Origin of the sequence: Methylobacterium sp. Leaf91 (assembly GCF_001422815.1) — a bacterium.
Lineage (GTDB): Bacteria > Pseudomonadota > Alphaproteobacteria > Rhizobiales > Beijerinckiaceae > Methylobacterium.
Genome location: NZ_LMMP01000017.1, coordinates 1 through 55390, shown reverse-complemented (window position 1 = coordinate 55390; position 55390 = coordinate 1). Strand labels below are relative to the sequence as shown.

General features: G+C 66.7%; 58 protein-coding genes and 1 pseudogene (1 of these 59 cut by a window edge). 30 read left to right on the top strand and 29 right to left on the bottom strand.

The window, feature by feature from the left end; translation table 11 throughout:
* Positions 1-538 carry the end of a calcium-binding protein gene (locus ASF32_RS26875; protein ID WP_156467820.1) on the top strand. The gene continues 1040 nt to the left of window position 1, outside the view, so the window shows 538 of its 1578 coding nt (coding positions 1041-1578); its start codon lies beyond the left edge, outside the window; it ends in the stop codon at positions 536-538.
* Positions 539-610: 72 nt separating this feature from the next.
* On the opposite strand, the gene ASF32_RS13915 is transcribed toward ASF32_RS26875, so the two are convergent.
* Together ASF32_RS13915 and ASF32_RS13910 are read right to left on the bottom strand one after the other, a co-directional pair.
* Complete coding sequence (locus tag ASF32_RS13915) at positions 611-865, bottom strand: hypothetical protein (RefSeq protein ID WP_056429413.1); 255 nt, start codon at positions 863-865, stop codon at positions 611-613.
* A gap of 11 nt (positions 866-876) precedes the next feature.
* Positions 877-1125 carry a hypothetical protein gene (locus ASF32_RS13910; protein WP_056429411.1) on the bottom strand — a complete coding sequence of 83 codons (249 nt, stop codon included), beginning with the start codon at positions 1123-1125 and terminating at the stop codon, positions 877-879.
* A gap of 97 nt (positions 1126-1222) precedes the next feature.
* Between ASF32_RS13910 and umuD the strand changes: the two genes are divergently transcribed.
* The 3 genes and pseudogenes from umuD to ASF32_RS26510 form a co-directional block, all read left to right on the top strand.
* Entirely contained in the window at positions 1223-1678 is a 456-nt protein-coding gene (gene umuD, locus ASF32_RS13905; RefSeq protein WP_056429408.1) for a translesion error-prone DNA polymerase V autoproteolytic subunit, read from the top strand.
* Positions 1675-2217 (top strand): annotated as a pseudogene (locus ASF32_RS26515) (Y-family DNA polymerase); the annotation flags it as partial. The gene umuD and the pseudogene ASF32_RS26515, both read left to right, overlap by 4 nt.
* 1 nt (position 2218) lies before the next feature.
* The coding region (locus tag ASF32_RS26510; RefSeq protein WP_244483644.1) for a DUF4113 domain-containing protein at positions 2219-3067 on the top strand (849 nt) is incomplete at its 5' end.
* Positions 3068-3348: 281 nt separating this feature from the next.
* On the opposite strand, the gene ASF32_RS25370 is transcribed toward ASF32_RS26510, so the two are convergent.
* The 4 genes from ASF32_RS25370 to ASF32_RS13885 form a co-directional block, all read right to left on the bottom strand.
* Positions 3349-4461: a hypothetical protein gene (locus ASF32_RS25370; RefSeq protein WP_156467819.1), complete on the bottom strand. Its 1113-nt coding sequence runs from the start codon at positions 4459-4461 to the stop codon at positions 3349-3351.
* A 636-nt stretch (positions 4462-5097) separates the two neighbouring features.
* Complete coding sequence (locus ASF32_RS13895) at positions 5098-5715, bottom strand: PRC-barrel domain-containing protein (RefSeq protein ID WP_056429406.1); 618 nt, start codon at positions 5713-5715, stop codon at positions 5098-5100.
* A gap of 117 nt (positions 5716-5832) precedes the next feature.
* Positions 5833-6036, bottom strand: a complete 204-nt coding sequence (locus tag ASF32_RS13890) for a hypothetical protein (protein ID WP_056429404.1) — start codon at positions 6034-6036, stop codon at positions 5833-5835.
* A gap of 77 nt (positions 6037-6113) precedes the next feature.
* Positions 6114-6740 (bottom strand): acyl-homoserine-lactone synthase, encoded by a 627-nt coding sequence (locus tag ASF32_RS13885; protein WP_056429403.1) that lies wholly within the window; start codon positions 6738-6740, stop codon positions 6114-6116.
* Positions 6741-7063: 323 nt separating this feature from the next.
* Between ASF32_RS13885 and ASF32_RS13880 the strand changes: the two genes are divergently transcribed.
* The 6 genes from ASF32_RS13880 (at position 7064) to ASF32_RS13855 (ending at position 12764) form a co-directional block, all read left to right on the top strand.
* A complete protein-coding gene (locus tag ASF32_RS13880) occupies positions 7064-7981 on the top strand; it encodes a branched-chain amino acid ABC transporter permease (protein ID WP_056429449.1) in 918 nt (305 codons plus the stop codon).
* Positions 7982-8006: 25 nt separating this feature from the next.
* The gene (gene livM / locus ASF32_RS13875; protein WP_056429447.1) at positions 8007-9335 is read left to right on the top strand and encodes a high-affinity branched-chain amino acid ABC transporter permease LivM; all 1329 of its coding nucleotides are present in this window, start codon (positions 8007-8009) and stop codon (positions 9333-9335) included.
* A 104-nt stretch (positions 9336-9439) separates the two neighbouring features.
* Positions 9440-10252: an ABC transporter ATP-binding protein gene (locus ASF32_RS13870; RefSeq protein ID WP_056429444.1), complete on the top strand. Its 813-nt coding sequence runs from the start codon at positions 9440-9442 to the stop codon at positions 10250-10252.
* Positions 10249-11019 (top strand): ABC transporter ATP-binding protein, encoded by a 771-nt coding sequence (locus tag ASF32_RS13865; protein ID WP_056429401.1) that lies wholly within the window; start codon positions 10249-10251, stop codon positions 11017-11019. Before ASF32_RS13870 ends, ASF32_RS13865 begins: the two co-directional genes overlap by 4 nt.
* Before the next feature lie 190 nt (positions 11020-11209).
* The gene (locus ASF32_RS13860) at positions 11210-11566 is read left to right on the top strand and encodes a DUF6867 family protein (protein ID WP_056429399.1); all 357 of its coding nucleotides are present in this window, start codon (positions 11210-11212) and stop codon (positions 11564-11566) included.
* Positions 11567-11642: 76 nt separating this feature from the next.
* Positions 11643-12764: a branched-chain amino acid ABC transporter substrate-binding protein gene (locus ASF32_RS13855; RefSeq protein ID WP_056429442.1), complete on the top strand. Its 1122-nt coding sequence runs from the start codon at positions 11643-11645 to the stop codon at positions 12762-12764.
* Positions 12765-12822: 58 nt separating this feature from the next.
* On the opposite strand, the gene thrS is transcribed toward ASF32_RS13855, so the two are convergent.
* Positions 12823-14850, bottom strand: coding sequence for a threonine--tRNA ligase (gene thrS, locus ASF32_RS13850; RefSeq protein WP_056429398.1), 2028 nt, complete (start codon positions 14848-14850; stop codon positions 12823-12825).
* A 356-nt stretch (positions 14851-15206) separates the two neighbouring features.
* Between thrS and ASF32_RS13845 the strand changes: the two genes are divergently transcribed.
* Complete coding sequence (locus ASF32_RS13845) at positions 15207-16568, top strand: 2-hydroxycarboxylate transporter family protein (RefSeq protein WP_056429395.1); 1362 nt, start codon at positions 15207-15209, stop codon at positions 16566-16568.
* On the opposite strand, the gene ASF32_RS13840 is transcribed toward ASF32_RS13845, so the two are convergent.
* Entirely contained in the window at positions 16555-17025 is a 471-nt protein-coding gene (locus ASF32_RS13840) for an OsmC family protein (protein ID WP_056429392.1), read from the bottom strand. The two genes, ASF32_RS13845 and ASF32_RS13840, sit on opposite strands and share 14 nt — an antisense overlap.
* Positions 17026-17056: 31 nt before the next feature.
* Positions 17057-17404, bottom strand: a complete 348-nt coding sequence (locus ASF32_RS13835; RefSeq protein WP_056429389.1) for an antibiotic biosynthesis monooxygenase — start codon at positions 17402-17404, stop codon at positions 17057-17059.
* Between the two features lie 192 nt (positions 17405-17596).
* On the opposite strand from ASF32_RS13835, the gene ASF32_RS13830 reads away from it, so the two are divergent.
* On the top strand, positions 17597-18274 hold the full coding sequence (locus tag ASF32_RS13830; RefSeq protein ID WP_056429388.1) for a helix-turn-helix transcriptional regulator: 678 nt from the start codon (positions 17597-17599) through the stop codon (positions 18272-18274).
* Here ASF32_RS13830 and yidD read toward each other — a convergent pair.
* Together yidD and ASF32_RS13820 are read right to left on the bottom strand one after the other, a co-directional pair.
* Complete coding sequence (yidD, locus tag ASF32_RS13825; protein ID WP_056429386.1) at positions 18248-18604, bottom strand: membrane protein insertion efficiency factor YidD; 357 nt, start codon at positions 18602-18604, stop codon at positions 18248-18250. The genes ASF32_RS13830 and yidD overlap by 27 nt on opposite strands.
* A 4-nt stretch (positions 18605-18608) precedes the next feature.
* Positions 18609-19070: an iron-sulfur cluster assembly scaffold protein gene (locus ASF32_RS13820; protein WP_056429385.1), complete on the bottom strand. Its 462-nt coding sequence runs from the start codon at positions 19068-19070 to the stop codon at positions 18609-18611.
* Between the two features lie 230 nt (positions 19071-19300).
* On the opposite strand from ASF32_RS13820, the gene folE reads away from it, so the two are divergent.
* From folE to ASF32_RS13805, 3 genes are read left to right on the top strand one after another with little or no spacing between them, the layout of a single operon-like run.
* On the top strand, positions 19301-20128 hold the full coding sequence (folE, locus tag ASF32_RS13815; protein WP_056429383.1) for a GTP cyclohydrolase I FolE: 828 nt from the start codon (positions 19301-19303) through the stop codon (positions 20126-20128).
* 17 nt (positions 20129-20145) lie between these two features.
* The gene (gene hisI, locus ASF32_RS13810; protein WP_056429381.1) at positions 20146-20586 is read left to right on the top strand and encodes a phosphoribosyl-AMP cyclohydrolase; all 441 of its coding nucleotides are present in this window, start codon (positions 20146-20148) and stop codon (positions 20584-20586) included.
* 47 nt (positions 20587-20633) lie between these two features.
* Positions 20634-21647, top strand: a complete 1014-nt coding sequence (locus ASF32_RS13805) for a patatin-like phospholipase family protein (protein ID WP_056429440.1) — start codon at positions 20634-20636, stop codon at positions 21645-21647.
* Positions 21648-21694: 47 nt separating this feature from the next.
* Here ASF32_RS13805 and ASF32_RS13800 read toward each other — a convergent pair whose 3' ends face one another.
* Complete coding sequence (locus ASF32_RS13800; protein WP_026175981.1) at positions 21695-22126, bottom strand: CBS domain-containing protein; 432 nt, start codon at positions 22124-22126, stop codon at positions 21695-21697.
* Positions 22127-22253: 127 nt separating this feature from the next.
* Positions 22254-23078, bottom strand: coding sequence for a rhomboid family intramembrane serine protease (locus ASF32_RS13795; protein ID WP_056429379.1), 825 nt, complete (start codon positions 23076-23078; stop codon positions 22254-22256).
* Between the two features lie 317 nt (positions 23079-23395).
* Between ASF32_RS13795 and ASF32_RS13790 the strand changes: the two genes are divergently transcribed.
* The 4 genes from ASF32_RS13790 to ASF32_RS13775 all read left to right on the top strand — a co-directional run bounded on the left by ASF32_RS13790 (position 23396) and on the right by ASF32_RS13775 (position 26668).
* Positions 23396-24013 (top strand): PAS domain-containing protein, encoded by a 618-nt coding sequence (locus ASF32_RS13790; RefSeq protein ID WP_056429377.1) that lies wholly within the window; start codon positions 23396-23398, stop codon positions 24011-24013.
* 114 nt (positions 24014-24127) lie between these two features.
* Complete coding sequence (locus tag ASF32_RS13785; protein ID WP_244478148.1) at positions 24128-24775, top strand: PilZ domain-containing protein; 648 nt, start codon at positions 24128-24130, stop codon at positions 24773-24775.
* A 420-nt stretch (positions 24776-25195) separates the two neighbouring features.
* Positions 25196-25792 (top strand): transglutaminase-like cysteine peptidase, encoded by a 597-nt coding sequence (locus ASF32_RS13780; protein WP_200919126.1) that lies wholly within the window; start codon positions 25196-25198, stop codon positions 25790-25792.
* A 153-nt stretch (positions 25793-25945) separates the two neighbouring features.
* Entirely contained in the window at positions 25946-26668 is a 723-nt protein-coding gene (locus ASF32_RS13775; protein ID WP_056429375.1) for a transglutaminase-like cysteine peptidase, read from the top strand.
* Positions 26669-26765: 97 nt separating this feature from the next.
* Here the strand turns inward: ASF32_RS13775 and ASF32_RS13770 are convergent, their stop codons facing one another.
* The 8 genes from ASF32_RS13770 to ASF32_RS13735 all read right to left on the bottom strand — a co-directional run bounded on the left by ASF32_RS13770 (position 26766) and on the right by ASF32_RS13735 (position 33920).
* The gene (locus ASF32_RS13770; RefSeq protein ID WP_056429372.1) at positions 26766-27092 is read right to left on the bottom strand and encodes a hypothetical protein; all 327 of its coding nucleotides are present in this window, start codon (positions 27090-27092) and stop codon (positions 26766-26768) included.
* A gap of 185 nt (positions 27093-27277) precedes the next feature.
* The gene (locus ASF32_RS13765) at positions 27278-27490 is read right to left on the bottom strand and encodes a DUF3126 family protein (RefSeq protein ID WP_027173107.1); all 213 of its coding nucleotides are present in this window, start codon (positions 27488-27490) and stop codon (positions 27278-27280) included.
* Positions 27491-27626: 136 nt separating this feature from the next.
* Positions 27627-28487 (bottom strand): serine O-acetyltransferase, encoded by an 861-nt coding sequence (gene cysE / locus ASF32_RS13760; RefSeq protein WP_056429370.1) that lies wholly within the window; start codon positions 28485-28487, stop codon positions 27627-27629.
* A 240-nt stretch (positions 28488-28727) separates the two neighbouring features.
* On the bottom strand, positions 28728-29684 hold the full coding sequence (locus ASF32_RS13755; protein WP_082470531.1) for a helix-turn-helix transcriptional regulator: 957 nt from the start codon (positions 29682-29684) through the stop codon (positions 28728-28730).
* Between the two features lie 418 nt (positions 29685-30102).
* The gene (locus ASF32_RS13750) at positions 30103-31014 is read right to left on the bottom strand and encodes a transglycosylase SLT domain-containing protein (RefSeq protein WP_056429366.1); all 912 of its coding nucleotides are present in this window, start codon (positions 31012-31014) and stop codon (positions 30103-30105) included.
* Positions 31015-31240: 226 nt separating this feature from the next.
* On the bottom strand, positions 31241-32065 hold the full coding sequence (locus tag ASF32_RS13745) for a Cof-type HAD-IIB family hydrolase (protein ID WP_056429363.1): 825 nt from the start codon (positions 32063-32065) through the stop codon (positions 31241-31243).
* On the bottom strand, positions 32065-32577 hold the full coding sequence (locus tag ASF32_RS13740) for a gluconokinase (protein WP_056429433.1): 513 nt from the start codon (positions 32575-32577) through the stop codon (positions 32065-32067). Before ASF32_RS13740 ends, ASF32_RS13745 begins: the two co-directional genes overlap by 1 nt.
* 41 nt (positions 32578-32618) lie before the next feature.
* Positions 32619-33920: an alpha/beta hydrolase gene (locus tag ASF32_RS13735; protein WP_244478147.1), complete on the bottom strand. Its 1302-nt coding sequence runs from the start codon at positions 33918-33920 to the stop codon at positions 32619-32621.
* Between the two features lie 290 nt (positions 33921-34210).
* Between ASF32_RS13735 and ASF32_RS13730 the strand changes: the two genes are divergently transcribed.
* The 9 genes from ASF32_RS13730 to ASF32_RS13690 all read left to right on the top strand — a co-directional run bounded on the left by ASF32_RS13730 (position 34211) and on the right by ASF32_RS13690 (position 43431).
* Positions 34211-35380, top strand: a complete 1170-nt coding sequence (locus ASF32_RS13730) for a polysaccharide biosynthesis/export family protein (RefSeq protein WP_056429361.1) — start codon at positions 34211-34213, stop codon at positions 35378-35380.
* Between the two features lie 410 nt (positions 35381-35790).
* Complete coding sequence (locus ASF32_RS13725; protein ID WP_244478149.1) at positions 35791-36858, top strand: branched-chain amino acid ABC transporter substrate-binding protein; 1068 nt, start codon at positions 35791-35793, stop codon at positions 36856-36858.
* Between the two features lie 123 nt (positions 36859-36981).
* Positions 36982-38079, top strand: coding sequence for a TRAP transporter substrate-binding protein DctP (gene dctP, locus ASF32_RS13720; protein WP_156467818.1), 1098 nt, complete (start codon positions 36982-36984; stop codon positions 38077-38079).
* Between the two features lie 439 nt (positions 38080-38518).
* Positions 38519-39937 (top strand): deoxyribodipyrimidine photo-lyase, encoded by a 1419-nt coding sequence (locus ASF32_RS13715; RefSeq protein WP_056429357.1) that lies wholly within the window; start codon positions 38519-38521, stop codon positions 39935-39937.
* A 306-nt stretch (positions 39938-40243) separates the two neighbouring features.
* Positions 40244-41614, top strand: a complete 1371-nt coding sequence (locus tag ASF32_RS13710) for a chloride channel protein (RefSeq protein WP_056429355.1) — start codon at positions 40244-40246, stop codon at positions 41612-41614.
* A 48-nt stretch (positions 41615-41662) separates the two neighbouring features.
* Positions 41663-41842 (top strand): DUF1328 domain-containing protein, encoded by a 180-nt coding sequence (locus tag ASF32_RS13705; protein ID WP_018044058.1) that lies wholly within the window; start codon positions 41663-41665, stop codon positions 41840-41842.
* A 46-nt stretch (positions 41843-41888) separates the two neighbouring features.
* Entirely contained in the window at positions 41889-42749 is an 861-nt protein-coding gene (locus tag ASF32_RS13700; protein WP_082470527.1) for an SDR family oxidoreductase, read from the top strand.
* 116 nt (positions 42750-42865) lie between these two features.
* Positions 42866-43117, top strand: a complete 252-nt coding sequence (locus ASF32_RS13695; protein WP_056429351.1) for a type II toxin-antitoxin system ParD family antitoxin — start codon at positions 42866-42868, stop codon at positions 43115-43117.
* Entirely contained in the window at positions 43114-43431 is a 318-nt protein-coding gene (locus tag ASF32_RS13690; protein ID WP_056429350.1) for a type II toxin-antitoxin system RelE/ParE family toxin, read from the top strand. The genes ASF32_RS13695 and ASF32_RS13690 overlap by 4 nt, the downstream gene beginning before the upstream one ends.
* A 16-nt stretch (positions 43432-43447) precedes the next feature.
* On the opposite strand, the gene ASF32_RS13685 is transcribed toward ASF32_RS13690, so the two are convergent.
* The 6 genes from ASF32_RS13685 to ASF32_RS13660 form a co-directional block, all read right to left on the bottom strand.
* Complete coding sequence (locus ASF32_RS13685; protein ID WP_056429347.1) at positions 43448-45148, bottom strand: lysine--tRNA ligase; 1701 nt, start codon at positions 45146-45148, stop codon at positions 43448-43450.
* A 217-nt stretch (positions 45149-45365) separates the two neighbouring features.
* Positions 45366-45884, bottom strand: a complete 519-nt coding sequence (uraD, locus tag ASF32_RS13680; RefSeq protein WP_056429345.1) for a 2-oxo-4-hydroxy-4-carboxy-5-ureidoimidazoline decarboxylase — start codon at positions 45882-45884, stop codon at positions 45366-45368.
* Between the two features lie 188 nt (positions 45885-46072).
* Positions 46073-47452 carry an MFS transporter gene (locus ASF32_RS13675; protein WP_056429342.1) on the bottom strand — a complete coding sequence of 460 codons (1380 nt, stop codon included), beginning with the start codon at positions 47450-47452 and terminating at the stop codon, positions 46073-46075.
* 131 nt (positions 47453-47583) lie between these two features.
* Positions 47584-47937 (bottom strand): hydroxyisourate hydrolase, encoded by a 354-nt coding sequence (gene uraH / locus ASF32_RS13670; RefSeq protein ID WP_056429340.1) that lies wholly within the window; start codon positions 47935-47937, stop codon positions 47584-47586.
* A gap of 51 nt (positions 47938-47988) precedes the next feature.
* Positions 47989-48525, bottom strand: coding sequence for a hydroxyisourate hydrolase (uraH, locus tag ASF32_RS13665; RefSeq protein WP_056429338.1), 537 nt, complete (start codon positions 48523-48525; stop codon positions 47989-47991).
* A 46-nt stretch (positions 48526-48571) separates the two neighbouring features.
* Complete coding sequence (locus ASF32_RS13660; protein WP_056429336.1) at positions 48572-49939, bottom strand: MFS transporter; 1368 nt, start codon at positions 49937-49939, stop codon at positions 48572-48574.
* Between the two features lie 248 nt (positions 49940-50187).
* Here ASF32_RS13660 and ASF32_RS13655 point away from each other — a divergent pair, with 248 nt between their 5' ends.
* A complete protein-coding gene (locus ASF32_RS13655; protein WP_056429335.1) occupies positions 50188-51252 on the top strand; it encodes a nitronate monooxygenase family protein in 1065 nt (354 codons plus the stop codon).
* A gap of 37 nt (positions 51253-51289) precedes the next feature.
* Here the strand turns inward: ASF32_RS13655 and ASF32_RS13650 are convergent, their stop codons facing one another.
* Entirely contained in the window at positions 51290-52111 is an 822-nt protein-coding gene (locus ASF32_RS13650; RefSeq protein ID WP_311275491.1) for a transporter substrate-binding domain-containing protein, read from the bottom strand.
* Between the two features lie 135 nt (positions 52112-52246).
* Here ASF32_RS13650 and ASF32_RS13645 point away from each other — a divergent pair, with 135 nt between their 5' ends.
* A complete protein-coding gene (locus tag ASF32_RS13645; protein ID WP_056429331.1) occupies positions 52247-54115 on the top strand; it encodes a glycosyltransferase family 2 protein in 1869 nt (622 codons plus the stop codon).
* A gap of 22 nt (positions 54116-54137) precedes the next feature.
* Here ASF32_RS13645 and ASF32_RS13640 read toward each other — a convergent pair whose 3' ends face one another.
* Positions 54138-54716, bottom strand: coding sequence for an SCO family protein (locus ASF32_RS13640; RefSeq protein ID WP_056429330.1), 579 nt, complete (start codon positions 54714-54716; stop codon positions 54138-54140).
* Positions 54717-55390 lie beyond the last annotated feature (674 nt).

The following is a 55390-nucleotide window of genomic DNA, read 5'->3' as shown; positions in this document are numbered from 1 at the left end:
GGCCATCACCTCGGGTGTGAGCATCTCATCGCAGAGCATGATTGGCGCGTCCTCGACGATCACGGGCACGCAGGGCGCTGACACCATCTTTTCAGGCAAGGGCACCGACACGGTCAATGGTGGCGCCGGTGATGACGTCATCAGAGGCGGAAGCGGATACGCGGTGCTGTTTGGAGATAATGGCATCGACACTATCCGAGCCGGCGCAAATGGCGCGACGATGGACGGCGGCGTAGGCGGCGATCGCCTCTATGGCGGCGCAGCGTCGGACGCGTTCGTGTTTGGAGCCGATATTGGGCAGGACAACGTCTACAATTTCCAGTCTGGAAGTGATCATCTCGACGTTTCCGCCCTCGTCGATAGCTTCCTCGATGTGAACACCCGTGTGCTGAATGGCGGGAAGGACACCCTGGTCACGTTCGATGGGGTGGATCCGGCGATCAAGTTCGTCCTGCGTGGGGTATCGAGCGTGCAGGAAAGCGACTTCGATTTCGGGACGCAGCCTACGGCGCTGGTTCATCACGACTGGGCCGTTTAGCTGAAGACCAGACGCCGAACCCGCCATCACTAAAGCCCGGCCGCCGTCATGGCGCGCCGGGCTTTTTCGCGTTTAGGCCGCCTCGAGGCTCTCGGCGAAATCGTCCGGGATCTCGCCGAATTGGCCGAGGATCGCCACGCTTTCCAATTCGCCGGTCTCGTCGTCGGCCATGACTTTGATCGCGGCGGTGCCCGGCATCCGACCTGCCATCGCCTCGGCCTTCTTCAACGCACCGAACTCTGTGGGTGCAAGCTCGCGGTCGCCGGGTACCAGGCGCTTCCGCTTGATGGTGAAAGTCTGCACCAGGAACGTCGTCTTGATTGCCATCTCGCGTCTCCTCACGCTGCCATCGGGACGTTGACCACGTCCGTAAATCCAAGGGTCATCACGTGCCGGCCCGCGGCGTCGTGAACGTCGACGACCCAATCCGACCAGTCGAGATTGCGCCCGGTTAGCTCCATGACCTGCCATGCGGCTCGCTCGGCGTGGTGCCAGAGCAGGCCGGTGTTCGGCAGCTTCACACCCGTCTCGTCGATGATCGCGGTGTGTCCGTCGGTGCAGTGAAATCGGTATGTCTGGCGCGCCATCCACAGCTCTCCACAGGCTTGAACAGGCCGCCTGCGGTTAAGATTGACCTGGAACCGTCGGCCTGTTTGTTCTCTTTTCGTTCTAACGGAGAGGGCCATGGGCGTCTATCGAATCGACGAGCTGACGCCGGGCGGTACCGACGTTGTCCACATCCCCATCATGGGTCCGACGCTGTGCGCCGGCTTCCCCTCGCCAGCTGACGACTTCCTCGAAGGCTCGCTCGAACTGCCGCGCTGGCTGGCACCAAACCCACCGGCCACCTTCGCCTGGAACATCTCAGGCGATTCGATGCAGGCGGCCGGGATCTTTGATCGCGACCTTGCCGTGGTCGATCGGAGCCTGAAGCCGTCGCACGGCAGCGTCGTGGTCGCGGCAATCGACGGGCAAATGTCGATCAAGCGGTTCCTGGTCGATGGGAACGTCGCGCGGCTATCGTTCGAGAACCCGGACCTGCCGGCCTTCGCCGTTGAGGAGGCCGGCGAGGCCGAAATCTGGGGCGTGGTACGCTTCTCGATCCGCTGGCACATCGCCCGGGCCGGCCTAGTTCGATGAGCCGTGCCATCGCGCTGATCGACGGCAACAGCTTCTATTGCTCCTGCGAGCGGGTGTTCGACCCGAAGCTCGCTCGCGTCCCGGTGATCGTACTGTCCAACAACGATGGCTGCGCGGTGGCCCGCACCGCCGAGGCCAAGGCGCTCGGGATCAAGATGGGCGAGCCCTGGTTCAAGATCCGCGACCTTTGCAAGCGCGAGGGCGTGCGAGCGTTCTCATCCAACTACACACTCTATGGCGACATGAGTGCCCGGGCGAACGCGGTCTATCGCGACTTCTCGCCGACGGTGGAAATCTATTCCATTGACGAGAGCTTCCTCGACCTGTCCGACGTGCGCGAGGATCGACGCCTCGAGCTCGCGCGTGACCTGCGTGCGACGGTGCGCGCCTGGACCGGCATTCCGACATGCGTGGGGATCGGGCCAACGAAGACGCTGGCGAAGCTCGCCAACCACATCGCCAAGACGATTCCGGATCTCGGCGGGGTGTGTGACCTCTCGGACGAGGACGAGCGGGCGGCTTGGCTCTGTCGCATCCACNAAGCTCGCCAACCACATCGCCAAGACGATTCCGGATCTCGGCGGGGTGTGTGACCTCTCGGACGAGGACGAGCGGGCGGCTTGGCTCTGTCGCATCCACGTCGGCGAGGTCTGGGGGATCGGTCGTGCCTCGCTGGCGAAGCTGGAAGCCATGGGTGTCGATTCCATCGCCGATCTGCGCGACCTCGACCCGCGTCCGGTCCGCAAGGCGATGACGGTGGTTGGCGAGCGCATCATCCATGAGCTGCGCGGCGTGTGCTGCTTACCGCTCGAACTGATGCCGGCCCAGCGGAAGGGCTGCGCCGTTACCCGCTCGTTCTCCAGCCGGATCGAGGACCGGGCGACGATGGAGCAGGCGGTGGCGGCCCACGCGACCCGGCTCGGCGAGAAACTGCGCCGGGGTGGGCTCGGCACGACCCACGTCTCGGTTTTCTATCACACATCCGAGCACGACCGCGGCGACCCGATGCGCTCAGTCTCGACGACGATCACCCTGCCCGAAGCGACGAATGACACGCTGGCGCTGATCAAAGCGGCGCGCGAAGGCGTGGCCCGCACCTGGCGCGAAGCTCCGGGCGAACGGCCGTGGCGCTACAGCAAGGCTGGCGTCATCACCACCGACCTCAAGCTGCTGGAGGACTCCCAGCGCGCCCTGATTGGCCAGCTCGACCGTGAGCGCAGCGCTCCGCTGATGGCGGCGATGGACGAGTGCAATCGGCGCTTCGGCCGCGGTGCCGTCGTGCCGGCCCGGGCGGGCCTTGAAAAAAAGAGGACCTGGTCGACGAAGTTCGAGATGCGGAGTCCACGCTACACCACGCAGGTGTCAGAGCTGCCGACGGCCCACGCCTAATGCTACAGACAGCAAACTCAACTCGCTACCGACTATAACGAGAGGGAATATCGAGCATGGGACGCTAATGGAGATTCAAATCTTTGATAATAGGCCGCTCATGCCTGAGGAACGACGCATGAATTAGACCTAGACGGATCCCTAATTACTTTAAGATCTGGGGGAGAGCGAATAGCATACACGGACTACTGCCAGAGAAATATAAAAATCAGCCAAAAGGGTGTCAAAGTATATTGAACAAGTAGAACATTGTATCGTATTATTTATAATTTCTCGATGCGTCATATTGTTGTTGGACAGTGTCTCCCACGGAAGCGCTGCTCATCGGGGAATCGTTGACTGTGCAGAGCTAAAAGTTCGGCAAGCCTAATGTCGTTAATGGCCGCCGCGCATCGAATCGCATTCTCTAGAGCGGGCCTGAGTTCCGGTTCACGCTGAGCTGCCGAAATTAGCAGCGCGCAGCCTTCTGCGCTGCGTCCCTCCTTCCAACATGCCATTCCCAAGCGATACAACGCTTGCCCTGACAATGCTGAGTGATCTACCAACTTTTCTAGCTCAGCTAACTCTGCAAACTGGCCAGCGGCATACATCGTATTTATTTGCCGCGACTGCTGTTGGACATTCACTCGAACGTGTTGGGACTTCAGTATGCCAGAGTTTCGGATAAAATCGATAATTTCTGTGGCAAAGTCGCGATATTGAACGGCCTTAAAATGAGCCGAGTCATTTCCCCATCTTTCTTCAGGTATATCCCGTAATGGAAGAACTAATGCATCGTGAGGCTGAATAAGTGCACGTTCATAGCGTCGTGCGCGATCAGCTCTTTCGGAATCCTCGCCATATGCGCTGTACGGGAAATTGATGAAAACAATTGCAGCAACAGGCGCTACCGCACGAAAATGGGCGAGCAAACGCGACATGTTGCCGGCCCCCTCCTCCCCGCTTAACAGTTGACCAAGTGTCCAGCCGGGGTGGTCGTCTTGCCAGAGCACGAAACTACCAGCGCGTTCGTCCTCCAATTTTCGGCATAAACGCGCACCTAAATCGACATGATTATCTACGATGATGAGGTCAGGTTGGCTCTCAAGCGCCGAGGGAAAGGGAACGAATACGTCTAGGGCATGCCCGCCAATGCTCAATCGATCCTGATTTAGTATAATCTGTTCAACTGATTCCTCAAGGGTCGATGCCGTAGTCGGCTTTTTGTAAAATGTTTCTTTCAAAACATCTAAACTATATTCTGTCCAATTGTTTTCTATAAATCGACCAATATAAGCATCAGATCGCACGTGATAGACGCTGGATATAATTTCAGCGTGCAACTCTTTGATGATTTGATTGCCAACTATTCTTGATAAACATGATCCAAACGTAGCTAGTCGCAGATATTGCATCAAAATTATACTCCTACTTGAAATCAATTTATCTTATTGGCTAGGCACCTGGGTCTTATGGGATGTATGCCAGTGCACGCATAAGCCGCCTCGGAGAAGTATCCTGATGTTAGTCTGGCTGAGCCAACGGGCCACCTGCCCATAAGGAGCCGGGTCAGTTAACAACATAACGATGGCTATGCCTATGGCTCGAGTCGAGTCGCTCGTGCTGAAGTCGCGGGCCATCCGATGGGGATATGCGCCTTGGCGGGCAGCATCGACGCGGCGAAAAGCGTTTGGCAAACCGGCTCTAAGTCATTGATATTTCGATCACGCCAAACAAGCGGTTTTGCAAAAATATCGTTTATTTTCAACGTTTACGTCTAGCTTGAGGTGCTAGTCCTGCAAGGGGTGGAGGTTCGAGTCCTCTTGGCCGCACCAACTCAATCGAGTTGTTGTACCCCGAAGCGTCTGATCCCGGAGACGGCCACGAGGCCGGATGGGATCGTCGAGCGATCATCAAGAAGAGTGTCGTCGGGTTCGGATCTCGGGTTCAGGCCGGAGGTCTGGAATGCGCATCCGGCCGCAAGCTCCGCAGCCCAGGTTCGATGCGGGCGGATCGCGGCCGCTCCCGAACCACGCGCCCGGCACGCCTCCTCACTCCGCCTTCTGCGTCGGGTAGGTGAAGACCGGCGCGGCTTGCAATTCCGCTTTCGTCTGGCGGATCTCCGCCTCGATCGGCTCGCCGACATGGACGCTCGCCCGGCCCTTCGTGGCTTCGGTCGTGGTGGCGGCGCCCGCGGGGCCGGTGGCCTGGTCGGTATCGCCGGTATTCTCCGCCTTGAGGACGGCATCGCCGGATTTCGCGCCCGGCATGGTCTCGGGTGTCACTTTGGCGGCTCGAGCCTCGGAGGGGGCGTCCTTCGGCTTGACGATGGACGGGTCCGGAAGCTCTCCGGCCTTGGCGTTGGTGTTCCACGCCATCTGGTCGAAGGCCACCGCGACCCGCTTGCCGCCCACACCGAGGAAGCCGCCGACATCGATCACCACCGCCTGGATGCGACCGTTCCCGTCCACCAGCACGTCCTCGATGGTGCCGACCTTGACATGATCCTGGCCCACGACGCGCAGGCCGATGACCTTGGACGCCTTGAAGCTCCCCAGCGGGGCCTGGGTGAGGAAGGCGGATTGTCCCGTCTGGCCGTCCTGTGCGAGCGCCGGAACCGCCGAGGCGGCGACGATGAGGAGCGCGAGGGTACGGACGAATGCCGGCATGTCGGTTCTTCCAGACGATCGGGAGCGATCTGCTGAACCCTCAACACATGCGGCCGGGTCCTGGTTCACCCCGGCCCGCGCCGTCCGGTCGGCGCGGAGGTCCCGTGGTCGACGGGTTCAGTGGCCGAGCACCGATTGCTGCCCGGTCTGGGTCTCGGCCTCGGTCGCCTTCGCCATGGCGACGCCGATCTCGAAGAGCAGGAGATCGACCAATTGGCGCATCACCAGCGTGCCCGACGTTTCGATGATCTCCCGTGCCGCGATGCAATGTCCTGCCAGCGTCTGGAGGTGATCCTCCCGGTTCACTGCCGATGAGTACATGGGGAGCGCCCTTTTGTTCTGTTGTCGAAGACCCTCGTCTTCGAGGTGTCGTCTGCTGTCTGCCGAGTGGCCGCCGCTCAGGCGGCGAGATAGGCGTAGGACGAGGGTGCGAGCACGGAATCCGGGTTGCCGCTGACGCTGCGCAGGCGCGCGAGGGTGCGCTCGTCGAATTCTGCCGTCGCCGCGATGATGTCCTCGCCGCTGATCGTGTGGGGCAGCCCGAGCGGGCGGGCGCGGAAGTGCAGCTGCACCACGTGCAGCAGATAGAGCGTCGGCATCTGCAGCACGAGGCGGTTCACGCCGTGGTGCATGCCCCATTCGACGATGCCCGTGAGCAGGGCGAGGGAGACCGGGTTGACCACCTTGCCGCGGGCCCTGTGCGAGCGCGCCACGGCCTGCCGCGTCCATTCCCAGCTCCGGGTGCCGCACGGACGTTCGCCCTCGCAGAGCTGTGGCATGATTTCGGACAGAAGGTGCGGCCGCGTCGTCGGCAGAAGCCGGCTATAGCCGATCACCCTGCCATCCTCGATCGCCAGGAAATGGATGGCATGGGGCGTATCGAACTGATCGATCTCGCGGCCATCCGGCCTGGCGAGGTCCGACCAGCCTTTCTCGGTCACGAAAATCTCGTGGCGCAGGCGCCAGGCCTGCTCCATCTCGTCGCGGTAATCGCCCTCGTTGGCGGGGGTGATGATGTGGATCATGCCAGCAACTCCGTCCTCGGCGCATGTCTGGCAGTGCCCGGAAAGGTTGCGTACTACGGGAAACCGTAGGGTCGACGATGGCTCGTCTGGGATGGCCGCGTTGGCGGAGAGCGTTCTTCTTCCCGCATCGAGCATCCGACCTCCGAGAGCGGCGTCATGACGCTGACTGACAATCCCTTCGGACGAGAACGATTCTTGGATTGACCCCGGGGCGTTCTTGCGGACACTCCCCACGCCCGCGCCGATCTCCACGAAGGATGGCGGCGGGCGGCCATCTGGCATGCCATTCGCGCTTCTGGCATGCCATTCGCGAAAGCCCATCAATGGAATTCTTCGCCCAGCAATTCATCAACGGCCTGACCCTCGGGTCAATCTACGGCCTGATCGCCATCGGCTACACGATGGTGTTCGGCATCATCGGCATGGTGAATTTCGCGCATGGCGACGTCTTCATGGTCTCGGCCTTCATCGCGCTCATCGCGTTTCTCATCCTCACCACCTGGCTCGGCCTCTCGTCCGTGGCCCTGGTCTTCCTCATTGTCCTCGTCATCGCCATGGCGCTGACTTCCCTGTGGGGATGGGCGATCGAGCGGATGGCCTACCGGCCCTTGCGCGGGTCGTTTCGCCTCGCGCCGCTGATCTCGGCGATCGGCGTGTCGATCTTCCTGTCGAACTTCGTCCAGGTGGTGCAGGGCGCCCGCAACAAGCCGGTGCCGCCCCTCGTGCGCGACGTGGTCGTGCTCTACCAGAACGAGCAATACACCGTGACCCTGTCCTACAAGCAGGCGATCATCATGATCACCACGGCCGTGCTGCTCGCGGGGTTCTGGTACCTCGTGCAGAAGACGCCGTTCGGCCGGGCGCAGCGCGCCGTGGAGCAGGACCGGCGCATGGCGGCGCTGCTCGGCATCAATGTCGACCGCACCATCTCTCTGACCTTCGTGCTCGGCGCGGCCTTGGCCGCCGTCGCGGGCACGCTCTACCTGCTCTATTACGGCGTGGTCTCGTTCTCGGACGGGTTCGTACCCGGCGTGAAGGCCTTCACCGCCGCCGTGCTCGGCGGCATCGGTTCGCTTCCCGGCGCGGTCATCGGCGGGATCATCATCGGCCTGATCGAGACCTTCTGGTCGGCCTATTTCACCATCGAGTACAAGGATGTGGCCGCGTTCCTCATCCTCATCGTCGTGCTCATCTTCAAGCCTTCGGGCATCCTCGGCCGGCCCGAAGTGGAGAAGGTCTGACGTGGCAACCGGTTCGACCACCCCCATCGCCGCGACCGCCCGCGCCGAGGCGTCTCCCCTGCCCGGCCTGATCAAGGATGCGGGGCTGTTCGCCCTGGTGACGCTGGGCCTGTGTGTGCCCATCGTCAGCTACCGCACCGATCTCGGCCAAGGCATCGGCCTCGTCATCACCACCCGCTGGGGCACCGTGCTCGCCCTCTGCGCCGCCATCTTCGTGCTACGCCTCGTGCAGCAACTCTACCTCACCGGGCGGGCGCGGCGGCGGGCCGCCCGTGCGCCGGTGGTGGAAGGGGCGAGCCGCCTCGCCGCGATCCTCGCGCCCATCACCCTCGTGATCGCCCTCACCTTGCCGCTCCTCGCCACCCTCCTCACAGGGTCCCTCGGCGAGGGCCGCTACTGGATCGATCTCGGCATCCTGATCCTGACCTATGTCATGCTCGGATGGGGGCTCAACATCGTGGTCGGCCTCGCGGGCCTCCTCGACCTCGGCTACGTCGCCTTCTACGCGGTGGGGGCCTATTCCTACGCCCTGCTTTCCACCGTGTTCGGCCTGTCCTTCTGGATCTGCCTGCCCCTGGCCGGCCTGTTCGCCGCCGCCTTCGGTGTACTGCTGGGCTTTCCCGTCCTCAGGCTCCGGGGCGATTACCTCGCGATCGTGACCCTGGCCTTCGGCGAGATCATCCGCCTCGTCCTCATCAACTGGACCGACTTCTCGGGGGGCGCGGCCGGCATTTCCTCGATCCCGCGCGTCAGCTTTTTCGGCCTGCCCTTCACGGCGGGAGAGAACGGCTTCGCCGCCACGTTCGGGCTCAGCTTCAACGCCATGCACAGGCTGGTCTTCCTGTATTACCTGATCCTGGTCCTGGCGCTCGTCACCAACCTCGTGACCTTGCGCATGCGGCGCCTGCCCCTCGGGCGGGCCTGGGAGGCGCTGCGCGAGGACGAGATCGCCTGCCGCTCGCTCGGCATCGACACCACCATCACCAAGCTCACCGCCTTCGCCCTCGGGGCGATGTTCGCGGGCTTCGCCGGATCGTTCTTCGCCGTGCGGCAGGCCTTCGTCTCGCCGGAGAGCTTCAACTTCCTGGAGAGCGCCATCATCCTGGCCATCGTCGTGCTCGGCGGTATGGGCAGCCAGATCGGCGTCGCCATCGCCGCCATCGTCATGATCGGCGGCCCCGAACTCCTGCGCAATCTCGGCTTCCTCAAGGCCGTGTTCGGCGAGGGGTTCGACCCCAACGAGTACCGCCTGCTTCTGTTCGGCCTCGCCATGGTGGCGATGATGGTGTTCCGCCCGCGCGGCCTCATCTCCGAGCGAACGCCCTCCGTCACCATCGCGGAGCGCGGCCGATGACCCTCGCCACAGGCATCAACCGGCTCGCGACGTTGCAGGACGAGCCCCCCGCCGCCATTCCCGGCGGCCCCGCCGATCCGGTGCTAATCGTCGACCACCTGACCATGCGGTTCGGTGGCCTCACCGCCGTCAACGACCTCTCGTTCAAGGTCGGGCGCGGCGACATCACGGCCCTGATCGGTCCCAACGGCGCGGGCAAGACCACGGTCTTCAACTGCATCACTGGCTTCTACAAGCCGAGCGAGGGCATGATCCGCCTGGTGCAGAAGGGCGGCGAGACCTACCTCCTCGAGCGCCTGCCCGGCCATGACGTGAACCGGCTCGCCCGCGTCGCCCGCACCTTCCAGAACATCCGCCTGTTCCCGCGCATGACCGTGCTGGAGAACCTGCTGGTGGCCATGCACAAGCCGCTGATGCGTGCCTCGGGATTCTCGATCCTCGGCATCCTCGGCCTGCCGGCCTATCGCAGCGCCGAGAAGGCGGGAATCGAGAAAGCCGCCGCCTGGCTCGACCGGATCGGCCTCACGGCGCGGGCCGACGATGCCGCCGGCGACCTGCCCTACGGCGATCAGCGCCGGCTCGAAATCGCCAGGGCCATGTGCACCGATCCGGTGCTGCTCTGCCTCGACGAGCCCGCCGCCGGCCTCAACCCGCGCGAATCCTCGGAGCTCAACACCCTGCTGCGACTGATCCGGGACGAGTACGACACCTCCGTCCTCCTCATCGAACACGACATGTCGGTGGTGATGCAGATCTCCGACCGGATCGTCGTGCTCGATTACGGCATCAAGATCGCCGACGGCACGCCCGACGACATCCGCACCGATACCCGCGTCATCGCCGCCTATCTGGGCGTCGACGACGAGGAGGTGGCGGCGGTGGAGGCCGAGGTCGGCCTGACGGGAACGCAAGCATGAGTGTCGCCGGCATCAACGTCCTCGTGGAGGAGACCCGCGCGCTTCAGGCGCCGCTCCTCGATGTGCGTGGCGTCTCTGCCTATTACGGCAGCATCCAGGCCCTGAAAGGCGTCGATCTGCACGTCAAAGAGGGCGAGATCGTCGCCCTGATCGGCGCCAACGGGGCCGGCAAGTCGACCCTGATGATGACGATCTTCGGCCAGCCGCAGGCACGGACCGGCAGCATCACCTATGCGGGCCGCGACATCACCCGCATGGCAACCCACGAGATCGCGCGCCTCAACATCGCCCAGTCGCCGGAAGGGCGGCGCATCTTCTCCCGCATGAGCGTGCGCGAGAACCTGCAGATGGGCGCGGCCCTGCATGGCGGGCGATACTTCGCCGAGGATTTGGAGCGCATGTGCGTCCTGTTCCCGCGCCTGAAGGAGCGGCTCGACCAGCGTGGCGGCACCATGTCCGGCGGCGAACAGCAGATGCTCGCCATCGCCCGCGCCCTGATGAGCCGCCCGCGCCTGCTCATGCTCGACGAGCCGTCGCTCGGCCTCGCCCCGCTCATCGTCAAGCAGATCTTCTCGGCCGTGCGCGACCTCAACGAGCGCGAGGGCCTCACCGTCTTCATCGTCGAGCAGAACGCCTACCACGCCCTCAAGCTGGCCCATCGCGGCTACGTCATGGTGACGGGCGCGGTGACGATGAGCGGCACGGGCCGCGAGCTTCTCGACAACCCGCAGGTGAAGGCCGCCTATCTCGAAGGGGGCCAGCATTGAGCGGGTTGGCAATGACGCCCTCACCCTCTCCCCCATGCGGGAGAGGGTGCCTGCGGAGCAGGCGGGAAAGGGGGAGACCTCTCCGGAGCCGTCGCTCCCCTCTCCCGACCCGCTTCGCGGGCCACCCTCCCCCGCTTCGGGGGGAGGGAAGGCGCGTCCCGCTTCGGATGGCATTGCCAGGCAAGACATCATGACCGAGACCCTGTCCCTCGACACGCCCAATCTCGGCATCTTCCTCCTCGTCACGCTGGCGATGGGCGGGGGCGCGGCCTGGATGGCGGGCAGCAGCTTCGCCCGGGGATGGCGTCCGTTCTGGCAGTGCGTGCTGGCGGGGCTCGCCATCGCGGCGGTCTCGCGCTTCCTGCATTATGCCCTGTTCTCGGGCACGCTGCTCTCGCCGGCCGGCTACGCCCTCGACGCGGTGGTGATCCTCGCCATCGGCGCGCTCGGCTACCGGGTCACCCGCACCCGGCAGATGACCACCCAGTATCGCTGGCTCTACGAGCGCACCGGCCCCCTGACCTGGCGGGACCGGCAAGGGGCGTGAATCAGCACCATCTTCATGCAACCATGCGCCATGCGGAGACGGTTCGATCCGCCGCGCTGATCGAGGGGAAATGACCATGAAAAAACTGATGGCGATGAGCGTGGCGCTGGGCGCGCTGATGCTGGCGGGCACCGCGCAGGCCGAGATCAAGATCGGCGTCATCGCGCCGATCACGGGGCCGAGCGCCGCGTTCGGCGCGCAGATCCGGAACGGCGCGGTTCAGGCAGTCGAGGACATCAACAAGGCCGGCGGCGTCAACGGCGAGAAGCTCGTCGTCTCGGTCGGTGACGACGCCTCCGACCCGAAGCAGGGCGTGTCGGTCGCCAACAAGTTCGCCGGCGAGGGCGTGAAGATGGTGGTCGGCGACTTCAATTCCAGCGTCTCGATTCCTGTCTCCGAAGCGCTGATCGAGGCCGGCATCATCCAGATCACCCCCGCCTCCACGGCGATCAAGTTCACCGAACGCGGCAACTGGAACACGTTTCGCACCTGTGGCCGTGACGACCAGCAGGGCGCGGTCGCGGCGGCGTATCTCGCCGACAAGTTCAAGGGCAAGAAGGTCGCCTTCATCCACGACAAGAGCACCTACGGTAAGGGGCTGGCCGAAGAGACGTTGAAAGCACTGAAGGCCAAGGGAGGGTCCGCTGCGATCTCCGAGAGCCTCACGCCCGGCGAGAAGGATTTTTCCGCCCTCGTCTCGAAGCTCAAACAGGCCAATGTCGATGTGATCTACTTCGGCGGCTACTACACCGAGGCCGGGCTGCTGATCCGCCAGATGCGCGACCAGGGCCTCCAGGCTCCCCTCATGGGCGGAGATGCCCTCGCCGACCGTGAGTTCGCGCAGGTCGGCGGCCCCGGCTCCGAAGGCACCTTCATGACCTTCTCGCCCGACGCCCGCAAGAACCCCAAGGCCAAGGCCACCATCGATTCCTTCAAGGCGATCAAGTTCGAGCCGGAAGGCTACACGCTCTATTCCTACGCCGCCGTTCAGATCCTGAAACAGGCGATGGAGGCGACGAAATCGACGGATGGGCAGAAGCTCGCCGCACATCTGCACCAGGGCAAGCCGTTCGACACCGTGATCGGCGACATCTCCTACGACAAGAAGGGCGACATCACCCGGCCCGACTACGTCATGTACATGTGGAAGAAGGGCGCCGACGGCTCCATCAACTACGCCGGCAACGAGGTCCCGTAGAACAACGCCTATCCCTCTCCCCGCCGGGCGGGGAGAGGGAATGCTTACCGAGACCGGATCACGGCGTCGGGCTTTCCCCGTGCTGGCCGTCGAGCGCGACTTCGGCGCTCGGCACGCTTTCGTCCACGGCCTGCGCCCGGCGGATATCCGGTGAGGTCGCTTCCGCGAGGAGGTCGGCGAGAGCCGTGTCGAGGGCGGCGGTGCGGGTCTGCTGGCTGCCCAGCCGGCGGATCGAGACGGTGCGCTCCTCGCCTTCCTTGCGGCCGACCACGAGCATGACCGGCACCTTGGCCAGCGAATGCTCGCGGACCTTGTAGTTGATCTTCTCGTTGCGCAGGTCCGACTCGACCCGGAGCCCGGCGCGGTTCAGCGCCGCCACGACCTCGCGGGCGTAACCGTCCGCCTCCTGGGTGATCGTCGCCACCACCACCTGAACCGGCGCGAGCCAGAGTGGGAAATGGCCGGCGAAATGCTCGATCAGGATGCCGGTGAAACGCTCCAGCGAGCCGCAGATCGCCCGGTGCACCATGACCGGTGCCTTCTTCTGGCTGTCGCCATCGACGTAGAACGCCCCGAAGCGCTCCGGCAGGTTGAAATCCACCTGGGTCGTGCCGCATTGCCAGTCGCGGCCGATGGCGTCGCGGAGCACGTATTCGAATTTTGGCCCGTAGAAGGCGCCCTCGCCCGGGTTGATCTCGGTCTTGATCCGGCCGCCCGACTGCTCCTCGATCTGCGCCAGGACGCGGGTCATCACCTCCTCGGCATGGTCCCAGAGGGCGTCCGAACCGACCCGCTTCTCGGGCCGGGTCGAGAGCTTCACCACGATGTCGCCGAAGCCGAAATCGCTATAGGTCGAGAGGATCAGGTCGTTGATCTTGAGGCATTCGTCGGCGAGCTGGTCCTCGGTGCAGAAGACGTGGGCGTCGTCCTGGGTGAAGCCGCGCACGCGCATCAGCCCGTGCATGGCGCCCGACGCCTCGTAGCGGTGGACGATGCCGAACTCGGCCATGCGCAGGGGGAGGTCGCGGTAGGATTTCAGGCCGTGCTTGAAGATCATCACATGGCCGGGGCAGTTCATCGGTTTCAGCGCGAACCAGCGCTTGTCCTCGGCCTCGTCGCCGGCGCTTTGCGCGGCGAACATGTTCTCGCGGTACCAGTCCCAGTGGCCCGAGGTCTCCCAGAGCGACTTGTCGAGGATCTGCGGCGCGTTCACCTCGGCGTAATCGCCCTTCAGGCGGCGACGCATATAGGCGATGAGCTCCTGGAAGATGGTCCAGCCCTTGGCGTGCCAGAACACGACGCCCGGCCCCTCCTCCTGGAAGTGGAACAAGTCCATCTCGCGGCCGAGGCGGCGATGGTCGCGGCGCTCGGCCTCCTCCAGCCGGTGGAGATAGGCGTCGAGGTCTTCCTTCGTGGCCCAGGCGGTGCCGTAGATGCGGGTCAGCATCGGGTTGTTGGAATCGCCGCGCCAATAGGCGCCCGCCACCTTCATCAGCTTGAAGGCGGTGCCGACCTTGCCCGTCGAGGTCATGTGCGGGCCGCGGCACAGATCGAACCACTCGCCCTGGCGGTAGATGTTCAGGTCCTCGCCGGGCGGGATCGCGTCGACGAGCTCGACCTTGTATTGTTCGGCTTTCGACTCGAACAGCGCCCGCACGTCGTCGCGCTTCCACACCTCCTTGGTGAAGGGGGCGTCGCGGGCGATGAGCTCGCGCATCTTCGCCTCGATCTTGGGGAAGTCCTCTGGCGTGAACGGCTGGTCGCGGGCGAAGTCGTAGTAGAACCCGTTCTCGATCACCGGGCCGATGGTGACCTGGGTCTCCGGCCACAGGGATTGCACGGCCTCCGCCAGGACGTGGGCGCAATCGTGCCGGATCAGTTCGAGGCTGCGCGGGTCGGCGCGGTCGAGGAATTCGATGCGCACATCCGCATCGATCAGGTCGTCGAGGTCGCGGACCCGCCCGTCGAGCGCCATGGCGACGGTGCGCTTGGCGAGGCTCTTGGCGATGCCCTCCACGACGGTACGGCCGGTCACCGCGGCGTCGTAGCTGCGGGTATTGCCGTCGGGGAATGTCAGAATGGGCATCGCGAACGAGTCTCCGGGGGCTCACTCCTGCGAACGAGGCAGGTAAGCGGTTTTGGGTTTGAGGTGGCGCGCGGCGTCAGCGCGTGCGGCGCGGTTTAGACCGTTTCGCAGGAGGAAGAAATCCGCGCGGGGCCTCGGCCGGCCTTTTCCGGGCTCTCGCGGACGTGAACGAACTTCCGAGACGATCCGGATCGGTTGATACGAGCTGCGATTGACAAGCTTCCGGCCCGATCCGCCCATGCACGCACCAGGGAGCCGCGGCGGGCCGGTGGCGGGTCTCACTCTTGCCGGTACGCCGTAGAAGCTCCGATCAATCAGGCCGGCCCGACAGGCGACCGGCCGACGGGAGAGTATCGATGGCGAACCCAGCTTCAGCCGCTGCCGCCGAGCCCGTCCCGGCGGCGGAGATGCCCGCGCGCCGGTTCTGGCCGGAGGGCTGGTGGCGGCTCGTCGACATCAAGATCGGCATCATTCCCCTGCCGGTCTATCTCATCCTGGCGATCCTGCTGGCGGTCCTGACCTCGGAGGGCGAGATCAAGCCCGATGCGCCGACGATGATCGCGGTGCTGGCGCTTGGCGGTTTCACCTGCGCCGAGATCGGCAAGCGGCTGCCGGTCCTGAAGAATATCGGGGCGGGCGCGATCTTCGCGACCTTCATCCCCTCGGCCCTGGTCTATTACATGCTGATCCCGACGCCGCTGGTGAAGGCGATCACGGATTTCACCAAGTTCACCAACTTCCTCTACCTGTATATCGCCACGATCATCGTCGGCAGCATCCTGGGTATGGACCGGGACGTGCTGATCAAGGGTTTCCTGAAGATCTTCGTGCCCCTGGCGGCCGGCTCCGTGGCGGCGGCCTGCGTGGGCACGCTGGTCGGCACCCTGCTCGGTCTCGGCGCCTATCACACGTTCTTTTTCCTCGTGGTGCCGATCATGGCCGGCGGCGTCGGCGAGGGGGCGATCCCGCTCTCCATCGGCTACGCCGCCATCCTCGGCCAGGGCCAGGGCGATGTGTTCGCGCAGGTGCTGCCCCCCGTCATGCTCGGCAGCCTGACGGCGATCGTTCTGGCGGGCACCCTCAATGCCGTGGGCAAGCGGATGCCGCATCTCACCGGCGAGGGCCGCCTGCAGCCGGACCGGGACAACGACGTCACCGCCGCCAAGGTCGAGGACACGCCCGTGGATGCGGCAACGGTGGGCGCGGCCGCCCTCACCGCCGTGACACTCTACCTCCTCGGCGTGATGATGCACCACCTCACCGGGCTCCCCGCCCCCGTGGCGATGCTGTTCCTCGCGGTGCTCGCCAAGCTCGCCAGCGCCGTCTCCCCGCGCCTCCAGGCCGGCGGTTTCGTCGCCTACAAGTTCGTGCAGATCAGCATGACCTATCCGCTGCTCTTCGCCATCGGCGTGTCGATGACCCCCTGGGACAAGCTGGTGGCGGCGTTCACGCTGGCGAACCTCGTCACCATCGTCTCGACGGTGGTGACGCTGATGGGCACCGGATTCCTGGTAGGGCGCCGCCTCGGCATGTACCCGATCGAGACCGCCATCGTGAATGCCTGCCATAGCGGCCAGGGCGGCACTGGGGACGTGGCGATCCTCACCGCCGCCAACCGCATGGCGCTGATGCCCTTCGCCCAGATCGCCACCCGCATCGGCGGCGCGCTGACGGTGACTGGGACGCTGGTGGTGATGCGGTGGGTCAGCGGGGGCTGAGGGGAGCGGCCACGACGACCTCCGTCCTCACCGAATTCGCGATGAAGCACTCCTCATGCGCGGCCTCGTGGAGCGCCGCGAGTTGGTTGGCATCCGGCGTGGCGCCGGCCCAGTCGATCTCCGGGCGTAGCTTGACCCGCGTCACCGCGCGACGTCCGGGCCTCGTCTCCTCCAGCACGCCCTCGGCATGGTCCCGATAGGCGGTGACGCTAAAGCCCGCGAGGCGCGCGAGGTGGAGGAAGGTCAGCATGTGGCAGCTCGACAGCGCCGCGACCAGCATCTCCTCCGGGTCGACGGCCTCGCGAGCGGCCCATTTCCCGACCACGTGCTCCGATGCGGTGCCAGCGAGCGTCACGCCGCCATCGAACTCGACCGTGTGCCCCCGGCCGTAGCGCCCGGCGGCGAAATCCTCCCCGGGCTTCAGGGTCCAGGCGACATCCGCGATATGGGTCGACATGGTCGGTCTCTCCGGTTGTCGCCGGCGCGCGTCATGCGCCGTGGGCCGCATTGCTGTCGGCCGGCGCCTCGTCCCGGTCGATCATGCCGTAGTCGCGCAGGACATGGGCGATCCGCAGACGATAATCGCGAAACACTCCGCCACGTCCTTCCGCCTGGGTCGCCCGATGATGCGGGCGTTCACGCCAGGCGCGTACCGCCGCCTCGTCCCGGAAGAACGACAGCGACAGGACCTTGTCAGGCTCGGTGAGGCTTCGGAAACGTTCCACCGACAGGAATCCGTCGATGCCGGCAAGCTCTTCCCTGAGAGAGGCGGCGAGATCGAGATAGCGGTCGGCGCGACCCGGTGCCGGCCAGACCTCGAAGATGACCGCGATCATGCCGGTTCTCCGGTCACGCGGTGCGGGGGCACCCTGTTCCAGGCGCGCATAGATGGCTCGACGGCCTCCGTCCGCGACTTCTCGCTCCCCTCTCGAAGGACACATGCGATCATGAACGCCTCGTCTCCTGCCTTGGCCGAGGCAGGATCATAGGCGATGGCCCGCCGACGATGCTTCGGTTAAGATCGAACGATGCAGGATGGCCCCGTCATCGCCGCCGTCGCCGCGCTTCTCGGCGACCCCGCCCGCGCCAACATGCTCACGGCGCTGATGGACGGGCGCGCCCTCACGGTGAGCGAACTTTCCGAGGTGGCCGGCATCGCCCTGCCGACGGCGAGCGGGCATCTCGCCAAGCTCGAAGCGGCGGCCCTTCTCACCGTCGAGCGGCAGGGACGGCATCGGTATTATCGCTTGTCCGGGTCGGACGTCGCCGTCGTCCTGGAGCACCTGATGGGCTTGGCCCAGCGCACCGGGGCGGTCCGCACCCGAACAGGCCCGCGCGACGCGGCCCTGCGCGAGGCCCGTATCTGCTACGACCATCTGGCCGGCGAGCGCGGCGTCCTGCTCCTGCAGGGCCTCATCGCGCGGGGGTGGATCGACGAGGCGGAGACGAATCTCACCGCCTCCGGCCGTGCCGGCCTGACGAATCGGGGACTCGACGTCGCGTCGCTGGAGCGGGAACGCAGGCCCGTCTGCCGCTATTGTCTCGACTGGAGCGAACGCCGGAATCATCTCGGCGGCGCGCTCGGCGCGGCACTGTTGCACCATGTCCTCGACCGGGCTTGGGCCTCCCGCGCGGACGGCCGCGTGATCGCCTTCACGACGGACGGCGCGCGCGCCCTGTCAGCCGCCTTCGGTCCTCCCGCCTGAAACGCCTCGATCCGTCTCCTCCACCGCCTCGCACGCAAACGGCGAAGGCGGGGCATTCACCCCGCGCCAGCGCCCATACGTCCAGGGGGCATACCAGGCCGAGCGCGGAGGCAGGACGTCCGGCACGAGGTCGATCCCGTGCGTGCCGAACGGGCCGCAGCGGCAGATGCGCGAAAACCCGATCCAGCCGCCCGGCCAGATTCCGTGCCGGCGGATCGCCTCGTCGGTGTAGTCCGAACAGGACGGCCAGTGCCGGCATTGCCGGCCGATCAGGCCCGACAGGGTGAGCTGGTAGCCCCGGATCGCCCAATGGGCCGCGCGGCGGACCATGGCTCTATTCGGCGGCCTGCGTGTCGGGGGAGGCCTGGGCCTTGGCGGCGACCTGATCGAGGGCATTCACCACGGCGTCGAAGGTGAGGAGGGTCGAGGCGTGGCGCGCCTTGAAATCCCGCACCGGCTCCAGCACGGCGAGGTCGGCCCACTCGCCCTGCGGCGCCGGCCCGTTCTCCTTGAGCATGCGACGCACCGTGTCGCGCACCTCCCGTAACTCGTCCGCCGTGGCGCCGACCACGTGGCGGGCCATCAAAGAGGACGAGGCCTGGCCCAGGGCGCAGGCCTTCACCTCATGGGCGAAGTCCGTCACCGTGCCGTCCTTCACCGAGAGATCGACGGTGACGGTGGAGCCGCAGAGCTTGGAATGGGCGGTGGCGCTGGCATCCGGCGCGTCGAGCCGGCCGAGACGCGGGATGTCGGCGGCGAGTTCGAGAATGCGGCGGTTGTAGATATCGTCGAGCATATGGGAGGTCCCGTCGGGGCGCCGACAGACAGCCGGCTTCCGATCACGATGGTCTGATCCGCATTCCCCGCATTGCGCGGCGGCGCGATAACGACGATATAGGCGCCAGCGTACCGTTTCGCGAGGAGGCGGTTCGTCGACCAGGGTCGCGCCCACGGCCAAGGAGACCTTAACGTTCGGGCGCCGGCCTGCGGTAACGCGGCTGAAAACGCGACCGAGATGGTTCGACGATGTACGCAAAACCAGATAGTTCGACGATGAACGCACGTGTCGCCCGTGCGGGAGATGCCATGGATGCCGCGCTCAAATCCCTCTCCTATCGCCTGACCGACACGGATCATCAGGGAATGGACCCGATTGCCACGGCTGCGCCTGCCACCCTGAGCGGCATGCGCAACGACAATTCCCGCCCCGTTGAGGCCCCCGTCGAGGTCGCCCCCCTGCCCGCTTCGGCCAAGCGCGTGCCCGATGCCGTGGCCACCGGCCGTCCGAGCCGGGAGGAGGCCGAGGCCGCCGTGCGCACCCTGCTGCGCTGGGCCGGCGACGACCCGAATCGCGAAGGCCTCAAGGATACGCCCGCCCGTGTGGCGAAGGCCTATGGCCAGCTCTTCGGCGGCTACGAGCAGGATGCCGACGCCCTGCTCGAGCGCGTGTTCGAGGAGGTGGAGGGCTATTCCGACATCGTGCTCGTGCGCGACATCCCGTTCTACTCCCATTGCGAGCACCACATGGTGCCGTTCATGGGCCTCGCCCATATCGCCTATTACCCGACCAAGGGCGTGGTCGGCCTGTCGAAGCTCGCCCGCGTGGTCGACACCTTCGCCCGCCGCCTGCAGACGCAGGAGACCATGACGGCCCAGATCGCCGACGTGATCGAGAGCATCCTCAAGCCGCGCGGCATCGCCGTGATGGTGGAGGCCGAGCATCTCTGCATGGCCATGCGCGGCGTGCAGAAGGCCGGCGTCTCCACCCTGACCACGCAGTTCCGCGGCGTGTTCAAGGACGATGCCAACGAGCAGGTCCGGTTCCTGACCCTCGTCCGCAACAACAAGAACTGACGCGGGCATTCCACGCGATGACGGTGAGCCAAGCTACCGCCGCGCCCGGCGGGTTCTCCCCGCCCGGTTCGCGCAAGGATGTGGAGGAAGGCGCAACGCTGACCCCGCGCTTCGACGCGAACGGTCTCGTCGCCTGCATCGCCGTCGATGCCCATGACGGCCGGGTCCTGATGCTTGCCCACATGAACGCCGAATCCCTGCGGCTCACCCTCGAGACCGGCGAGGCCTGGTACTGGTCGCGCTCGCGGAGCGAGCTCTGGCACAAGGGCGCAACGAGCGGGCAGGTCCAGCGCATCGTTGAGATGCGGGTCGATTGCGACCAGGACGCGCTCCTGATCTCGGTAGTGGTCGGGGGCGATGGCGGATGTTGCCATACCGGGCGACGCTCCTGTTTCTACCGCGCCGTCTCCCTCGATCCGGTATCCGGCGAGGCCCTGCTCGGACCCGCCGGGCCGTGACCTGGGATGGGCTGTCCTTTCGTGGGGTCGCCCTCTACCGCCAGGGCATGCTGTCCACCCTGTCGCAGAAGCCGGTCTTTCCACGGGGCAGTGTCGAGCCCGTGGCCGAACCGAAGCCGTCGGGACCGCGAATCGGTCTGGCTCTGGGCGGCGGTTCCGCGCGGGGCTGGGCGCATATCGGCGTCATCGAGGTGCTGGAAGAGGCCGGCATCCACCCCGATATGGTGGCGGGCTGCTCCATCGGTGCCGTCGTGGGCGGCTGCTACGCCGCCGGCAAGCTCGATCTCCTCAAGGATTTCGCCCTGTCGCTGACGAGGCGGCGGGTCATGGGGCTCCTCGACCTGCGTCTGGGGTCGGGCCTCATCGCCGGCGAGCGGTTGAAGCGCCGCCTCGAAGGCGATCTCGGCACCCGGCGGGTGGAGAACCTGCCGATCCGCTTCGCCAGCGTCGCGACGGATCTCGGCTCGGGCGACGAGGTCTGGCTGACCCGTGGCTCCCTGGTGGAGGCGATCCGGGCCTCTTACGCCCTCCCCGGCCTGTTTCCCCCGGTGCGCCTCGACGGGCGCCTCATGATGGACGGAACGCTGGTGAATCCGGTTCCGGTCAAGCTCGCGCGCGGGCTCGGGGCCGAACTGGTGATCTGCGTGAACCTCAACGGCGATCCGCGGGCCGAGCCCGGTCTGGTGATCGGGCCTGACGGCGACGGGGCTGCCTCGCCGGCCCTGCCCCTCACCACGTCGCGCCGGGGATGGAACCTGCTGAACCGCATGCGCGGCACCGGTCGGCGCGGGCCGGCGCCACGCCCTGCCCCGCCCCGCGAGCCCGGCCCTCCCGGCATGGGGCGGGTGATGTTCGACGCGTTCAATATCACCCAGGACCGGATCTCGCGGGCGAGGCTGGAGCGAGACCCGCCGGATCTCATGCTGTCCCCGCGCCTCGCGGAGATGGGCTTGTTCGAGTTCCACCGCGCCGAAGAGGCGATCTCCCTCGGGCGGGAAGCGGCCAAGGCCGCCCTGCCGCGCATCAGGGAACTCGTCACCCTGGCAGCCGAGCGGGTCTGACCCTGACGAAGCCCCTCCGCTCCGCGTGAGGGATCCCCGACGCCGCGTCAGGCCATGGTGATGTAGTCGCGCATGGCCTGATGCTCCGCCTCCACGGCGGCGATCCGGCGCTTGACCACGTCACCGATGGAGACGAGGCCGGCGAGCCGCCCGTCCTCGACCACCGGCACGTGGCGGAAGCGCCCATCGGTCATCAGCTGCATGACCTCCTCGACGGTGCTCGACCGGGTGCAGGTGGTCACCGACGCCGTCATGTGCTGCGAGATCGGAGCATCGAACGCCCCCGCTCCCTGGCGGGACAGGGCCCGGATGATGTCCCGCTCGGACAGGATGCCGAGGACGGCACCCTCGTCATTGCTCACCACGATGGCGCCGATCCGCTTCTCGGCGAGGAGATGGATGGCGTCGTCCAGGGTCCGGTTCGGCTCCACAGTGACGACTGAGCCGCCCTTCTCGGAAAGGATGCGTGCGACGGTCATGACCATGATCTCCCATAGGCTGTTACGCGGGCCGGGTTGATCCCGGCGCATCACGGAATTGTGTGATGTCATGTCTGATGTGACAACCCACGGGACCGGCCTTCCGATGCCAAAACATGCGGAAAAATTACGCTTTTGCGCCTCCTAAGCGGTCAAGCATCGGAAATAGGAAAAATCCTGCCAGGAACCCGCCCAGATGGGCGTCCCATGCCACGGTCGAGGATTCCGCGCCCAGCGGCAGCGAGATGATCCCGAAGACGAAGTTGGTGACGAGCCAGATGCCGAGGAACATCACCGCCGTGCGATTGCGCAGAAGCTCGGGGATGGTCTGGAGCGGCGGCTGGGCAGCGTGCTGCCAGGGCTGGCTGGCATGGAAAGACGGCGGCGGCTGGAACACGAAGCGCGCGGCGGCGGCCATCAGCGCCGAGACAGCGGCCGAGGCGCCGATCAGCGGGGCCGTGCTCAACGGGTCGATCGCCACGTGGAGCACGCCTCCCGCCACCGCGCCGATGAGGCCGAGGAGGCCGTAGCGCCAGGGGCCGCATCGCCGCGCCACGGGGGAGCCGAAGGCGGCGAGCCAGACCACGTTGAAAATGACATGCGTCCACGAGCCGTGCAGCAACGCATAGGTGGCGAAGGTCCAGAGGCTCGCCGAGGGATTGGCTACGACGTATTGCGCGAAGGCCGCGCGGGCCTGGACCGCATCCGTGTCGCCTATTGCCGAGGAGGCGGCCGACAGGATCTCCGCGGCCCGGTCCGGGTCCACCGAGGCGAGCCAGCGGCCCGGGATCAGGGCCAGGTTCAGCAGAAGCGTGATGTCCCATTCGTCCGGGAGAACGAATTCCCGCAGGGCATGGAGGCCGAGCAGGAGGGCGATCGAGGCCGTCACCGCGCCGGGCATGTTGAAGACGGGGACGCGGCTTTGGCGCGGCAGATCGGGCATGGCATCCATGGCGCCACCATGTCGGCGCGGATGCCGCCGCCGCAAGCCCCCGGCCCATGCAAATTCAGGCGAGCGATGCGCGATTCAGGCGCAGTCCTCCACGACCCGAACGGTCCGACGATGCAGGACATCGCCGCGATGGGTGCCGTGCGGCAGCGTTTCCCCCGCCGCGTTAACCCTAATCAGAGCTTAAGCGAGCGTACCGCCTTGGACGGGCATAGAGTGTGCGGCAGGCTTGTTAACCGAACCGGCAGCTGTGTCCAGCGCCGGATGGATCGGGCCGATTTCGAACAGGTCCCAGCGGGACCGTGCCACGACGGGACGCCATGAAGCATCCGACCAGCCGTATGCTCTATCATTACTGGGACCGGCTTCGTGGTACGCGGGCCGCGCCCGAGAGGAGCGAGATCGAGCCCGGCGAGATCCGCAACCTCCTCTCCGAGAGCCTCATCCTCGAACTCGACATGGCGCGGTCGGCCGCGACGGTCCGGCTCGCGGGGACCCGCGTCTGCGCCCTGTTCGGGCGCGAATTGCGCGGCAGCGCCTTCAGCGACATCTGGGGTGCGGGACAGGCCGATCCCTGGCGCCTCGTGGAGACGGTGGCGGTCGATACGGTGGGGATCGTCGCGGGGCTGCGCGGGATGACCCAGAGGGACGAACAGATCGACCTCGAACTCCTGCTTCTCCCCCTGCGCCATCGTGGGCAGACCCAGGTCCGCATGTTCGGGGCGCTGAGCCCGAAAGTCGTTCCGCAATGGCTGGGGCTTCGGCCCGTGACGCGGCTCGAATCCATCTCCCTCCGCGTCCTCGACCCGACCTACGACGTCATCGATCTCGCCAGGAACGATGCCGCCTCCAGCCTCAGGAACCTGCCCGAACCGGCCAATGACAGCGTTCCGGTGCGGCGCGGACATCTCATGGTGCATCCCGGCGGACGGGCCTGATCGGTACTTTAATGGACCGATCGCGAGACTGATCTGTCTTCGGCAAAGATTTTCGTAACGAGCCGACCTGTAGGATTGTGCTGACGACGATCGAACCCAAGTGCGGATTTCGCGATGATCGAGGCTTTCGCGCCCGCTGAAACCAAGTTTGCGCCCGCTGAAACCAAGCCGGTCCGCTTGTTGCGGCCGTCGGATCTGCGTCGGCATCAGCGCGTCCAAGTCTCCCTCCTCGGCCGCTACATGCTTGCCGACCGGCGTGAATATCCTTGCCAGACGGTCGACATGTCTCCGGGCGGCGTGCGCCTGACCTGCGCGGTCCTGGGCGAACTCGAAGAGCGCGTCGTGCTGTATCTCGAGCGTATCGGGCGGATCGAAGGGACGATCGCCCGGTTTCCCAGCGGGGGCATGGCTGTCCGCCTGAGCGCGACCCAGCGCAAGCGCGACAAGATCGCGTCGCAACTCACCTGGATCTCCAACCGTGAGGCGCTCGGCCTGCCCGAGGGCCGCAACCACGAACGTCTCACGCCACAGGAGACAGGCGTGCTCCTGAAGCTCGAGAACGGGCGCGAGGTCGCGGCCCGCATCATCGACGTCTCCCTGTCCGGCGTCGCCCTCTCGACCCAGGCCCAGCCGCCCGTTGGCATGAGCGTCATGGTCGGGCGGACACCGGGGCGCGTGGTGCGCTATTTCGAGGGCGGCATCGGCGTGGGCTTCATGCTGCCGATCTCGCCCGACCTGTTCCATGAAGGCCTGACGCTCTGAGAGCGTCGTCCCGCCTCTCCGGTTGAGGGTGTTCCGTCTGAGGGTTCTGCCGGCATGGCGCTCCCCTGAAGGTCGGCGTCGTCGCGACAGGATCTCCTCACCGCGTCGCGCGCCGGCTGGCTGTTTCGGCCTGTCTCCCCACTCCGTCGTGACAGCCACGGCGTCCGGCGAGAGCGGGGGCCGCAATCGTCGCCGGTCGATCCCGCCTCGCCATGGTTACGACTTCCTGATCGCCATCGCGCGAATGCGAGTCCTCGATTCAGCGGGTGATTGGCTCTGACCCGCAGGAGCTCCGTCCCGGGGCCGAATCGATAAAATTGCGCGTATCCGCTTCAGCGCGGCGCAGGAAGCGTGGCGGCATCGTGGTCCTCGATGGACGAGGTGGTCGCGATGGCACGGACGAAATCATTCTTGCTGGGGATGCTCGCGGCATTGGCGCTGTTCGGCGCCGGCGCGTCGCAGGCCCAGATCATGGCCGCCCTGCCCTCGCCCTCCCCCTCCGCCGATGTTCTCGGTGTCGCCCGCCCCATCGTCGGCTGGGTCTCGTTCTGCCAGCGTTACCCGGCCGAGTGCGCCATCGACGCGAACGAGCCGCCCCGTATCGCCCTCACCCCCGCCACCTGGAGCCTGATCGTCTCGGTCAATCGTCGGGTGAATACCGGTCTGCGGGCCGTCACCGACACAGAGCATTGGGGTGAAGCCGACCGCTGGGACCTCGCCGAGGACGGAATGGGAGATTGCGAGGATTTCCAGCTGGTCAAGCGCAAGCGTCTCGCCGATGCCGGCCTCTCCCGCCGCGCCATGCGGATGACCGTGGTCATCGACGAGAAGGGCGAAGGGCATGCCGTGCTGACGCTCCTCACCGACCGGGGCGAGTTCATCCTCGACAATAAGACCAGCGAGATCGTGCCCTGGTATCGGACCGGTTACGTCTTCATCAAGCGCGAGAGCCAGGATTCCGTGGCCTGGGTTTCGCTAGGCGGTGTCACGTCTCCGGTGACCACTGCAAACCGCTGAACCGGATTCTCTCCGGTTGCCCGAAAACATCACGTCTGTGCCATGGAACCCATGGCGATGTGGGAAGTTAATTCGAGTTTAACTTTTGGATTGAGCCCTGGCCCTGGCCGTGCCAGTTTCTTGCCTTCGGCAACGAATGGCAGGGCGACCGGAATGCGGCACGCGGTTCTGCGAGGCGTCGACGGCGGAAGCTACTCGGCAAGTGGGCTCTCATACGAAGTTACTTGCGGGGTTACTTGCGGGCTTTCTTGGCGACGCATTGGACGTGCGGCCAAGCTGTCCCTGGTCGGCTCCATCCTGCTCCTCGGTGGGGCCGCGACGCAAGCGCGCCCGGTCGCCGCCCTGCCCGATGCGCCGGCGGTGAACGAGAGTGGCGGCGCCCGCCCGGTGGCGGCCTGGAACGGGTTCTGCGCCAAACACCCCGCCGAGTGCATCGTCGACACGTCGCAGCCCGCGATCATCGCCCTCAATCCGGCGATCTGGCGCACGCTCACCAGCGTCAACCGTCGCGTCAACGCGCGCATCCATCCGATCACCGACATGGCCCATTGGGGCGTCGTCGACCGCTGGGACTTTCCCGATGACGGCTTCGGCGATTGCGAGGATTTTCAGCTTCTGAAGCGTCGGATGCTGGTGGAGCGGGGGCTCCCCCGTCGCGCCCTGCGGATGACCGTGGTCATCGACGATATCGGCGAAGGCCATGCGGTCCTGATGGTCCGCACCGACAAGGGCGATCTCATCCTCGACAACAAGACCACCGCAATCCTGTCCGCGCCGCGCACCGGCTACACCTATGTCAAGCGCGAGGGCCAGGACGGCATGGCCTGGGTCTCGCTCAACGGCGTCGCCTCGCCGGTGGCTACCGCCAACCGCTGAGAGGGGCGCTGCCGATCCGTCCGCGCCGGACGGGCCATGGCGCCAGGCGGTGCGATGTCCCGTATCGTCATCCGGCCGCCGCTGCGGCTCGCCCTGATCAGCCGGTGATGAAATGGGCGAGATCGAGCGCGACCCGGCCCGAGAGCAGGCTCCAGCCGCAGGCGACGATCGTGGCAATCATGACGAAGGGGATCGGGCGGTGCTCGATCCGCCGGCCTCGTACGGTGTTGCGCAGGATGATGAAGGGCGCGCCGAAGGCCAGGATCGGCAGGGCCGCCACCGCTCCGACGCCGCCGCGTTCCAGCAGGCTGAAGCTCGCGCGACGGTCCGAGACGAGTTCGAAGGCGCTGGCGAGGAGGCCCGACAGGGCGAGGCCGACGCACAGGGTCTTGATCGATTCGATGGCGGAGGGGCTGATATCCATGGCGCGCTCGACCGTTGATGACGGATTGAGCACGCACTCTGCCAGAGCGTTTACGAGTTGTTAAGGATGTCCCGGCGTCGGGATGAGCCGACGCACAGGGAGGACTACGTGCATTCGGGCATTGTGCTGGTCGCGGCTTGCGAACGTCCGCGACCGGCTTGCGCGATTCTATGGCTGCTTCGGCTTTAGTCTTCGAGATCGATGTCGAGGATCGCCATGGCGAAGTTGAACGAGCGGTCGCCGTCCTCGTCATCGACGGAGACCACGCCGAGGAATTCCTCGCCGATATAGACCTCGGCGGAATCGTCCTTCTTGGGGCGGGCGACGAGACGGATATTCGTGTTGGCGAATGTCCGGCGCATATAGTCCTGGACCTTCGTGATGTCGGTCTTGTTCACGCGTTCGCCTCTTGATTCGTCGATGGTCGGTGGAGGCCGGGCTCGCTTCGAGCGACCGAGTCCCTCCGGATGGGCACCGCTTGCCACGCCGCTTCGCCACGGGCAAGTCGCTGCGGGCACGCGCGGGCCGGCCGGTTCAGATGCCCTCGGCCATGTGGATGAACTGGTCGATATTGACGAACTGGTCCATGGCGCGCGCCGGCTCGGCGCAACCGGCGGTGCCGACCACGCGGGCGGGCACGCCCACCACGGTGGTGTGGGCCGGCACCGGGCGCAGGACCACAGAACCGGCCGCGACGCGGGCATATTCTCCGACTTCGATGTTGCCCAGGATCTTGGCGCCGGCACCGATCATGACGCCGCGGCGGATCTTGGGGTGGCGATCGCTGCCTTGCTTGCCGGTGCCGCCCAGAGTCACGGCGTGCAGGATCGAGACGTCGTCCTCGATCACGGCGGTGGAGCCGACGACGACGCCGGTGGCATGGTCGAGGAAGATACCGCGTCCGATGCGGGCGGCGGGATGAATGTCGGTCTGGAAGACCTCGGACGAGCGGCTCTGCAGGTAGAGCGCCAGGTCTCGCCGGCCGCTGGTCCAGTACCAATGCGCCAGCCGGTGCGCCTGGATGGCGTGAAATCCCTTGAAGTACAGCACGGGTTCGATGGCGCGGCCCGCCGCCGGGTCACGGTCCAGCACGGCCCCGATATCGGCGCGGAAGCTGTCGCCGATACGCGGGTCGGCGGCGATGGCCTCGTGAAATCCATGCGCCACGAGCTCGGCCGGAAGCGACGGATGGCCGAGGCGTGCGGCCACGCGGTGGGACACGGCGGCTTCGAGCGTCGCCTGGTTGAGGATCGTCGCCACGATGAAGGAGGCGAGTTGAGGTTCCTCGCGAACCACGGCTTCGGCCTCGCCGCGCAGGCGCGACCAGACCGGATCGACGGTGCCGGCGATGGCTTCGTTCCCGATTGCGGGATTCGAGAAGGGGCTGGCGGACATGGATTCCTCCGCGATGCGGGGTCTATGGCGGGCGGGGCCTATGCGGCCGGATCGCCATGTCAGGGGCCGGACGGCCGTGCCGGGAGCCGATACGGGAGAACACTCTCCCCGGGGTACAAGGGAGAACGGAGCACTCCGTTCCCCTTGGGTGCGTCCCATAGCGTGGGGAAAGGCCGCCCCCGTATCAAGGGGATTTCCTGAGCTACCTTCCCGAACCACCTCTCGGTGTTACTCAGCGTGTCAGGCGCTGCGCCGGAAATCGACCGATCCGAAACGCGCATCGATCACGGCGGCGAGCCGGTCGATCATCTCTTCCAGGGGAACGTCGGACGTATCCACCACCGCCGGAGCGCGGGCATAGAGCGGCTCGCGGCTGAGCAGCACGGCACGCAGTTCCTGCATGGCGGAGGCATGGTCGCCCGTGGTGGCGAGCTTGCCCTGGTCGCGCACGCGCTGCATGTGCTCCTCGGGCTTCGCCCTGAGCCAGACGGTGAAGAAGGCCTGGAGAAGCAGGTCGTAAGTCAGGGGCTCGGCGACGATGCCGCCGCTGGTGGCCAGGATCATCGGGCCGGGATGTTCGGTGAGCCGGCGCAAGGCAGCCTGTTCGAGGCGGCGATACCCTTCCTGGCCGTAGATCGCGAAGATCTCCTTCACCGAGAGCGCGTTCTCACGCTCGATCTCGGCGTTGAGCTCGATGAAGGTCCAGCCCAGGCGTTCCGCCACCCGGCGGCCGAGGGTCGATTTGCCCGCTCCGCGCAGGCCGACCAGGGCCACCCGCGGCATCGGGGTGTCACCGTTGGACATGGCGTGGCCGGACAGGATGCCCTTCGCCAGGGTGATCTGTTCCGCCGATGCCGAACCGAGAAGGTCGCGGATCACGTGCCAATCGGGCGGGGTGTCCTGCACGGCGATCATGTCGTCGAGCCGCACGCCCATGGCATCCGCCACGCGACGCAGCAGGATGATCGACACGTTGCCCTGCCCGCTTTCGAGCTGTGCGATGTAGCGCTCCGACAGACCCGAGGTCTGGGAGAGGAGTTTCCGCGAAAGGCCGCGCACTGTCCGCGCATGTCTCACACGCCGACCGAGTTCGGCCAGAAAAATCGATTCTTGTTCAGCCGCGCCGGCCATGCCGTCGTCCGTCTTCCGTGTTCGCGTCCCGGACCTGACCGTCCCGGAGGCTGATGGCCTCACCATATCCCGCCACGCGATCTTGGCTCGGCACGAAATTCGTGCCGGCGAGATCGATTGCAGCAGGCTCCCAAGCGCCGGTCGCGATCCTTCATTCCATGGTCGTTCGACCAAGATCAGGCTCGTGACGAGGCTTCACAATCGTCAGTTTGGGGCCCGATGTACAAGACTTGCACTTCAAGCTCCGCGTTGGAAGCCTGATCTTGCAACCTCATGCGCTCTCGATGCCGCACTGCACCATGTGATGTCGAAAGAGAGCATACGCAAGCGAAACATGCGTGTCCCCGCCGCAATCGGCATGACAGGAGAACATTCACGTATGTTTGTTTCTGAATGGTTTCAGCTTTGTCCCGATCAGGGACAGACGGGGCGCTTGCCGCCTTTCGGGTGAGGCGCTCGACGCGGTGACGGGGCTTTCGAGGGCCTACTGGCTGGGCGGAAGCGCCGAGGCTTCCATGATGGTGCCGGGTGTCGGCGCCTTCTTCGCGACGATCGGGCGGCCCACCGAGGCCAGAACGACCGCCGAAGGACGACGCGGCGGCAGCGGCACTTCCACTTTCTCCGTCACGGAGAACTCGGCGGCGCCCGCGACGGCGGCCGGCTGGGGTATTGCCGGATTCACCGACAGGGCGGCCAAGGCCGTGGCCTGGGGGGTGGCGGCCGGCGCATGGGCGGGGCCGATCTCCGCCACGGCCGGCGCGAGGCCGGACAAGGCGGCCGGACGGCGCGGCGGCAGCGGGACTTCCACCAGCTCGGTCGGCATGGGCGGAGTGGTCAGGCTCGGAGCATAGGCCAGGGCCGTTCCGGCGGCGGTGACGTTCGCATCGGGCTGCGCCTTGCGCTGCGCGCCGAAGCCACGGGTGAACACGTCGCTGAAGGCCGCGCTCGATTGCGGCGAGGCGGCCGTGGTGTCCTCGATGCCGGCGACCAGGGTGCCCTGGCGCTTGCCGGCGTAGTAATAGCCCCGGTTGTAATAAGTATAGGCTTGGTGGGTGTTGCCCTTGGCGGTGCGATAGGCGCCGGCGAGATAGGCAATGCCGTAACGAAGATTGACCTTCGGATCGTAGAGACCCGCCGCATCCCCGCGATATCCCATGCCGCGTGCGGTGGCATGTTTGATCTGCATCAGGCCGAGGGCGCTGCCGCCCTTCGCGTTGGGATTGTAGTTGCTTTCGCGCTTGACGACCTGGTGGACGAAGCTCGCCGGGACGCCGTTTGCCTTTGCCTGCTCCTCGATCAGCGCATCGATGTTGTCGCGGGCCGGGGTGCCTTGGCCGAGAACCGGGCCCGGCAGGACGGCCGCAGCCACGGCGAGGAGCAGGAGGCGCTGATTCATTCGGAGACCCGGTGGCGTCGTTCTTGATCTGAGGCCAAGGGTCGAGGCCAAATGAGGCCGGAAGGCGGCTCCACTGTCATGATTGCGGGAAAGCGGAGCCGTTTCTCCGCGTGCTGTGGCGCACATGGCACAGGCCTGAACGCGACCCCGGCCCGTGGCCCGGCGGATTCGCCAGCATTGCCAACGAGCTGAGCCGTACGGGGCAAGGATCGGCGGGGTTTGCGCGTCAGCGCGTCAAGAGAAATTCATCCACCGCTTTTGCGAACCCGTCCTCGTCATTTCCCGACGTCACCGCCGACGCGGCCCGTTTCACCGCCTCATCGGCATTGCCCATGGCCACCGAGAACCCGCTGCGTGCGAACATCGCCATGTCGTTGGCGGCATCGCCGAGGGTCGCGATCCGTGCATGAGGAATCCCGAGGCGGCGCGCGATCTCGTCGACGAATATCCCCTTGCCCTGCCCGTACGGCGTCACGTCAAGATAATAGGCCTGGGAGCGATGGACGTCGGCGCCGTGTCCCAGAGCCTCGGCGACCCGGCTCTCGCATGCGGCCAGATGATCGGGATCGGCGCTGACGCCGACGATCTTGGATGCGCCCACGAGAAGGGGACCGAGATCCTCGACGCGGGTGGGTTCGGCCTGGAGGGTCCGGCGTTCGAGATCGGTATAGGGTCCATGGGGGTCGCGCAGGTTCCACTGCCCCCGCGCGAACACCCAGATATCGAGGCCGAGCCCGTCGAGGAGCCGCACGGCCTGGCGGGCCGTCTCCTCCGGGAGGAGATGTTCGGCGAGGATCTGCCCATCCGGGGCGAGCAGGGTGCTGCCGTTGAAGGCGCCGATCGGATGACGCAGGCCGAGGTCGGCGATCAGCGACCTGAGCCCCATCGGCGGCCGGGCGGAGGCGATGGTGAAACCGATGCCGGCCGCGTCGAGCCGCCGGACGGCGTCCCGGCTGCGCTGGGTCAGGCTCTTGTCGGAGGTGACGAGGGTTCCGTCCACGTCGGAGATCACGAAGGCGATCGCCCGGTCGCCGGAGGGAGGGCCCGACATCATGCTGTGTCCTGTCTGATGGGATCGTCGGGCTGCAAACCCGATCGGTCCAGGATCGTTGCCACGATGGCCTCCGCGCTGCCGACGATCGGCACCGCCAGCGCGCCCTCCTCCGGGCGCGGCGGTTCGAGCGCGGCGAATTGGCTGTCGAGGAGGGCACCCGGCATGAAGTGGCCGGTGCGGCGGGCGATGCGGGCCGCGATCAGGTCGCGGTCGCCGTCGAGATAGACGATGCGAATGCCCGCCCGCCCCTGGACGAGCGCATCGCGATAGGCCCGCTTCAGGGCCGAGCAGGCGAGAACGCCCGGTTTACCGGTCTCCAGGCGTGTGCCGATCCAGGCCGACATCGCCGCCAGCCATGGGGCGCGGTCGGCATCGTCGAGGGCGTGGCCATCCCGCATCCTGGCCACGTGTTCCGCGCTGTGGAAGGCGTCACCATCGACGAAATCCCACCCGAGGCGCTCGGCCAATAGCCCGGCGATCGTGCTCTTGCCCGAGCCCGAGACGCCCATCACGATGAAAATTCGAGGCGGGCCCTGATCCGGTTCGATGCTCAAGACCCGGTCGCCGTGCCGGTGTCGATCCGGGGGCCTTTCACCCGGTCCCGCAGGCGCTGCGGGCCGAGCGCCATGGCGAAGAAGTCGTATTCGCCGCGACGATCGTTGGCGAAGAGAAACTGGAAATGCATCCGGAACGGCCGCCATCGCACTTTGAGGTAGGTTTCCGGGTCGATGATCTCACGGAACTTGGCCGAGCGCACCAGCGGGTTGCGCGGGGGGCGGCCGCCGAGGTCGAGGGGCAGGCGCTCCACCGGATCGAAATCGGGGAAGTTCATCCAGTCCTGGGGGGCATAATAATCGACCCAGACGATCCGCTCCGAGACGACGAGGCTCGCGATGTCCGATTGCACCCGGCGCGCCTCCTTCTGCAGGGCGACGATGGGCAGGCCCGAGCCGAGGGTCAGCAAGGAAAAGGCCGTCGTTCCCGTGCCGATCGCCGAATCGGCGGCGAGCACGCGGGCGGCGACTTCCACCGCCGTGAGCGCTCCGGTCGAATGGCCGAGGATGAGCACTTCATCGAGCTCCGTACCCTCCGCCCGGAATGCCGCCAGGCGGTTCACGACCAGGGCGGCGAAAGCGTCGACGCGGGTTTCGTAGTCGCGCCGCCGGCCCTGGCCGTGCTGCCAGTTGAAGACCCAGTCGTTGAGCAATTGCCAGAAGAACGCGCGTTCCAGCAGGGCATCGAGGGATTTGATCCAGACGAGGCCGGCCGCGAGGCCCAGCGGCACCGTCACCCAGGCCGGCCATTGCAGGCTGTGCCCGAATCCGTCTCCCAGATGAGCATGGATCTGATGTGCGATCAGGCCGCTCACGAGGGTGAGGAGGAGGATCAGGCCGAGCGGATAGAGGATGACGTTGCCGTATTTCCAGTTCAGCCGGTAGAACTTCACCGCCATGCCGGTGACGATGGCCTGGAGGCTGCCCGCGAACAGCAGGAGGACGCTGACGATGCGCCAGCGGGCGAAATCCTTGAGCACGATGTCGTCCCAGAGCAGGACGTCGTAGCTCGTCTCCGCTCCGCCGACCTCCGGTTCGGCGGCCACGGTCCAGCGCTGGGAAAGCCCGTCCGCTCCCATGACCGCGCGTCCGGGGCGGCGCTTGGGCTCACCGAACCTCTTGGCATGGAGCGTCAGCTCCCGCACGAACAACATGCGGTAGCGGGTACGCCCTTCCGGATCGTAGCCCGGCACATAGAAGACGTGCCGGCGCCGCACGGGGCTTCGTGCGCCGTCACCGTGGGTCCGCTCGGCGCGCGCGCCGGGAGGGCGGTCGGGGATCGTGTCAGACAAAGGCATCCTGCTCGGCTGTCCTCGCAGGTGCCCCCTGCTCGTAGGTCGGGAAATTCGCACGCCGATCCGCCCACCGTCGAGCGATTTCGGCAGTAAGACGAGACAGATGCGGCCAAGTAGCCCCGTACGTCGTCCGTTGCGAAGCGCCGACGGCAAGTCCAGGAGCTCGGCATGTGGGTATCGGGGACGATCCGTTGCACGCGTCCCGACGGGACGGCACTGTGTCCAACCCGCCACGGACAGTGACAAGGCTTTGGTTTAGGCAGCGGATGAGAGAAACCGACAGGCGAAACTGCATGCGCACTCTGCCTATCGTCCTTATCACCACGCTTTCGGTGTCGGGATGCGGCGCTTTCCTGCCCGCCGCCGGCCCGTCGACCACGGCCGTGGTGGACGGCGCGGATCAGGCGACGAGCGAAGGGACCTTCGCCCGCTACGAACTCATCGACATGAACTCCGCCGTGGTGGAGGCCCTGCGCGGACGCTCCCTCGATAGCCTGTTCGCATCCTTCGGCGATCGTCGCGCTCCGGCGGAATCCGTGATCGGCATCGGCGACGCCGTGGCTGTCTCGGTGTTCGAAGCCGGTTCGGGCGGCCTGTTCTCGGGCCCGCTCACGGTCAATTCGTTCTCCGCCGGCTCGAAGGCGGCGCAGCTGCCCGAGCAGGTCGTCTCGCGCGACGGCGCGATCTCGATCCCCTATGCCGGCCGGATCCAGGTGGCCGGACGGCGGACGCAGGACGTCCAGGCGCTGATCGAGACGGAGCTCGCCGGCAAGGCGATCCAGCCTCAGGTGATCGTCACCGTGACCCGGCCGGTCTCGCAATCGGTGACAGTCGGTGGTGAATCCATCGGCGGCGCCCGCGTCCCGCTCGGTACCCAGGGCGATCGCATCCTCGACGTCATCGCCACCGCAGGCGGGGTCAAGACGCCCGTCAACGAGACCTTCGTGCGCCTGTCGCGGGGCGGCACGACGGCGACGGTGCCGCTGACGACGGTGGTGTCGAACCCCAAGGAAAACATCTACCTGCGCCCCAACGACAACCTCACCCTGGTGCGCGATCCCCAGACCTTCCTGGCGGTCGGCGCGCTGGGTCAGGCCACGGAAATCCCGTTCCAGGCCGAGGGCATCACGTTGGCGCAGGCGCTGGCCAAGGCACGCGGTCAGCGCGATGCCGATGCCGATCCGACCGGGACCTTCATCTTCCGCTTCGAGCCGGCGGCGGTGGTCCGTCGCTTGAAGCCCGGAAGCCCGCTTCTCGGGACACCTCTCGTTCCCGTGGTCTATCGCGTCGACATGCGCGACCCGAACAGCCTGTTCCTCACCCAGGCCTTCCGCATGCGCAACCGCGACATGGTCTACGTTTCGAATGCGCCGTTCACCGAGATCAAGAAGGTCCTCTCCGTCTTCTCGGCGGCGGCCCAGCCGGTCATGACCGGCGTACGCGTCGGCGGTTCCTTCGACTGAGGCCGGCCGGATCGTCATGGGTCGGATCGTCATGGGCCGGGGCGTCTTGGACCGGGGCGGTTCGGTTCCGCACCGACCGCGCGGGGTCTTGCACGCACTTGCGTTATGGACCGCCTTGCCTCACGGCTCGACGATGCCATGGGTGCCGGGGGGCAACTCGTAGGGCCCGCTCGTCTTAAGAGTGGACCGGACGGGTTTTGGGGCGGGGCGACATGAGGATGAGACGGGTGGCCTGCTTTTTCGGGCTGGCGAGCGTGGCCCGCCATCTGGCCTCGCGGCGCAAGGCCGCCGCAACGTTACGGAAGGCCGCCGCCACGTCACGGAAGGCCGCCGCCACGCGACCGAACACCGCCGCCACGCTGCTGAGATCCGCTGTCACCACGCGAAGCGCCGCGTGCGGAAGTCTCGCCGTGTTCCTGGCCGTCGCGCCCGCCCATGCCGACGTGACCGTCGGCGTGGCGGTTCCGCAATCGGGTGCCTATGTCGCCGTCGGCGAGCAGGTTCTTCGTGGGGTTCGCGCCGCGGTGCGGGACGCCAACGCCAAGGGCGGCCTCGCCGGGCAGACGATCCAGCTCGACGTCCAAGACGATGCCTGCGATTCCAACAAGGCCGTGGGAGTCGCCAAGCATTATGCCGCGAGCGATGTGCGGCTCGTCGTGGGTCATGTCTGTTCCAACGCCTCGCTGGCGGCGTCCGAAGTCTATGCCGCCAACGGCATCGCCATGGTCACGGCGGCGTCCGTCGCCGCCAAGCTCACCGATCGCGGCCTCCAGAACGTGTTCCGGGTATGCGGGCGCGACGACGATCAGGCCAAGCTCTCGGCCACGGTGCTGGCGGAGCGTTTCCGCGACAAGAAGATCGCCATCCTCAACGACCAGAGCCCCGGCTCCCGGGCGCTCGCCGCCGCCACCAAGGACAACCTCAACCGGATCGGCATCAACGAGGCCCTGGCGACCGCGTTCGTCGCCAGCGACGCGGACGATGCGGCCCTGGCAGACCGGCTGAAGGAAGCGGGGATCTCGGTGGCCTATTACGGGGGCGACGCTCTCGAAATGGGCCGCCTCGTGCGGATCTCGGCGGAACGGGGCTTCCGGCCACAATGGTTCGGCACCTCCGCCATCGCCACGCAGGATTTCGCCACCGCGGCCGGGCCGGCCAGCAACGGCGTGCTGATGACCTTCTACCTCGATCCGCGCCGCAAGCCGGAGGCGGCTGCCGTGGTCCAGGCGCTCAAGGCGCAGGGCGGCGACGTGGAGGGCTCGACGATCTATGGCTACGCCGCCCTTCAGGCCCTGGTGGAGGCGGGGAACTTCGCCCGCAGCACGGATGCACGCCGCATCGTCTCCGCGCTCCATACGGAGCGGTTCGATCTCGTCCTCGGTTCGGTCGGTTTCGACGGCAAGGGCGACGTCACCGCCCAGGGCTACGTGCTCTATGTCTGGAAGGACGGGAGCTTCACCTACGCGCCCCCTCCCTGACGCAGTTCGGCCGGTGAGGCCGAAGGAAGGGCGCGCGCGAAGGAATATCGGATCGTTTTGCCTCCTGCCCCGTTCGTGAACGGACCGAGAGACGGGGGAAGCGAGTTTTTGAAGCGAGTTGTCATGGCCTCACACCCTGCGCGCCGCAGCCTGCTCGCCGCCGGATTGGGCGGTGCCGCCGCCCTGTCGATGGGAGCGGCCCGGGCCGAGACGATGCCCGAGACGCGCTGGCGGCTGGCCTCCCACTATCCGAAATCCCTCGATGTCCTGTTCGGCGCGCCGGAGACGCTCGCGCGCCTCGTGGCCGAGGCGACGGACGGTCGTTTCCAGATCCAGGTGCTTGCGCCGGGTGAGCCGGTCCCGGCCGAGGGCGTGATCGATGCGGTGTCCGCCGCGACGGTGGAGATGGGACACGCGCCGGCCACCCTCGGCAGCGGCAAGGACCCGACCTTCGCTCTCGCCTCCGCCCTGCCCTTCGGCCTCAATGCCCGCGGCCAGAATGCATGGTGGCTCCAGGGCGGCGCAGCCGACCTGTTCGCGGAGGTCTTCGCCAAGCATGGGTTGGTGAGCCTCCCCGGCGGGAATACCGGGGCGCAGATGGGTGGCTGGTTCCGCCGGGAGGTGAAGAGCGCGTCCGATCTCCAGGGCATGAAGATCCGCATCGCGGGTCTCGGTGGTCAGGTGCTGGCGAAGTTCGGCGCGGTGCCCCAGACGACGCCCGGGCCGGAGATCTATGCCAGCCTCGAATCGAAGGCCCTCGATGCGGCGGAGTGGATCGGCCCCTACGACGACGAGAAACTCGGATTGCAGAAGGTGGCGCCCACCTACCATTACCCCGGCTTCTGGGAAGGGAGCGCGATGCTGCATTTCTGGATCGGCGCCGAAGCCTGGAAAGCCTTGCCGAAGGCCTATCGCGCCATCCTCCAGGCCGCCGCCGCCCAGGCCCATGCCGAAGTCCTGGCGAAATACGATGCGCGCAACCCCCGCGCCCTCCGCCGTCTGGTGGCCGCCGGCGCCCAGCTCCGGCCCTTCCCCCAGGACGTCATGGAGACGGCCCTGAAGCATTCCAACGACGTCTATGCCGAGATTTCTGCCAAGAACGCCGATTTCAAGCGCATCTACGAGGCGATGAAGACCTTCCGGAACGAGGAATATCTCTGGTTCCAGGTGGCGGAATACACCTACGACAATTTCATGATCCGGGCCCGCGCTCGCGGATGAGCACCCCGTGCTGACGGGCGCTGCGTGGCTGCGGACAGAAAAAAGGCCGCTCCGAAGAGCGGCCCGAAGTCTAGGGAGGAAACGCCCAAGAAGGGCAGCGGGAGCGCGACGCCATCGCGTTCCCGCAATGCACAATCTGAGCGTCCTGGGCGGAAATGCAAGGCCGTTCGTGCAACGGAGCCATCTGTTTTCGTGTGGCGTCGCACTTCGTAATCCCGCTGTAACGAAAATGTCGCAGGCCAAGATCAGCCCCAGTCTTCCTGGTCATCCGTGTGATGCAAGCCGATGAGTGCATTCGGAAACCAGGCCTCTGCATTGGGTGGAACGCCACGAATTCTAGCGTTTCCATCTCCCTGACCCGCACCTCGCGAGATCATTCATCTTCACCTCCCGCTTGGCGGGAGAGCAAACTTCGACGGAAACGGGGCGGTGTCACACGATGGCGATACAGGCGAAGCGCATACGGGACTTGAACGACGCCGAACCCGATGCGGACGGCTCCTACGTCCTCTACCTGCTGCAGCAGGCCAACCGCGCCCATCGCAACCCGGCCCTGGAACTCGCCATCGAGGAGGCCAACCGGCTCGGTCTTCCCGTCGTCGTCTGTTTCGGACTTCTCGACGGCGCCAACGGGTTTCCCGAAGCCAATGCGCGCCACTACGCCTTCCTGCTGCAAGGGCTCGCCGACGCGAAGGCAGGGCTGGAGGCGCGCGGCATCCATTTCGTGATGCGCAAGGCCTCGCCAGCCGAGATCGCCATCGACCTTTCGGCCAAGGCGGCCCTCCTCGTCCTCGACCGGGGCTATCTCGCCATCCAGAAGCGCTGGTACGGCGAGATCGCGAAAGCCGTGACGATCCGCGTCGTCCAGGTGGAGGGGGACGTAGTGGTGCCGGTGGAGGTCGCCTCCCCGAAGCATGAATTCGCGGCCCGCACCCTGCGCCCCAAGATCCTGAAGCTCCTCGACGAGTATGTGGAGGAGCTCAAACCCCGCACCGTGAAACACAAGGCCGGGCGCGAGCTGCCGAAGAGTGAGATCGACGTGTCGGACCCGGAGGCGGTGCTGGCGGGAATGAGCCTCGACCGCGAGGTCGCTCCGGTGACGCGCTTCACCGGCGGCGAGACGGAGGCGCGCCGGCGCCTGAAGGCCTATCTCGCCGGGCCGTTCGGCTCCTACGGCACCGACCGCAACCGGCCCGAAGCGGGGGCCGCCTCGCATATGAGCCCCTACCTGCATTTCGGGCAGATCTCGCCGGTGGAGATCGCCCTGGCGGTACGGGCCTCGAAGGCGGGTGCGTCGGAGGACAAGGCCTCCTATCTCGAGGAACTCGTGGTGCGGCGGGAGCTCGCCATGAACCATGTGAACTACACGGAGCGCTACGACAGTTTCGAGCATGCGGTGCCGGACTGGGCGCGCAAGGCCCTGGCCGAACACGCCGATGATGAGCGGCCCACGCTCTACACCGAGGCCGAACTCGCCGAGGGCAAGACCCACGATGAATACTGGAACGCCGCCCAGGCCGAGATGCGGGTGACCGGCTACATGCACAACCACCTACGCATGTACTGGGGCAAGAAGATCCTCGAATGGTCTCCGAGCGCGGAGGAAGGGTTCAACCGCACCCTGCGCCTCAACAACCGCTACTTTCTCGACGGGCGCGACGCCAATTCCTTCACTAACGTCGCCTGGGTCTACGGCCTGCACGACCGCCCCTGGGCGCGCCGTCCGATCTTCGGGACGGTGCGCTACCAGAGCGAGAACTCGCTCCGGAAATTCGACGCCAAGGCCTATCTCAAGACCGTCCGCGAACTCTGCCAAGCCGAGGAGAAGGCGGGAAAGACACCGCGCAAGACAAGCTGAGGAGCGGTACACGCCTTGCGTCGCGGGCCTCGCCTAGCAAGTGTCCTTGCTTCGTGAGGGGGCTTGCTTGGCAAGTGTCCCTGGGCCTTCGGTTCGTGCCGGACAAGCGCCGTACACGCTCGTGATCCTTCCCGTCTTTCCGGGGCGCCAGAGGCGAGCCCGGAATCCAGAACTACCGGTGGAGCAGAATGAAGATCGACCTCTGGTCCTGGATTCCGGGCTCCGCTCCGCAGCCCCGGAAAGACGGGGTCGGTTCACGAACGTGTCGCCCATCCGACGATCGATCGCCCACGCAGGCCGGCGATCATGCTTGAGCCCGCTCCCGCCTCCCCTCCGCCGCGCAGGCGACTGGAACGCTGGCGCGGCGCGGCCTCCGATGCGGCGCCGCTATGGCGGCAGCGCCTGCTGTTCCTGTTCGGGGGGCTTTGCGTCGGGCTCGCCGCCGTGGCGATGGCCAAGCTCGCCGATTGGGCGCACGAGATATTCCGCTGGATCGTCTCGCCCTCCCCCCTCGTCGCCCTGGTGCTGACGCCGCTCGGCTTCGCCATCGCGATCCTGCTCGCCATTCGGGTGTTCCCGAACTCGCAAGGCTCGGGGATTCCCCAGGTGATCGCCGCGCGCCATACGGAGGACCCGGCGATCCGCAACGCCCTGGTCTCCCTCAAGACGGCGTTCGGCAAGATCCTGGTCATGACGCTGGGCCTCGTCTGCGGCGCCTCGACGGGGCGCGAGGGGCCGACCGTCCAGGTGGGGGCCGCGATCATGGCGGCATTCGGCCGGCTCGACGCCGAACGCCTGCCGGGTGTCATCCTCGCCGGTGGTGCGGCAGGGGTCGCCGCCGCTTTCAACACCCCCATCGCCGGCATCGTCTTCGGAATCGAGGAGTTGAGCCGGACCTACGAGGCGCGTACCAGCGGCCTCATCGTCGCCACCGTCATCGCGGCCGGGCTGACCGCGCTGGCGATCCAGGGCGACTACACGTATTTCGGCACCACCAAGGCCGCCCTGCCCTTCGGGCCGGGATGGCTCGCGGTGGCGATCCTCGGCGCGCTCGGGGGCATCGCGGGGGGCCTGTTCGGCCGCGTCACCCTCCTCTTCGCCAGGGGGCTGCCCGGTCGGATCGGTGGCGCCATCCGCCGCCACCCCATCGTGTTCGGCGCCCTCTGCGGGCTCGGCGTCGCCCTCTGCGGCCTCGCCTCCGGCGGTACGGTCTACGGCACCGGCTATGAGGAGGCCCGCGCCATGCTGCACGGCACCGATACCGGGCATCCGGCCTATGCCCCGCTGAAATTCCTCGCGACGGTGTTCTCCTCCATCAGCGGCATTCCCGGCGGCCTGTTCGCCCCCTCCCTCAGCGTCGGGGCGGGGATGGGCGTCTGGCTGCACGGCCTGTTCGCGGGCGTGCCCATCGGCGCGCTCGTGCTCATCGGCATGGTCGCCTACCTCACCGGCACGCTCCAGGCGCCGATCACCGCCTTCGTCATCGTCACCGAGATGACCCAGGACCATGCGATGATGATCCCGCTCATGGTCACCGCCCTCATCGCCGACGCGGTCTCCAAGCTGATCTGCCGCGAAGGGCTCTATCACGCGCTGGCCGCCACCATCCTGGAGAAGGCCGAATCCGGTGCCGCGCCCGTCATCGCGACGCCGCACAAGCTTGAGCGGAACGCTTGACCCGACAGGAGGGTTATCGGTCGTTCCGCACGCTGGAGTTTTGCGCGTATGACCCTTCTCAAATGGGCCCTCATCTGTTTCGTCATCTCGCTCCTGGCGGGCGGCCTCGGCTTCACCGGCATCGCCTCGGGCGCGCGCTCCCTGTCGCGCATCCTGTTCGGTGTGTTCCTGGTGATCGCCATCGTGATCGTGGTGCTCGCTTTGGCTGTCGGCCAGGCGGTCTTCTAAGCGGTCATCCGATCGGAAACCGGGCCGGCGGGAGTTCGTGACGTCCATGGCGAACGCCGTACCCATTCCCGGAAAGATCTGTCTCGTGACCGGCGCCACCTCGGGCATCGGCTACGAGACGGCCTTGGGGCTGGCACGGGCGGGGGCCCGTGTCGGGATCGTCGGCCGTGATGCCGGCCGAACCGACGAGGCGGCGTCCCGCATCCGCGACGCGGTGCCGGGCGCCGTCATCGACGTATTTCTCGCCGACCTCTCTTCGCAGGCTGAGATCCGGCGTCTCTCCGCCGAGGTGCGGGCGCTCTATCCACGCCTCGACGTGCTCGTGAACAATGCCGGCGCCATCTTCGATGCCCGGCACGTGACAGTGGATGGCCTGGAGCGGACCTGGGCGCTCGACCATCTCGCCTACATGCAACTGACCCTGGACCTCCTCGACCTGATGAAGGCGAGCGCGCCCGCTCGCATCGTGAACGTCGCCTCGAGGGCGCATAAGCGCGGCCTGATCGATCTCGAGGATCTCGACGGGGCGCGCCGCTACGGCACGTGGAAGGCCTATTCCCAGGCCAAGCTCGGCAACGTGCTGTTCACCGCCGCCCTGGCCCGTCGCCTCGCCGGCACAGGTGTCACCGTGAATTCGCTCCATCCTGGCGTGATCGCCAGCGGTTTCGCCGGCGGCACCGGGGGATGGTTCGGCATCAGTTGGTCGCTGGTCCGGCCCTTCCTCAGCAACCCGGCCGATGGGGCGGCGACCTCCCTGCATCTGGCGACCTCGCCGGAGGTGGCGGGCGTGAGCGGCCTGTACTTCTCGAAATGCAGCCCCGTCCCGACCTCTCGCCACGGACGCGATCAGGCGCTTCAGGAACGGGTCTGGGCGTTGAGCCTGCGGCAGCTCGGACGGGCGGAATAGGGCGGCGGCCGCCCGCCGGTGGGATCGCCTGATTCCGGCCCCTTCTCAATCCGCTCCCATATCAAAAAATGCACCGTTTATGATATTCTTCGCATCGATTCACAGGCGAGGACGGCATGAACGTATCTGTTGGCGACCGGTGGGAGGGGTTTATCTCCCGCATCGTGCAGGATGGCCGCTATGGCTCGGCGAGTGAGGTGGTTCGCGAAGGCCTTCGCCTCGTCGAAGAGCGCGAGGCGAAACTCCAGGCCCTGCGTCGGACCTTGAGCGAGGCCGTTGAGGCGGGCGGTGACGCGAGCGAGGATGAGATCGATGCCGCGCTCGCGGCAAAGAGCGCGGAACTCAAGGCTCTGGGCTATGTGGAGTGAGCAAGGTTCGGTTCCTCGCCTTCGCGCGAACCAACCTCGTCGATATCCTCGGCCACGTCACTGAAATCAGTGGCAGCCTCACCACCGCACAGGGGTTCGTTGCGCGACTTCGCCGGCAATGCCATCGATTGGCGAGGCTCCCGGGACGGCTCGGCCGGTCACGTCCGGAATTGCAGAGCGACCTACGTAGCTTTCCTTGCGAAAGCTACGTGATCTTCTTCCGCTATGAGGCCGGGACTGTAGAGATCGTGGCGATGCTGCATGCCAGCCGGGATCCCGGTCCTCACCTCACCGATCATCCGTCCAGCGAATAATCGGTGAGGTCGAGGATCACGCTAGTGAGGCCGTCTCGCACGAGGCCGGCACGAACGCGCCGGACAGGGCCTTCTCGATCAGCACCTGCGTCTCCGCTACGCCGTAGAGCGCGATGAACGAGCCGAAGCGCGGTCCGCGCGCCTCGCCGAACAGCACGTTGTAGATGGTGGTGAACCAGGCCTGCGACACGCCGGGCCGTCCGTCCGGGCTCTTGGCCTTGCCGGACAGGTCGGGGAAGTGCCGCCGCCCGACCTCGTAGACCACGGCCTGCAGCCCTTCTGGATCGGTGGAGCCCTTGTGGGCATCGAGCGTCTGCGACAGGTCGGCAAGGGCCGCCCTCTCCTCCTCCGTCGCCGCGCGGTAGGTCTTGGCCGGACGCACGAGGTCGCGGAAATACGCGAGCGCATGGCCGACCAGCTTGTCGAGGACCGGATGGGTCTGCGGCCCGATCTCCGGGTCATAGCGGCGGATGAAGCCCCACAGCACCGCCGGGTCCTCGGTATTGGCGACAGCCGCGAGGTTGAGCAACATGGCGAAGTTCAGCGAGCCGCCCTTGCCCACGGCTTCAGCCGCCGGCGGGTGGCCGGCATGGAGGTGCCAGACCGGGTTGCCGAGCTGTTGCGCCGGCTCCTGGCCGGGGAACTTCTCGAGGAAGTTCAGGTAATCGTCGACCTGACGCGGGATCATCTCCACGAACAGGCGCTTGGCCTCGCGCGGCTTGTTGTACATGAACAGGGCAAGACTGTCGGCGGTGCCGTAGACGAGCCAATCGTCGATGGACAGGCCGTTGCCCTTCGACTTCGAGATCTTCTTGCCCTCCTTATCGAGGAAGAGCTCGTAGTTGAATCCCTCCGGCGGCTCGCCGCCGAGGGCACGGGCGATCTCGCCGGAGAGCTTCACCGAATCGATCAGATCCTTGCCGGCCATCTCGTAATCGACGCCGAGCGCCACCCAGCGCATGGCCCAATCCGGCTTCCACTGCAGCTTGGCGTGGCCGCCGGTGACCGAGGTCTCGTAGGCAGTGCCGGTCTTGGGGTCGCGCCAGACCAGGGTGCCGGCGGAGACCCGCACCTCGTCGATGGCCACCTGCATCACCTCCCCGGTCTCCGGGTGCAGCGGCAGGAACGGCGAATAGCTCGCCGAACGCTCGGCCCGGAGCGATGGCAGCATGATCGCCATCACGGCCTCGTAGCGGTCGAGCACCGTCAGCAGGGCCGTGTCGAACAGGCCGGCCTTGTAGCATTCGGTGGCCGAGCGGAACTCGTAGTCGAAGCCGAAGGCGTCGAGGAAGCGGCGCAGCTCGGCATTGTTGTGCGCGCCGAAGCTGTCATGCGTGCCGAACGGGTCGGGCACGCGGGTGAGCGGCTGGTTCAGCGCCGGGATCAGGATCTGCTTGTTCGGAACGTTGTCCGGCACCTTGCGCAGGCCGTCCATGTCGTCCGAGAAGGCGATGAGCCGCGTGGGCACGCTGTCGTTGGTGAGCACGCGGAAGGCGTGGCGCACCATGGAGGTGCGGGCCACCTCGCCGAACGTCCCGATATGCGGCAGGCCCGACGGCCCGTATCCGGTCTCGAACAGCACTTCCGATTTCGGCTTGCGCTCCAGCCGCGCCACGAGCTTGCGCGCCTCCTCGAAGGGCCAGGCAGCCGCATGGGCGGCGGCCTCCACCAGGGCGGGGTCGAGGGCGAGCGGAGACGAGACGGGCGGGGCGGACATGGAATGGGCGTCAGTTCTGCGAGAAGACACGGGACGGCCGGAACCGGCCGGATGCGGCCGGGCACCCTAGGGAGCGGGCCGGGGAGGGTCAACGCGGAGGTGCGATGCGAGTCTTTGGCGAGGCCGGGGCCGAGGTCGCTCGAAGCCAGGCTTTGATGCTCGGTACGTCGAACAAGCGGGCATTCCCGACCCTTGCGGGGGCCGAGCGCGAACGCTCTCAGTCGCTCGCCCCCGAGATCAGCATGTCCAGGCGCATCCGCGTGATCGCGCCGATCTCGTCGAGGGCGGTGGCCTCCTCCTCGGCCTGTCCCCGTCCGAGGCGGGCCTCGAACACCGCGAGGATCTCGGCCCGGCTGCGGCCCCGTACGGCGATGATGAAGGGGAAGCCGAACCTCTCCCGGTAGGCGGCGTTCAGGCGGTCGAAGGCCGCCGCATCCTCCGGCGGGAGGTGGTCGAGGCCGGCGCTGCCCTGCTCGCTCGCCGAGTCGGCCGTCATGGCCCGCGCCCGTGCTTCGGGCCCGGCGAGTTCCGGATGCCCGTTGAGGAAGGCGAGGCGCTGCGCCTCGGGCGCATGGCGCACCGCGTCCATCATCGTGGCGTGCAGGTCGGCCACGCTGGAGAAGGGGCGGGCCGGCGCCACCGCTTCGGCGACCCAGGCCGCGTGTTCGAACACCCCGCCGAGCAGAGCGACGAAGGCGTCCCGGTCGAGACGGTGGATGGCGGCCAGATCCGACAAAGGCTTCAACTCCCGCGATAATCCGTACGACGACCCGGCGTGAACGGCATCGGCACGGGATCATGCTCCCTGGCATCGACCATGGCGAACCCCGCCACCCTTTGTCCACGGCGATCTCCGCCTCGCTCACGGGGGCAGCCTCGTCGGGGCGCGGTCGACGCTCCCGCCCCGGGCACGGCCGTGGCGGTTCAGGCTGGCTCGGGCGCGGCGCCGGTAGTGCCCCGGCGCTCGCCGGCCGGGGTGGCGGGCGGGACGAAGGCGAGGATCAGCACGATCGTCGCGAGCTCGAAGACCGCGATCAGCCACAGGCCGGCGGAGGCCGAGCCGGTATGCTCGCGTAGATAGCCCATCACCGCCGGAGCGCCGAAGCCCGCCAGGTTGGCCACCGAGTTGATCAGCGCGAAGCCGGCCGCGGCGGCGGAGCCTGCCAGGAACCGTCCGGGAATCTGCCAGAAGACGGGGATCGCGCTCATCGTACCGGCGATCGCCACGGCGAGTGCGACCATGGCCAGAACCGGGTTCGACCGGATCAGGAACCCGACGAGGGCGATGGCCAGTGCCCCGATCATGGCCGGCACACCGCAATGCAGGCGCACCTCTCCGGTGTGATCGGAATGGCGCCCGTTGAGCACCATGCCGATGCCGCCGAACAGGAAGGCGGCGGCCATGATCCAGCCGATGGTGAGCGGGTCGGTGAAGCCTGCATCATGCACCACGCTCGGCCCGAAGAAGATCAGCGCCGAGTACCCCATGACGAGGCAGAAATAGATCGCGATGCACTGCCAGACCCGGACATCCTTCAGGGAGGCGAGGACGCCGTGCTCGCGCGGACCCAAGGCCTCGGCGTCGCGGGCGAGGTCGGCTTCGATCAATGCCCGCTGCTCCGGTGTCAGCCAGTTGGCCTTGGCGGGGCGGTCGGTGAGAACGTTGCCGAGGAAGAAGATAGTGACGAGCCCTGCGAGGATCGAAGGGATACCCTCCAGCAGGAACACCCATTGCCAGCCGTCCCAGCCATTCACGCCGTCGAGCCCGGTGAGGATCGCCCCGGCCAGCGGCCCGCCGATCACTCCGGCGATGGCTGCAGCCGACATGAAGAGGCCGAGCACCCTCGCCCGCCGCGCGCTCGGATACCAGTAGGTGAGGTACAGGACCACGCCTGGGAAGAAACCGGCTTCGAACACTCCGAGCAGGAAGCGCAGCACGTAGAAGAAGGCCGGCGTGGTGACGAACATCATCGCCACGCAGCAGGCGCCCCAGAGGAACGTGATCCGCGCGATGGTCTTGCGGGCGCCGACATGTTCCAGAAGCAGGTTGCTCGGTACTTCGCACAGGAAGTAGCCGATGAAGAAGATACCCGCGCCGATGCCGTAGACCGTCTCGCCGAACTTGAGATCGGACAGCATCTGCAGCTTGGCGAAGCCGATATTGACCCGGTCGATCCAGGACAGGATCCAGAGCATCATCAGGAACGGCAGCAGGCGCCAGGTGATCCGGCGGTAGGCCGCGTCGAGTGACGGGTTCTGTCCGACCGATGACGTAGGATGAGTTGGATATGACCGGATCGCCATGGATCGCCCCGAAGATGGTCGCGTCATCGGCGGCGATGAAACTCTCACCGAAGTGCCGAGACGAGATGGACCCTCCCCTTATGCAATCCAAATCCTGATCGGGCCGTAAATCTCGACCCGTTCCGGCATGGTCAGCTTCCGCGATAAGTGGTGCAATTGCCGGGCGTGCACAGCATCGGCACGTGGTAATGCTGCTTGGCGTCGAACACCGCGAACCGCACCACCGGGTTGTCCACGAAGATGTCCGCCTCGCTCACGCCGGGCCGGCTCTTCAGATAGCCGTCGATGAAGAATTCGAGCTGGTACTGGCCGATCTTCGCCTCGGCCGCCGGCAGGATCGGTGTGTCGGTGCGCCCGTCGGCATTGGTGACGACGCTCTTCACGAGGCGCCAGCGCCCCTCCTCCATCACCGAAAAGTCGATGCGTACGCCGGGCGCGGGGCGCCCGCGCTCCGAGTCGAGGATATGTGTCGTGATGCCGGCCATCGGGTCTCTCGGATCATGTCGTGGGTAAGCGGTTGCGGACGGTCGGGGCGCTCAGCTGCCGCGATAATACGAGTAGCCCCAGGGCGTGAACAGGATCGGCAGATGGTAGCGCTGGCTCGCGTCGCGGATGTGGAAGCGGATCGGGACGAGGCTCAGGAAGTTCGGGCTCGGCAGCGCCACGCCGATCCGGGCGAAGTATTCCTCGACATGCATCAGCAATTCGTAGCGCCCGGTCTTCAGGGCGTCGTCGATGAGGAGCGGCTCGGGCGAGCGGCCGTTGGCCCCCGTCGTGATCGTCTTGATCGGCCGGTAGGTGTCGCCCTCGCGCACGGAGAGGTCGCAGACCATGCCCGCGCCCGGTGTGCCGTGGAAATTGTCGATGGCGTGCATGGTGAGGCGCGGGCCGAGGCCGGATTGCATCGTCGGGCCGGTGTTCAGGGCGCCCGGCTGCGCAGGAGCCGGGGCGGGCGCGCCCTGGGCCAGCACGGTGCCGGTGGCGGCGACCGTGCCGCCGAGACCGATTCCGGCAAGGCCGGCGCCTACCAGGCTGCGGCGCGTGAGGTCGGGTCGCTCAGGGGGGTGGTTCAACTGTGTCTCCTGCAGAGGGCCGGTTCCGGCGCGGCCGGGGGCGGGGTCAGGCCGGCTCATGGGCGGCACGGGCGGCGGCCCGGCGCTCCAGCGCCGGGGTTGAGGGTGGGACGAAGGCGAGGATCAGCACGATCGTCGCGAGTTCGAAGGCCGCGACCAGCCACAGGCCGGCGGAGGCCGAGCCGGTATGCTCGCGCAGGTAACCCATGAGGGCGGGGGCGCCGAAGCCTGCGAGGTTGGCCACCGAATTGATCAGGGCGATGCCGGCCGCGGCGGCCGAGCCCGCCAGGAACCGCCCGGGGATCTGCCAGAAGACGGGGATCGCGCTCATCGTACCGACGATCGCCACGGCGAGCGCCAGCATGGCCAGAACCGGGCTCCACGGGACCAGGAACCCGACGAGGGCGATGGCCAGCGCCCCGATCGTCGCCGGGATCCCGCAATGCAGGCGCGCCTCGCCGGTCCGGTCGGAATGGCGCCCGTTGAGGATCATCCCGATGCCACCGCACAGATAGGCCGCCGACATGATCCAGCCGACGGTGAGCGGGTCGGTGAAGCCGGCATCGCGCACCACGCTCGGCCCGAAGAAGGTCAGGGCCGAGTTCGCCATGATGATGCAGAAGAAGATCGCGATGCACTGCCAGACCCGGACATCCTTCAGGGAGGCGAGGATGCGATGTTCGCGTGGACCCAGAGCCTCGGCGTCGCGGGCGAGGTCCGCCTCGACCAGCGCCCGCTGCTCTGTCGTCAGCCATGTGGCCTTGGCGGGACGGTCGGTCAGGTAGAGGAGCGTGACGAACCCTGCGAGGATCGAGGGGATGCCCTCCAGCAGGAACACCCATTGCCAGCCTGCCCAGCCGTTGACGCCGTTCATGCCGGTGAGGATCGCCCCGGCCAGCGGCCCGCCGATCACCCCGGCGATGGCCGAGGCCGACATGAAGAGGCCGAACACCTTCGCCCGCCGCTCACTCGGGTACCAGTAGGTGAGGTACAGGATCACGCCCGGATAGAAGCCGGCTTCGAACACTCCGAGCAGGAAGCGGAGCACGTAGAAGAAGGCCGGTGTGGTGACGAACATCATCGCCACGCAGCAGGCGCCCCAGAGGAGCGTGATCCGCGCGATGGTCTTGCGGGCGCCGATATATTCCAGCAGCAGGTTGCTCGGCACCTCGCACAGGAAATAGCCGATGAAGAAGATACCCGCGCCGATGCCGTAGACCGTCTCGCTGAATTTGAGATCGGACAGCATCTGCAGCTTGGCGAAGCCGATATTGACCCTGTCGATCCAGGACAGGATCCAGAGCATCATCAGGAACGGCAGCAGGCGCCAGGTAATCCGGCGGTAGGCCGCGTCGAGCGACGGACGAGGTCCTGCCGATGACGCATCGGAAACTGGATATGACCGGATCGCCATGGATCGCCTCAGGGTCCGTCACACCATCGGCGCCGATGCAAACCACGCCGAAACATTAGCAATAGTTGGACCATGTTCCCGCGCGATCCGACATCCGACCGGGCCGTGAAACTCGCCTGCGAGCGAGGTTATCCACGCCGGGCGAGGCTTTTCATCGCGTTCCTCAGGGCTGCGGAGCCAACCGGAAACCTTCGCGCTTCGATGGTGTAGACAGACGGTGATCGACGCCTTGCCAAGGAGACCATGCCATGTGGCCCGACAGACGCTTCCTCGATCTCGTCGGTCTGGATCATCCCATCGTCCAGGCCCCGATGGTGGGGCCTCGGGGCCAGCTCACGGCCGCCGTCTCCACCACCGGCGCCCTCGGGTCGCTGGCCTGTGCCGCCCTGAACGCCGAACAGGTGCGCAGCGAGGTCGCGGCGATCCGCCTGAACACGGATCGTCCGTTCAATCTGAATTTCTTCTGCCACGCTCCGGCCGCCGCCGATCCGGCCCGCGAGGCCGCATGGCTCCAGCGCGTGACACCCTATTACCGCGAGCTCGGCCTCGACCCGACAGTACCCGTCGCCATGGCCAACCGCGCGCCCTTCGACGAGGCAATGTGCGCCGTCGTGGAGGATCTGCGCCCGGCGGTGGTCAGCTTCCATTTCGGGCTTCCCGAGGCCGCCCTCCTCCGCCGCGTCAGGGAAGCGGGCTGCCTCGTCGTCTCGTCCGCCACCACGGTGCGTGAGGCACGCTGGCTCGATGAGCGTGGCGTGGACGCGATCATCGCCCAAGGGGCCGATGCCGGGGGCCATCGCGGCATGTTCCTCACCGATGCGGTGGAGTCCCAGGTCGGCACCTTCTCTCTGGTGCCGCAGGTGGTGGACGCGGTGCGCGTCCCAGTCATCGCGGCGGGCGGCATCGCCGATGCGCGCGGGATCGCCGCGGCGCTCATGCTCGGCGCGTCCGCCGTCCAGATCGGCACGGCCTACCTCCTCTGCCCGGAGGCCGGCATCTCCGCCGTTCATCTCGCCGCCCTGCGGGCCGCCCGCGACGAGGATACGGCGCTCACCAACGTCTTCACGGGGCGCCCCGCCCGAGGGCTCGTCAACCGTGCTTTGGCGGAGCTCGGCCCGGTGAGCGCCGACGCTCCCGCCTTTCCCTCCGCCGCCGTGGCGCTCCAGCCCCTGCGCCAGCGCGCGGAGGCGGGAGGCTCGGGCGATTTCTCGCCGCTCTGGTCCGGTCAGGCGGCGTCCCTGGCACGGGAAACGGGGGCTGCGGACCTTACCTTGCGGCTGGCGGACGAGGCGCGCGGGATGCTGAGGATGTAAGGCCAGCCCGGCGCCCTGAGGGGGATGGGCCGGCGAGTCAGAACGGACTGACGGGGAAGAACCGCAGGTACAACTCTGCGTATTTCCCTTCGTCCCAGAGCCTTTGCAGGGCTTCGTCGAGGGCGCGGGAGAGGGCCGTATCCTCTCGGCGGGTGACGAGGCCGATGCCTTCGCCGAAATAGTGGTTTTCGAGGTAGTCGCCGCCCACCAGCGCGCAGCAGTTCGACGAATCGATGCCGCCGATCCATAGGGCGAGGTTGAGCCCGTCGGCGAAGACGTAGTCCACGTCGCCGCGCCGCAGCGCCCCTTCGGCGGTGGCGAGGTCGGTGAACTCGCGCGCCTCCGCCTGGGGAAAGAACGCCTTGAGATAGGCCGCATGCGCGCTCGCCGCGACGATTCCGACGGACTTGCCCGCCAGGGCCTTGGCCGATGGGGCGGGAAGGCCCTTGTCGGTGCGGGCGGCGAAGCGCGCCGGCCAGCGAAAATACGGACGGGTGGCGAGGAACCGGCTGCGCAGGGTCGGCGTCAGCGGGATGGCGGCGGCGACCACGTCGCCCTGCCGGTCGGCCAGCCCGTCGAGCAGCGTATCGAACCGGCGCGCCTGGATGGTGCAGCTGAGCGTCAACCGTTCGCAGACCGCCCGGACGAGTTCCACCACGAAGCCGGTCGGCGCACCGTCAGGGCCGGCGAAATGCAGGGGCGGGAACTCGTCGTCGGTGAGGAAGCGGATGGCGCGCGCCGTCTGCGGCGCCTCGATCCGTTCGAGCCGGCTGCGCGGATTCCAGAAATTCGGGATCGTCACGCCCGGCGAGGTGGCTTCCTGCGCCGACGCCGGCGAAACGGCGAGGAGCGCCGTCACCAGCAAAGCGGCTGCGGACCGCCTGCCTCGGGTTGACGGCCTGGTTGTATCTGTGTCGCACTGGTTGTGCGCGGGAATCGTCTGGCTCACGGCTCTCCCCCTATCACGTTCCCGGGCCTCGGGGAGCCGGTTCCGGTGTCGATCGTCGGTTTCAGGAACCTGCGCGGCAAAACGGTGGCACTGCCTCCGGAGATCGCGTTTCTCCTCAGCCACGCCGCGTCCCCGCTGATGCTGGCGAAGGCTGCGGCCCTGGCCCGGGCGAGCGGCACCGATGCCGCCACCACCCTGATCCAGGCCGGGTTGATGGAAGAGGAGCGCTTCTACCGCGCCCTCGCGCTCACCCTCGGGGCGCGGTTCCTCGGCGGAACCCTACCCCTCGGCGCAGGCGCGCGGTTTCCCGACAGCCTGATCGCGGGCGTCGCCCCCCTCGCACTGGGAATGGGGGCGGCGTTCGTCTATGCCCCTCGGGGGCGCGCGATCGCCGAATTGCTGCAGGGGCGCAGCCCGACGGGGCTGATGCCGGCGATCACCACGCCGACCGCCCTGCGCCACGCGATCTTCGCCCAACGCGCGGCGGGAATCGCCGCCCATGCCTCGGACGACCTTCTCAGGAGGAGGCCGGACTGGGCCTACAATGCCGCCCCCGTGGCGCCGCTCCTCGCTCTGGCCGGTCTCATCTTCGGGGCGCTCGTTCTCGCCATGGCCAGCCTGCCGGCGCTCCTCGTCACGGCGGCCTGGGTCCTGGTGCAGGTCGGGTTCCTCGCCCTCCTCACCTTTCGCGTGGCCGCCATCGGGCCGACCGGCGAGGTTGCGCCGGAAGACCTGCCCGGACCCGGGCTGCCGGATGGCGACCTGCCGGTCTACACGGTGTTCGTGGCGCTCTACCGGGAGGCGGCGGTGGTGCCGCGCTTGCTGGAGGCGCTGACGCGCTTCGATTACCCGGTGGCGAAGCTCGACATCAAGCTCCTCACCGAGGCCGACGATGCCGCCACGGCGGGGGCGCTCGCCTGCCTCGCCCTGCCGGCACATGTGGAGGTCGTCGTCGTGCCGCCGGGGCTGCCAAAGACCAAGCCGCGCGCCCTCAACGCCGCCCTGCCCCTGGCGCGGGGAAGCTGCCTCGTGGTCTACGACGCGGAGGACGTGCCCGATCCCGGCCAGTTGCGGGCGGCAGCCGAGGCCTTCGCCCGCGCCTCCCCGCGCACCGCCTGCCTGCAGGGCCGCCTCGTCATCGACAATGCCCGCGATTCCTGGCTCACACGGTGCTTCGCCCTCGAATACACGGCCCTGTTCGACGTGCTCGGCCCGGCACTGGCGGCGTGGCGGCTGCCGACGCCGCTCGGCGGCACCTCCACCCATTTCCGGACCCATATCCTTCGCGCCGTCCATGGCTGGGATGCCTGGAACGTCACCGAGGATGCCGATCTCGGCCTGCGGCTGGCGCGGGCCGGCTACGATGTGGGTGATCTGCCGAGCAGCACGATCGAGGAGGCGCCGGCCCGCTACAAGGCCTGGCTCAACCAGCGCACCCGCTGGATGAAGGGCTTCCTCCAGACCAGCCTCACCCATGGCCGCACCCCCATGGCGACCTTCCGCGAGCTCGGCCCGCTGGCGAGCCTCTGCGCGCTGGCCCTCATCCCCGGTACGGTGGTCTCGGCCCTGTCCTACCCGTTCCTGATGCTGCCGGCCGTGGTCTCCCTGTGGCCGGGCCGGATCGAGGCGGGGAGCGATTTCTGGGCGAATCTGCCCACCGGCACCGCGATCACGGTCCTCGTCTCCGGCTTCGTGGCGATGTTGCTGCCCGCCTATATCGGCTGCCGGCGACGGGGCTGGCACGATCTCGTCCCCTTCGTGCCCCTGCTGCCGGCCTATTTCCTGCTCGTCAGCCTCGCCGCCTGGCGCGGGGTGATCGAGCTGATCCTCGCACCCGACCGCTGGAACAAGACCGAACACGGCCTGTCCCGCACCTCGCGCAGCGGGGCGCTGACACCGCACCCGCCGCGATGACGGGGCACAGCACCATGACGCGTTACAGCGCCTTGGCGAGTTCCGCCGCCGTCTGGTCGGCGGGTTTCGTCAGGTTGAGGGCGTTCACGAAGCGGTTCCGGCCATCCATGATGTAGACCAAAGCCGTGTGCTCCATCGTGTAGTCGTCCCCCTTGGTCGGCACCTTGCGGACATAGGCGCGGTAGGCCTTCACGGCGGCGTTGACCTCCTCCTGCGAGCCGGTGAGGCCGACGATGCGGGGATCGAAACTGGCGAGGTAGGTCTTCAGGGCCTCGGGCGTGTCGCGCTCGGGATCGACCGCGATGAACAGCGCCTTCGTGTCCTTGCCCTTCGGCCCTAGCGCCTGGAGCACGTCACCGATCTGCTGCAGCGTCGTCGGGCAGACATCGGGGCAATGCGTGAATCCAAAGAAGACGAGATGGGTCGCCCCGGCGAAATCCCGCTCGGTGACGCGCCGTCCGTCCTGGTCGGTGAGGGTGAAGGGGCCGCCGACGCTGCTGGTCGCCACCTGCCCCGCCTTCGGCACGAGCATCACGGTGGCCGCGACGCCGAGCGCCACGAGGCCGAGGGCGAAGAGGATGAGGGGAAGGGCGCGACGCATGGGGAGCCTTCAAGCCGGTTCCGGAGGGACGCTGCGGCAAGAGCATGGGTCGGGGATGCGGGCAACCGTCAATGTGTCGCCGGGGGGCTGCAGGATCATATGGCAGAGGCGGGAATAGAGGCGCCTGAAATTGCAAGATGCTCAGAATATTGTCCCTTTTTAGTGTAAATTTAGGTGAGAATACCTTTCTTCTGAAGTAGTGCTAGGCGAAGAGCCAGATTGGTATGCCTGTTGTGAACCTCACATTGGAGAGACATTTTTAGGACCGCTACCAGCGGACAGCTCGGCTCGGCAGGTGAGTCTACGTATGTCGATTCCACGGTAAGATTGCCTCTTGTCCGCACGTCAGTGAGCTTGCAAAGCTCTACTCCTGCTTGTGGAGTGATACCTACTGTGATCGGCTATTTTCAGCTTCTCCGGAATATCGGCCAGTTCGATAGCATTCGACCAAACACGCTTTCGTTCAGAAAATTGACTCTGATTTATGCGGAGAATGGCAGGGGCAAAACGACGCTTGCCTCCATATTGCGCTCGGCTGGTACCGGAGACGCTGAGCTGATTGCGGATCGGAGGAGACTAGAGCCGTGCCCGCTCAGCTTGGATCATAGGCATCGTATCCAGCGGCGGTGAGATAGTTGCGGCACTCGTTCGGCCGGAAGGCAGAGAAAGCCTCT

Excerpts from the sequence above, each read along its gene's own strand:
- ASF32_RS13700 (WP_082470527.1), top strand. The coding sequence starts at position 41,889 with ATGGCGAACGCCGTACCCATTCCCGGAAAGATCTGTCTCGTGACCGGC.
- ASF32_RS13770 (WP_056429372.1), bottom strand. The coding sequence starts at position 27,092 with ATGGATATCAGCCCCTCCGCCATCGAATCGATCAAGACCCTGTGCGTC.
- ASF32_RS13830 (WP_056429388.1), top strand. The coding sequence starts at position 17,597 with ATGCAGGATGGCCCCGTCATCGCCGCCGTCGCCGCGCTTCTCGGCGAC.
- ASF32_RS13640 (WP_056429330.1), bottom strand. The coding sequence starts at position 54,716 with ATGCGTCGCGCCCTTCCCCTCATCCTCTTCGCCCTCGGCCTCGTGGCG.
- ASF32_RS13755 (WP_082470531.1), bottom strand. The coding sequence starts at position 29,684 with ATGGTGAGGCCATCAGCCTCCGGGACGGTCAGGTCCGGGACGCGAACA.
- ASF32_RS13675 (WP_056429342.1), bottom strand. The coding sequence starts at position 47,452 with ATGGCGATCCGGTCATATCCAACTCATCCTACGTCATCGGTCGGACAG.
- ASF32_RS13735 (WP_244478147.1), bottom strand. The coding sequence starts at position 33,920 with ATGCCTTTGTCTGACACGATCCCCGACCGCCCTCCCGGCGCGCGCGCC.
- ASF32_RS13880 (WP_056429449.1), top strand. The coding sequence starts at position 7,064 with ATGGAATTCTTCGCCCAGCAATTCATCAACGGCCTGACCCTCGGGTCA.
- ASF32_RS13660 (WP_056429336.1), bottom strand. The coding sequence starts at position 49,939 with ATGGCGATCCGGTCATATCCAGTTTCCGATGCGTCATCGGCAGGACCT.
- ASF32_RS13780 (WP_200919126.1), top strand. The coding sequence starts at position 25,196 with ATGCTCGCGGCATTGGCGCTGTTCGGCGCCGGCGCGTCGCAGGCCCAG.
- ASF32_RS13695 (WP_056429351.1), top strand. The coding sequence starts at position 42,866 with ATGAACGTATCTGTTGGCGACCGGTGGGAGGGGTTTATCTCCCGCATC.
- ASF32_RS13865 (WP_056429401.1), top strand. The coding sequence starts at position 10,249 with ATGAGTGTCGCCGGCATCAACGTCCTCGTGGAGGAGACCCGCGCGCTT.
- ASF32_RS13855 (WP_056429442.1), top strand. The coding sequence starts at position 11,643 with ATGAAAAAACTGATGGCGATGAGCGTGGCGCTGGGCGCGCTGATGCTG.
- hisI (WP_056429381.1), top strand. The coding sequence starts at position 20,146 with ATGACGGTGAGCCAAGCTACCGCCGCGCCCGGCGGGTTCTCCCCGCCC.
- ASF32_RS13820 (WP_056429385.1), bottom strand. The coding sequence starts at position 19,070 with ATGCTCGACGATATCTACAACCGCCGCATTCTCGAACTCGCCGCCGAC.
- ASF32_RS13715 (WP_056429357.1), top strand. The coding sequence starts at position 38,519 with ATGGCGATACAGGCGAAGCGCATACGGGACTTGAACGACGCCGAACCC.
- ASF32_RS13840 (WP_056429392.1), bottom strand. The coding sequence starts at position 17,025 with ATGTCGACCCATATCGCGGATGTCGCCTGGACCCTGAAGCCCGGGGAG.
- ASF32_RS13835 (WP_056429389.1), bottom strand. The coding sequence starts at position 17,404 with ATGATCGCGGTCATCTTCGAGGTCTGGCCGGCACCGGGTCGCGCCGAC.
- ASF32_RS13885 (WP_056429403.1), bottom strand. The coding sequence starts at position 6,740 with ATGATCCACATCATCACCCCCGCCAACGAGGGCGATTACCGCGACGAG.
- ASF32_RS13685 (WP_056429347.1), bottom strand. The coding sequence starts at position 45,148 with ATGTCCGCCCCGCCCGTCTCGTCTCCGCTCGCCCTCGACCCCGCCCTG.
- ASF32_RS13915 (WP_056429413.1), bottom strand. The coding sequence starts at position 865 with ATGGCAATCAAGACGACGTTCCTGGTGCAGACTTTCACCATCAAGCGG.
- uraH (WP_056429340.1), bottom strand. The coding sequence starts at position 47,937 with ATGGCCGGCATCACGACACATATCCTCGACTCGGAGCGCGGGCGCCCC.
- folE (WP_056429383.1), top strand. The coding sequence starts at position 19,301 with ATGTACGCAAAACCAGATAGTTCGACGATGAACGCACGTGTCGCCCGT.
- ASF32_RS13805 (WP_056429440.1), top strand. The coding sequence starts at position 20,634 with ATGCTGTCCACCCTGTCGCAGAAGCCGGTCTTTCCACGGGGCAGTGTC.
- ASF32_RS13795 (WP_056429379.1), bottom strand. The coding sequence starts at position 23,078 with ATGGATGCCATGCCCGATCTGCCGCGCCAAAGCCGCGTCCCCGTCTTC.
- ASF32_RS13710 (WP_056429355.1), top strand. The coding sequence starts at position 40,244 with ATGCTTGAGCCCGCTCCCGCCTCCCCTCCGCCGCGCAGGCGACTGGAA.
- umuD (WP_056429408.1), top strand. The coding sequence starts at position 1,223 with ATGGGCGTCTATCGAATCGACGAGCTGACGCCGGGCGGTACCGACGTT.
- ASF32_RS13860 (WP_056429399.1), top strand. The coding sequence starts at position 11,210 with ATGACCGAGACCCTGTCCCTCGACACGCCCAATCTCGGCATCTTCCTC.
- ASF32_RS13870 (WP_056429444.1), top strand. The coding sequence starts at position 9,440 with ATGCGGTTCGGTGGCCTCACCGCCGTCAACGACCTCTCGTTCAAGGTC.
- ASF32_RS13750 (WP_056429366.1), bottom strand. The coding sequence starts at position 31,014 with ATGAATCAGCGCCTCCTGCTCCTCGCCGTGGCTGCGGCCGTCCTGCCG.
- ASF32_RS13775 (WP_056429375.1), top strand. The coding sequence starts at position 25,946 with ATGCGGCACGCGGTTCTGCGAGGCGTCGACGGCGGAAGCTACTCGGCA.
- thrS (WP_056429398.1), bottom strand. The coding sequence starts at position 14,850 with ATGCCCATTCTGACATTCCCCGACGGCAATACCCGCAGCTACGACGCC.
- ASF32_RS13745 (WP_056429363.1), bottom strand. The coding sequence starts at position 32,065 with ATGTCGGGCCCTCCCTCCGGCGACCGGGCGATCGCCTTCGTGATCTCC.
- ASF32_RS13845 (WP_056429395.1), top strand. The coding sequence starts at position 15,207 with ATGGCGAACCCAGCTTCAGCCGCTGCCGCCGAGCCCGTCCCGGCGGCG.
- ASF32_RS13910 (WP_056429411.1), bottom strand. The coding sequence starts at position 1,125 with ATGGCGCGCCAGACATACCGATTTCACTGCACCGACGGACACACCGCG.
- ASF32_RS13890 (WP_056429404.1), bottom strand. The coding sequence starts at position 6,036 with ATGTACTCATCGGCAGTGAACCGGGAGGATCACCTCCAGACGCTGGCA.
- ASF32_RS25370 (WP_156467819.1), bottom strand. The coding sequence starts at position 4,461 with ATGCAATATCTGCGACTAGCTACGTTTGGATCATGTTTATCAAGAATA.
- ASF32_RS13790 (WP_056429377.1), top strand. The coding sequence starts at position 23,396 with ATGAAGCATCCGACCAGCCGTATGCTCTATCATTACTGGGACCGGCTT.
- ASF32_RS13740 (WP_056429433.1), bottom strand. The coding sequence starts at position 32,577 with ATGGGCGTCTCGGGCTCGGGCAAGAGCACGATCGCCGGGCTATTGGCC.
- ASF32_RS13730 (WP_056429361.1), top strand. The coding sequence starts at position 34,211 with ATGCGCACTCTGCCTATCGTCCTTATCACCACGCTTTCGGTGTCGGGA.
- ASF32_RS13655 (WP_056429335.1), top strand. The coding sequence starts at position 50,188 with ATGTGGCCCGACAGACGCTTCCTCGATCTCGTCGGTCTGGATCATCCC.
- ASF32_RS13705 (WP_018044058.1), top strand. The coding sequence starts at position 41,663 with ATGACCCTTCTCAAATGGGCCCTCATCTGTTTCGTCATCTCGCTCCTG.
- ASF32_RS13895 (WP_056429406.1), bottom strand. The coding sequence starts at position 5,715 with ATGCCGGCATTCGTCCGTACCCTCGCGCTCCTCATCGTCGCCGCCTCG.
- ASF32_RS13800 (WP_026175981.1), bottom strand. The coding sequence starts at position 22,126 with ATGACCGTCGCACGCATCCTTTCCGAGAAGGGCGGCTCAGTCGTCACT.
- ASF32_RS13785 (WP_244478148.1), top strand. The coding sequence starts at position 24,128 with ATGATCGAGGCTTTCGCGCCCGCTGAAACCAAGTTTGCGCCCGCTGAA.
- cysE (WP_056429370.1), bottom strand. The coding sequence starts at position 28,487 with ATGTCCGCCAGCCCCTTCTCGAATCCCGCAATCGGGAACGAAGCCATC.
- dctP (WP_156467818.1), top strand. The coding sequence starts at position 36,982 with ATGGCCTCACACCCTGCGCGCCGCAGCCTGCTCGCCGCCGGATTGGGC.
- yidD (WP_056429386.1), bottom strand. The coding sequence starts at position 18,604 with ATGGTCCGCCGCGCGGCCCATTGGGCGATCCGGGGCTACCAGCTCACC.